Annotated in this window: 55 protein-coding genes, 2 tRNA genes and 1 pseudogene (2 of these 58 cut by a window edge); 32 read left to right on the forward strand and 26 right to left on the reverse strand. The window is 54.4% G+C overall.

All coding sequences use genetic code 11. The features are described from left to right. A protein-coding gene (locus B3075_RS02455) for a low molecular weight protein-tyrosine-phosphatase (RefSeq protein WP_290489440.1) crosses the window boundary here: on the reverse strand, positions 1-493 show its 5' portion. 2 nt of this gene lie to the left of the window's left edge; 493 of the gene's 495 nt are visible here — the first part of the coding sequence; its start codon is at positions 491-493; only part of the stop codon is in view: it crosses the left edge, with 1 base visible at position 1. A gap of 188 nt (positions 494-681) precedes the next feature. Between B3075_RS02455 and guaB the strand changes: the two genes are divergently transcribed. From guaB to B3075_RS02510, 12 genes are all read left to right on the forward strand, one after another. Continuing rightward, positions 682-2,133 carry an IMP dehydrogenase gene (gene guaB, locus B3075_RS02460; protein ID WP_094136725.1) on the forward strand — a complete coding sequence of 484 codons (1,452 nt, stop codon included), beginning with the start codon at positions 682-684 and terminating at the stop codon, positions 2,131-2,133. Between the two features lie 12 nt (positions 2,134-2,145). Beyond that, a complete protein-coding gene (guaA, locus tag B3075_RS02465) occupies positions 2,146-3,669 on the forward strand; it encodes a glutamine-hydrolyzing GMP synthase (protein WP_290489438.1) in 1,524 nt (507 codons plus the stop codon). 219 nt (positions 3,670-3,888) lie between these two features. Next, the gene (locus B3075_RS02470; protein ID WP_290489436.1) at positions 3,889-4,161 is read left to right on the forward strand and encodes a hypothetical protein; all 273 of its coding nucleotides are present in this window, start codon (positions 3,889-3,891) and stop codon (positions 4,159-4,161) included. Between the two features lie 478 nt (positions 4,162-4,639). Continuing rightward, positions 4,640-4,741, forward strand: coding sequence for a helix-turn-helix domain-containing protein (locus B3075_RS10390; protein ID WP_343125170.1), 102 nt, complete (start codon positions 4,640-4,642; stop codon positions 4,739-4,741). A 9-nt stretch (positions 4,742-4,750) separates the two neighbouring features. Beyond that, positions 4,751-6,232: an Eco57I restriction-modification methylase domain-containing protein gene (locus B3075_RS02475; RefSeq protein ID WP_290489434.1), complete on the forward strand. Its 1,482-nt coding sequence runs from the start codon at positions 4,751-4,753 to the stop codon at positions 6,230-6,232. Further along, positions 6,229-7,149 (forward strand): BsuBI/PstI family type II restriction endonuclease, encoded by a 921-nt coding sequence (locus B3075_RS02480; protein ID WP_290489432.1) that lies wholly within the window; start codon positions 6,229-6,231, stop codon positions 7,147-7,149. Before B3075_RS02475 ends, B3075_RS02480 begins: the two co-directional genes overlap by 4 nt. 74 nt (positions 7,150-7,223) lie before the next feature. Next, complete coding sequence (locus tag B3075_RS02485; RefSeq protein WP_288928169.1) at positions 7,224-8,030, forward strand: toll/interleukin-1 receptor domain-containing protein; 807 nt, start codon at positions 7,224-7,226, stop codon at positions 8,028-8,030. 29 nt (positions 8,031-8,059) lie between these two features. After that, positions 8,060-8,665: a sugar O-acetyltransferase gene (locus B3075_RS02490; protein WP_102737660.1), complete on the forward strand. Its 606-nt coding sequence runs from the start codon at positions 8,060-8,062 to the stop codon at positions 8,663-8,665. Beyond that, complete coding sequence (locus B3075_RS02495; RefSeq protein WP_290489428.1) at positions 8,662-9,300, forward strand: HAD family hydrolase; 639 nt, start codon at positions 8,662-8,664, stop codon at positions 9,298-9,300. The genes B3075_RS02490 and B3075_RS02495 overlap by 4 nt, the downstream gene beginning before the upstream one ends. 18 nt (positions 9,301-9,318) lie before the next feature. Next, positions 9,319-10,044, forward strand: coding sequence for an NYN domain-containing protein (locus tag B3075_RS02500; RefSeq protein WP_215833645.1), 726 nt, complete (start codon positions 9,319-9,321; stop codon positions 10,042-10,044). 109 nt (positions 10,045-10,153) lie between these two features. Continuing rightward, the gene (locus B3075_RS02505; protein ID WP_094136721.1) at positions 10,154-11,140 is read left to right on the forward strand and encodes an AEC family transporter; all 987 of its coding nucleotides are present in this window, start codon (positions 10,154-10,156) and stop codon (positions 11,138-11,140) included. A 257-nt stretch (positions 11,141-11,397) separates the two neighbouring features. After that, positions 11,398-11,877 carry a hypothetical protein gene (locus tag B3075_RS02510; RefSeq protein ID WP_215833646.1) on the forward strand — a complete coding sequence of 160 codons (480 nt, stop codon included), beginning with the start codon at positions 11,398-11,400 and terminating at the stop codon, positions 11,875-11,877. A gap of 150 nt (positions 11,878-12,027) precedes the next feature. On the opposite strand, the gene B3075_RS02515 is transcribed toward B3075_RS02510, so the two are convergent. The 8 genes from B3075_RS02515 to B3075_RS02550 form a co-directional block, all read right to left on the reverse strand. Further along, positions 12,028-13,095 (reverse strand): 3-deoxy-7-phosphoheptulonate synthase, encoded by a 1,068-nt coding sequence (locus B3075_RS02515; RefSeq protein WP_290489424.1) that lies wholly within the window; start codon positions 13,093-13,095, stop codon positions 12,028-12,030. 155 nt (positions 13,096-13,250) lie between these two features. Next, positions 13,251-13,892 (reverse strand): type II secretion system protein, encoded by a 642-nt coding sequence (locus tag B3075_RS02520; protein ID WP_290489423.1) that lies wholly within the window; start codon positions 13,890-13,892, stop codon positions 13,251-13,253. A 163-nt stretch (positions 13,893-14,055) separates the two neighbouring features. Next, positions 14,056-14,535 carry a preprotein translocase subunit SecG gene (gene secG / locus B3075_RS02525; protein WP_094136717.1) on the reverse strand — a complete coding sequence of 160 codons (480 nt, stop codon included), beginning with the start codon at positions 14,533-14,535 and terminating at the stop codon, positions 14,056-14,058. 41 nt (positions 14,536-14,576) lie between these two features. Then, on the reverse strand, positions 14,577-14,915 hold the full coding sequence (locus B3075_RS02530) for an aspartate 1-decarboxylase (protein WP_012419798.1): 339 nt from the start codon (positions 14,913-14,915) through the stop codon (positions 14,577-14,579). Positions 14,916-14,988: 73 nt separating this feature from the next. After that, on the reverse strand, positions 14,989-15,924 hold the full coding sequence (gene ribF / locus B3075_RS02535; protein ID WP_290489416.1) for a riboflavin biosynthesis protein RibF: 936 nt from the start codon (positions 15,922-15,924) through the stop codon (positions 14,989-14,991). 4 nt (positions 15,925-15,928) lie between these two features. Next, positions 15,929-16,663, reverse strand: coding sequence for a tRNA pseudouridine(55) synthase TruB (truB, locus tag B3075_RS02540; protein WP_290489414.1), 735 nt, complete (start codon positions 16,661-16,663; stop codon positions 15,929-15,931). Continuing rightward, positions 16,660-17,637, reverse strand: coding sequence for a DHH family phosphoesterase (locus B3075_RS02545; RefSeq protein WP_290489413.1), 978 nt, complete (start codon positions 17,635-17,637; stop codon positions 16,660-16,662). Before B3075_RS02545 ends, truB begins: the two co-directional genes overlap by 4 nt. Before the next feature lie 123 nt (positions 17,638-17,760). Continuing rightward, positions 17,761-17,928, reverse strand: a complete 168-nt coding sequence (locus B3075_RS02550) for a hypothetical protein (protein ID WP_179218443.1) — start codon at positions 17,926-17,928, stop codon at positions 17,761-17,763. A gap of 189 nt (positions 17,929-18,117) precedes the next feature. Here B3075_RS02550 and B3075_RS02555 point away from each other — a divergent pair, with 189 nt between their 5' ends. Further along, on the forward strand, positions 18,118-18,969 hold the full coding sequence (locus tag B3075_RS02555) for a metallophosphoesterase (RefSeq protein WP_290489412.1): 852 nt from the start codon (positions 18,118-18,120) through the stop codon (positions 18,967-18,969). Positions 18,970-19,073: 104 nt separating this feature from the next. Here B3075_RS02555 and B3075_RS02560 read toward each other — a convergent pair whose 3' ends face one another. From B3075_RS02560 to rfaD, 4 genes are read right to left on the reverse strand one after another with little or no spacing between them, the layout of a single operon-like run. Further along, positions 19,074-20,048 carry a glycosyltransferase family 8 protein gene (locus B3075_RS02560; RefSeq protein ID WP_290489411.1) on the reverse strand — a complete coding sequence of 325 codons (975 nt, stop codon included), beginning with the start codon at positions 20,046-20,048 and terminating at the stop codon, positions 19,074-19,076. A 22-nt stretch (positions 20,049-20,070) separates the two neighbouring features. Continuing rightward, complete coding sequence (locus B3075_RS02565; RefSeq protein ID WP_290489410.1) at positions 20,071-21,096, reverse strand: glycosyltransferase family 2 protein; 1,026 nt, start codon at positions 21,094-21,096, stop codon at positions 20,071-20,073. Further along, on the reverse strand, positions 21,093-22,067 hold the full coding sequence (locus tag B3075_RS02570) for a glycosyltransferase family 9 protein (RefSeq protein WP_290489409.1): 975 nt from the start codon (positions 22,065-22,067) through the stop codon (positions 21,093-21,095). The genes B3075_RS02565 and B3075_RS02570 overlap by 4 nt, the downstream gene beginning before the upstream one ends. A 21-nt stretch (positions 22,068-22,088) precedes the next feature. Beyond that, complete coding sequence (gene rfaD, locus B3075_RS02575; RefSeq protein ID WP_290489407.1) at positions 22,089-23,075, reverse strand: ADP-glyceromanno-heptose 6-epimerase; 987 nt, start codon at positions 23,073-23,075, stop codon at positions 22,089-22,091. 301 nt (positions 23,076-23,376) lie between these two features. Here rfaD and B3075_RS02580 point away from each other — a divergent pair, with 301 nt between their 5' ends. From B3075_RS02580 to B3075_RS02605, 6 genes are all read left to right on the forward strand, one after another. Continuing rightward, positions 23,377-24,510: a glycosyltransferase family 2 protein gene (locus B3075_RS02580; RefSeq protein WP_290492014.1), complete on the forward strand. Its 1,134-nt coding sequence runs from the start codon at positions 23,377-23,379 to the stop codon at positions 24,508-24,510. An 82-nt stretch (positions 24,511-24,592) separates the two neighbouring features. Beyond that, complete coding sequence (locus tag B3075_RS02585) at positions 24,593-25,366, forward strand: hypothetical protein (protein WP_290489403.1); 774 nt, start codon at positions 24,593-24,595, stop codon at positions 25,364-25,366. Between the two features lie 516 nt (positions 25,367-25,882). Beyond that, positions 25,883-27,085, forward strand: a complete 1,203-nt coding sequence (locus tag B3075_RS02590; protein ID WP_290489401.1) for a glycosyltransferase — start codon at positions 25,883-25,885, stop codon at positions 27,083-27,085. A gap of 114 nt (positions 27,086-27,199) precedes the next feature. Then, the gene (locus tag B3075_RS02595) at positions 27,200-28,198 is read left to right on the forward strand and encodes a glycosyltransferase family 10 domain-containing protein (protein ID WP_094136703.1); all 999 of its coding nucleotides are present in this window, start codon (positions 27,200-27,202) and stop codon (positions 28,196-28,198) included. 81 nt (positions 28,199-28,279) lie between these two features. Beyond that, positions 28,280-30,352, forward strand: coding sequence for an acyltransferase family protein (locus B3075_RS02600; RefSeq protein WP_290489399.1), 2,073 nt, complete (start codon positions 28,280-28,282; stop codon positions 30,350-30,352). Between the two features lie 160 nt (positions 30,353-30,512). Beyond that, positions 30,513-31,550, forward strand: coding sequence for a glycosyltransferase family 10 domain-containing protein (locus tag B3075_RS02605; protein WP_290489397.1), 1,038 nt, complete (start codon positions 30,513-30,515; stop codon positions 31,548-31,550). Positions 31,551-31,663: 113 nt separating this feature from the next. On the opposite strand, the gene B3075_RS02610 is transcribed toward B3075_RS02605, so the two are convergent. The 6 genes and pseudogenes from B3075_RS02610 to B3075_RS02640 all read right to left on the reverse strand — a co-directional run bounded on the left by B3075_RS02610 (position 31,664) and on the right by B3075_RS02640 (position 37,695). Continuing rightward, positions 31,664-31,897 (reverse strand): hypothetical protein, encoded by a 234-nt coding sequence (locus B3075_RS02610; protein ID WP_094136700.1) that lies wholly within the window; start codon positions 31,895-31,897, stop codon positions 31,664-31,666. 123 nt (positions 31,898-32,020) lie between these two features. Continuing rightward, positions 32,021-33,887, reverse strand: a pseudogene (locus tag B3075_RS02620) (SLC13 family permease). 239 nt (positions 33,888-34,126) lie between these two features. Beyond that, a tRNA-Tyr gene (locus B3075_RS02625) sits at positions 34,127-34,212 on the reverse strand. A gap of 158 nt (positions 34,213-34,370) precedes the next feature. Further along, positions 34,371-34,856 (reverse strand): bifunctional nuclease family protein, encoded by a 486-nt coding sequence (locus B3075_RS02630; protein ID WP_094136698.1) that lies wholly within the window; start codon positions 34,854-34,856, stop codon positions 34,371-34,373. Positions 34,857-34,875: 19 nt separating this feature from the next. Further along, positions 34,876-35,403 carry a gamma carbonic anhydrase family protein gene (locus B3075_RS02635; protein WP_256943566.1) on the reverse strand — a complete coding sequence of 176 codons (528 nt, stop codon included), beginning with the start codon at positions 35,401-35,403 and terminating at the stop codon, positions 34,876-34,878. A 129-nt stretch (positions 35,404-35,532) separates the two neighbouring features. Next, positions 35,533-37,695, reverse strand: a complete 2,163-nt coding sequence (locus tag B3075_RS02640) for a hypothetical protein (RefSeq protein ID WP_290489393.1) — start codon at positions 37,693-37,695, stop codon at positions 35,533-35,535. Positions 37,696-38,051: 356 nt separating this feature from the next. Here B3075_RS02640 and B3075_RS02645 point away from each other — a divergent pair, with 356 nt between their 5' ends. Further along, positions 38,052-38,705, forward strand: a complete 654-nt coding sequence (locus B3075_RS02645) for a nitroreductase family protein (RefSeq protein ID WP_290489391.1) — start codon at positions 38,052-38,054, stop codon at positions 38,703-38,705. A gap of 8 nt (positions 38,706-38,713) precedes the next feature. Next, positions 38,714-39,286, forward strand: a complete 573-nt coding sequence (locus B3075_RS02650) for a tyrosine-protein phosphatase (protein ID WP_094136694.1) — start codon at positions 38,714-38,716, stop codon at positions 39,284-39,286. Positions 39,287-39,360: 74 nt separating this feature from the next. Here the strand turns inward: B3075_RS02650 and B3075_RS02655 are convergent, their stop codons facing one another. Further along, a complete protein-coding gene (locus B3075_RS02655; RefSeq protein ID WP_290489389.1) occupies positions 39,361-41,292 on the reverse strand; it encodes a beta-galactosidase in 1,932 nt (643 codons plus the stop codon). Positions 41,293-41,494: 202 nt separating this feature from the next. Between B3075_RS02655 and gpmA the strand changes: the two genes are divergently transcribed. The 4 genes from gpmA to B3075_RS02675 all read left to right on the forward strand — a co-directional run bounded on the left by gpmA (position 41,495) and on the right by B3075_RS02675 (position 46,051). Then, positions 41,495-42,259 (forward strand): 2,3-diphosphoglycerate-dependent phosphoglycerate mutase, encoded by a 765-nt coding sequence (gpmA, locus tag B3075_RS02660; protein ID WP_290489387.1) that lies wholly within the window; start codon positions 41,495-41,497, stop codon positions 42,257-42,259. 17 nt (positions 42,260-42,276) lie between these two features. Next, positions 42,277-43,299 carry a 2-hydroxyacid dehydrogenase gene (locus tag B3075_RS02665; RefSeq protein ID WP_290489386.1) on the forward strand — a complete coding sequence of 341 codons (1,023 nt, stop codon included), beginning with the start codon at positions 42,277-42,279 and terminating at the stop codon, positions 43,297-43,299. A gap of 131 nt (positions 43,300-43,430) precedes the next feature. Further along, complete coding sequence (locus tag B3075_RS02670) at positions 43,431-44,579, forward strand: acyltransferase family protein (RefSeq protein ID WP_290489384.1); 1,149 nt, start codon at positions 43,431-43,433, stop codon at positions 44,577-44,579. Between the two features lie 62 nt (positions 44,580-44,641). Beyond that, positions 44,642-46,051 carry a DHA2 family efflux MFS transporter permease subunit gene (locus tag B3075_RS02675; RefSeq protein ID WP_290489382.1) on the forward strand — a complete coding sequence of 470 codons (1,410 nt, stop codon included), beginning with the start codon at positions 44,642-44,644 and terminating at the stop codon, positions 46,049-46,051. A 22-nt stretch (positions 46,052-46,073) separates the two neighbouring features. On the opposite strand, the gene B3075_RS02680 is transcribed toward B3075_RS02675, so the two are convergent. After that, positions 46,074-46,541, reverse strand: coding sequence for an acyl-CoA thioesterase (locus B3075_RS02680; protein WP_290489380.1), 468 nt, complete (start codon positions 46,539-46,541; stop codon positions 46,074-46,076). Positions 46,542-46,770: 229 nt separating this feature from the next. Here B3075_RS02680 and B3075_RS02685 point away from each other — a divergent pair, with 229 nt between their 5' ends. From B3075_RS02685 to B3075_RS02695, 3 genes are all read left to right on the forward strand, one after another. Then, complete coding sequence (locus B3075_RS02685) at positions 46,771-47,031, forward strand: hypothetical protein (protein WP_290489378.1); 261 nt, start codon at positions 46,771-46,773, stop codon at positions 47,029-47,031. Between the two features lie 362 nt (positions 47,032-47,393). Continuing rightward, positions 47,394-48,293, forward strand: coding sequence for an SDR family oxidoreductase (locus B3075_RS02690; protein WP_094136688.1), 900 nt, complete (start codon positions 47,394-47,396; stop codon positions 48,291-48,293). A gap of 168 nt (positions 48,294-48,461) precedes the next feature. Then, on the forward strand, positions 48,462-48,668 hold the full coding sequence (locus tag B3075_RS02695) for an alginate lyase family protein (RefSeq protein ID WP_290489376.1): 207 nt from the start codon (positions 48,462-48,464) through the stop codon (positions 48,666-48,668). Between the two features lie 95 nt (positions 48,669-48,763). Here B3075_RS02695 and B3075_RS02700 read toward each other — a convergent pair whose 3' ends face one another. From B3075_RS02700 to B3075_RS02720, 5 genes are all read right to left on the reverse strand, one after another. Then, entirely contained in the window at positions 48,764-49,273 is a 510-nt protein-coding gene (locus B3075_RS02700; RefSeq protein WP_290489374.1) for a thermonuclease family protein, read from the reverse strand. A gap of 206 nt (positions 49,274-49,479) precedes the next feature. Beyond that, the gene (locus tag B3075_RS02705; protein ID WP_094136685.1) at positions 49,480-49,674 is read right to left on the reverse strand and encodes a hypothetical protein; all 195 of its coding nucleotides are present in this window, start codon (positions 49,672-49,674) and stop codon (positions 49,480-49,482) included. A 16-nt stretch (positions 49,675-49,690) separates the two neighbouring features. Continuing rightward, complete coding sequence (locus B3075_RS02710; RefSeq protein ID WP_094136684.1) at positions 49,691-50,206, reverse strand: IbrB-like domain-containing protein; 516 nt, start codon at positions 50,204-50,206, stop codon at positions 49,691-49,693. Continuing rightward, positions 50,203-51,498 (reverse strand): phosphoadenosine phosphosulfate reductase, encoded by a 1,296-nt coding sequence (locus tag B3075_RS02715; RefSeq protein ID WP_290489371.1) that lies wholly within the window; start codon positions 51,496-51,498, stop codon positions 50,203-50,205. The genes B3075_RS02710 and B3075_RS02715 overlap by 4 nt, the downstream gene beginning before the upstream one ends. A gap of 784 nt (positions 51,499-52,282) precedes the next feature. Continuing rightward, positions 52,283-52,357 (reverse strand) — tRNA-Asn (locus tag B3075_RS02720). 166 nt (positions 52,358-52,523) lie between these two features. On the opposite strand from B3075_RS02720, the gene leuB reads away from it, so the two are divergent. The 4 genes from leuB to B3075_RS02740 all read left to right on the forward strand — a co-directional run. After that, on the forward strand, positions 52,524-53,633 hold the full coding sequence (leuB, locus tag B3075_RS02725; RefSeq protein WP_094136681.1) for a 3-isopropylmalate dehydrogenase: 1,110 nt from the start codon (positions 52,524-52,526) through the stop codon (positions 53,631-53,633). A 134-nt stretch (positions 53,634-53,767) separates the two neighbouring features. Then, complete coding sequence (locus B3075_RS02730; RefSeq protein WP_143245655.1) at positions 53,768-54,808, forward strand: NAD(P)/FAD-dependent oxidoreductase; 1,041 nt, start codon at positions 53,768-53,770, stop codon at positions 54,806-54,808. An 84-nt stretch (positions 54,809-54,892) separates the two neighbouring features. After that, complete coding sequence (locus tag B3075_RS02735; RefSeq protein ID WP_179218440.1) at positions 54,893-55,768, forward strand: rhomboid family intramembrane serine protease; 876 nt, start codon at positions 54,893-54,895, stop codon at positions 55,766-55,768. 74 nt (positions 55,769-55,842) lie between these two features. After that, on the forward strand, positions 55,843-57,032 hold the 5' portion of the coding sequence (locus B3075_RS02740) for a YifB family Mg chelatase-like AAA ATPase (protein ID WP_290489368.1). 346 nt of this gene lie beyond the right edge of the window; only the first 1,190 of its 1,536 coding nucleotides appear in the window; it begins with the start codon at positions 55,843-55,845; its stop codon lies off the right edge, out of view.

Genomic DNA, 57,032 nt, shown 5'->3' on the forward strand with positions numbered 1-57,032 from the left:
ACAAGGAAAGCTGCTCCTTCAAACGTTCCAGCAGATTGCCGCAACCGTCCTGAAGCAGTTTTACCACATATTCAAAGCCTTCCTGCCCCCCATAATAGGGATCCGGCACTTCTTCATCCGGAAAACGAGCCGTGAAAAAACACATGGGCGCTATCTTGCCTGCCCACTGTCCCTTTTTATCCAACCGTTTCAAATCCCGCAGATTTTCACGGTCCATTCCCACAATCAGGTCAAATTGTTCCAAATCCTCTTTCCGCACGGGGCGCGACTTAAGCCCCGGATCCTCATATCCGTATTTTTTCAGCGCCGTCAGCATCCGGCTATCCGGAGGGCAGCCCCGATGGTAACCGATCATTCCAGCGGAATCGCTCTCAATCAAATGTTCCAGACCTTGTTCTGCGACCATTTTTTTGAAAATGATTTCCGCGGCAGGAGAGCGGCAGATGTTGCCCAGACAGACAAACAGGACTCGGTAAGGTTCGGGAGCATTCATGGACGTCATTTCTTTTTCAGGATAGGCAGGCGGCCTCCCCATTTCAAGAGGGAAGAGTTTCTGCACGGGAAACGGAAACGCCCGCGAATATGGCATGGGGCAGAGAAAGGAACTGCGCCGCTCATTCAAAAATAAGATTCTCCTGTGTTTCGGCTTGCGTCAGAGGTTGTCCGGCTATAGATTATCGCATGGCAGATTTCCCTCTTGGATTAAGTTTTGATGACGTGCTCCTGCTGCCCCGCCTGAGCGCGATTCTTCCCGGCGACGCGGACATCAGTTCCCAGCTTGTTCCCGGCTTTGACATGAAAATCCCCGTGTTGTCCGCGGCCATGGATACCGTTTCCGAATCGGAACTGGCGATTGCCCTGGCGCGGGAAGGCGGCCTGGCCGTCATCCACCGCAACAACCCCATTGACATCCAGGCGGCCATGGTTTCCCGCGTGAAGCGTTTTGAAAACGCGGTCATCCCGAACCCCGTCACGGTCAACAAGGACATGACGCTGGAAGAAGTCCACCAGATCATGATGGACCAAGGCTATTCCGGCTTCCCCGTCGTGGATGCCAACCGCAAGCTGGAAGGCATCATCACCGGCCGCGACATGCGCGGCGTGGACGATTACCAGAATGTCCGGGTCGAGGACGTCATGACTCCCCTTCCCCGCCTGATTACGGCGGCTCCCACCACGACCATTGAGGAAGCGCGCCACATCCTTTACACCCACCGCATTGAAAAGCTTCCTTTGGTGGATGAACACGGCGTGCTGGCCGGCCTTATCACGGAAACGGACATCCAGAAGCGCGCCATGTTTGCAGACGCTTCCAAGGACGAACACGGCCACCTGCGCTGCGGCGCCGCCGTGGGTGTGGGCCCCGATTATCTGGACCGCGCCAAAGCCCTGATTTCCGCCGGAGCGGACGCCCTGTTCATTGACGCCGCCACGGGACACACGACCCGCGTGATGGATGTGGTTTCCAACCTCCGCAAGCTGACGGACCGTCCCATCGTAGCCGGCAACGTGGTTACGGCGGAAGGAGCGGCCGACCTCATCAAGGCGGGCGTGCAGGCCATCAAGGTGGGCGTGGGTCCCGGCTCCATTTGCACCACCCGCGTCATCTCCGGCGTGGGCATGCCCCAATTCACTGCCATTCAGGAGGTAGCCTCCGTGGCGCGTCCCGCGGGCGTCACCGTCATTGCGGACGGCGGCATCCGCTATTCCGGGGACATTGTGAAAGCCCTGGCCGCCGGCGCCGACCTGGTGATGCTGGGCGGACTGCTGGCAGGTACGGAAGAAAGCCCCGGCAAAGTGGTTCATTACCAGGGCCGCCACTTCAAGCAGTATCGCGGCATGGGCTCCCTGGGAGCCATGCGCCGCGGTTCCGGCGACCGCTACGGGCAGAACAGCTCCGGCAAGCTCGTCGCGGAAGGCGTGGAAGCGCGCGTTCCGTACAAGGGCATGCTGGCGGACGTGGTATTCCAGCTCATGGGCGGCCTGCGCTCCGGCATGGGCTACCTGGGCGCGCACAACCTGGAGGAACTTCGGGACAAGGCCCGGTTTGTTCAAATCACCTCCGGCGGCCTGAAAGAAAGCCATCCCCACGATATCACCATCACGGAAGAACCCGTCAATTATTCCTGTTAACTCCTCTCCCACATGGACGACAAGCACCTCGTAGCCGTCATTGACTTCGGCTCCCAATACACCCAGCTCATCGTGCGCCGCGTGCGCGAACTGGGCTACATGGCCAAGCTGTATGCGCTGGAAGACTTGGACCAGATTCACGAACCCGGCGCCGTCATCCTTTCCGGCGGCCCCAAAAGCACCACGGATGCGGACGCCCCGGACATTGACTTTGAATGGCTCCAGAGCCTGAATGTCCCCGTCCTGGGCGTGTGCTACGGCATGCAGCTGCTGAACATCAAGCACGGCGGCACCGTAAAAGCCAGCAACAAGCGGGAATACGGCCCCGCCGCCCTGCTGCCGGAAACCTGCACGGGCCTGTACCGGGACATGTCCCCCTCCTCCCAGGTATGGATGAGCCATTCGGACACGGTGGACCATCTGGCGGAAGGCTGCCGCGTCATCGCCCGCAATGCGGAAGGCGTCCCTGTCTCCCTCCAATGGGGAGAAACCACCTTCGGCATCCAGTTTCATCCGGAAGTGACCCATTCCCATGAAGGGCGCACAATCCTGCGCAACTTCCTTTCCTGCGCGGCCAACCTCAAAAAATTCGACATCGGAGACTTTAAAAGGGAACTCATCCGGGAAATCCGGGAGCGCGTGGGCGACAAGCAGGTGGTCTGTGGCGTCTCCGGCGGCGTAGACAGCACCGTGCTGGCCGTTCTGCTGCATGAAGCGGGCGTGAACATGCGCGCCATCTTTGTGGATAACGGCCTGCTCCGCAAAAACGAGGCGGAGGAAGTGCGGGCCAATTTCGCCCGCATGAACGTGGAAATTGAAACGGTGGATGCTTCCGAACGCTTCCTGGCGGCTCTGGATGGAGAAAGCGATCCGGAAAAGAAACGCCGTATCATCGGAGGCCTGTTCATCGACGTTTTCTGGGATGCCGTGGGAGACGCGGAAATGCTCGCCCAGGGCACCCTGTATCCGGACGTGATCGAAAGCGCCTCCAACGCCAAATCCAAGGCCTCCGTCATCAAGACCCACCACAATCGCGTGGAACGCGTGCTGGAACTCCAGGCGCAGGGGAAAGTATTGGAACCCCTGGCGGAACTGTTCAAGGACGAAGTGCGGGAACTGGGCGCTTCCATGGGCATCCCGCATGACATTCTGTGGCGCCACCCCTTCCCCGGTCCCGGCCTGGCCGTGCGCTGCCCCGGCGTGGTCACCAAAGAACGCCTGGACATCATCCGGGAATGCGATGCCATCTTCATCGGCAACCTGAAGAAATACGGTTGGTACGACAAAGTCTGGCAGGCCTACGCCGGCCTCATTCCCGTAAAAACGGTGGGTGTGAAGGGGGACGAACGCTCCTATGAATGGGCCACCAACCTGCGCGCCATCGTGTCGGAAGACGCCATGACGGCGGACTGGGTGGAACTCCCCCCGGCCCTGCTGAGGGAAACCAGCAACCGCATCCTCAATGAAGTAAAGGGCATCAACCGCGTCCTTTACGACATCTCCACCAAGCCCCCGGCTTCCATCGAGTGGGAGTAAATAAAAAGTGAATGTAATGGGATATAAAACTTTGAGAATAAATATTTTCGAAAACTTTATTTCCCATTTGAAAGCAAAATGATAGCAGATATCCAAGTTGTTTTGTTTGTTCTTGTTTCAAGGGTCAAGCAGTTTGTAGGTTAAGCTATCGCATTCCATCCTATAGTAAGAGCAAAAAGGTCCTGCTGACTTTCTGTAAAAGAAGGTTGGCAGAGTTTTTTGTTATTCTTTGAGATCGGTAAAGAGTATATCATCTACACAAAGATTTTGCCGTATTTCAAAAAACGCAAGCTCTCGGAGATCACCACCTATGACGTGATCGACTGGCAGAACGAGACACGGCAGCACACAGAATCAGATGGTAAAACCTATTCACTGGACTATCTCAAGAATGTCCACACCCAACTGAGCTACATTTTCAACCACACTGTCAAGTATCACATCTTGCAGATCAATCCTGCTGCAAAGACTGGCAATATGGGCAACGAATAACTACTGGTGTAACAAAACGGGTGCATTCGGGTACCACCAAAGGAAAACCGGCAGATTGAAACCTTTGCCAAGATCTTCAGACTGGCGAAGCAAGACTATATCACCTGCCACCTGACCTGTAGGGACGTGATTGTGCAAGGCAATCCGAGAACTGAGCAACCAGCTTGCCGCTGTACAGGGCGAACTGCGTCGCATTGAAGTGGGTTGGTAGGGCGAAAAAAACAGGATTAGAGCCCAATCAAGCACTGCTGCCCGTGGAAGCAACTAAGCTCCTGCGGGTGACTTTTTCTTTATAGAGAACATCTCATATTCTGATGAGATTATCTTGTGGACATCGTCGATTTGTGCTATAATATAACTAGCCTAAATTTGGAACAGAGAATTGCGATGCCTATTTTCTACAATAAACCCCGGAAGTTGTTGACTGATAAAAAAACAAACCGGACAGATTTGAAAGACACATCCGGTATCAGCTTCAATGTACTTGCCAAGATGGAAAAAACGAAGCCATCTGGAGAGTTTATATAAGATTTGCGCTGCATTAGGTTGCGACATTGGCGACATAGTGAAGATTTTGTAAGTGATGAAAATGATTGATCATATTTGTACGGCTACAGCCGAGTACATTGCCCGTATGCCAAAGCCTAAAAGGAAAAAATACGGACAATTTTTTACAAGCAAAGAAACTGCTGTTTTTATGGCGGGACTGTTTTCAATTCCTCAAGGGCGTAATCCTCTCCGCATCCTTGATCCGGGTGCTGGCTCAGGTATTCTTTCTATCGCACTCATTGAACGACTGGAATCTATTGCTGAGCTTGGTACCATAGAACTCGTTTGCTATGAAAATGATCCCAACATTGTTAACTTGCTACGTTCAAATCTGGAGTGGGCATGTAAACAGGCAGCGAAAGATATTTCTTATAGAATCGTAACTGATAATTATATCCTCGGCCAAATGCTTGATTACAACGGCATGTTAGGGGCAAATCCGGCTGCTGATAAGTTCGATATGGTTATTGGTAATCCGCCTTATATGAAGATTGCAAAAGACGCACCAGAGGCAATAGCAATGCCGGATGTATGTTATGGCGCACCTAACCTGTATTTTCTGTTTGCTACTATGAGTATGTTCAACCTCAGGGAGGCTGGCGAGATGGTGTATATCATCCCCCGTTCGTGGACATCCGGTGCGTACTTTAAGCAATTCCGCAGACGTTTCTTTGAAGAAGGCGCATTAGAGCATATCCATCTCTTTGTTAGCCGGGAAAAAGTATTTGAGAAAGAGAGCGTTTTACAAGAGACTATTATCATCAAAGCAAAAAAAAATACAAAAAATCCTGAAACCATTACTATTACCACCACACAGAGTAACGCAGATTTCTCCAATCGGACTGTTTTTGAAGCCCCCTATTCTACGGTAGTAAACGGAAATGACTGTTATGTTTATCTCGTGACTAACGGCGAAGAAGTTCAAACCTTAAAAAAACTGAATCGGTGGACAGATACACTCCCGGATATTGGGCTAAAAATGAAAACTGGGTTAACCGTTGATTTTCGGAATCGTGAAGCATTGCGTGATTCCGCAGAAGACAATGCTGTTCCACTGTTTTACTCACAGCACATTCAAGACGGAAAGGTGGTATTTCCTGCGGGGAAAGAACATGAGTACATCGTTACTAAACAAAGTGGACTTTTACAAGAGAACACTAACTATCTGTTTGTAAAACGCTTTACAGCAAAAGAGGAACACCGTCGTCTGCAATGCGGTGTGTATTTAGCCCGAAAACATCCTGAATATACGAAGATCAGCACGCAGAATAAAATCAATTTTATCAGCGGACTCCGTGAATTATCAGAGTGTGTTGTTTATGGACTCTATGTGCTGTTTAATTCTACATTGTATGACAGCTATTACCGGATTTTGAATGGATCAACGCAGGTAAACTCTACCGAAGTCAATTCTATGCCGGTTCCTCCCATAAACACGATTGAAGCGATGGGAAAGGAACTGATCCGTGTTAGGGATATGTCGGAAGCAACTTGTGACAATATTTTAAGGAGCTATATATGAGTAAATTAGAGGAAGCAAAAGAAATACTCAATTCTTTGAAAGTGCCCGCAAAGCAACAGAATGGCATGTGCTGCTGTGTCTTGCTTGCGATGGCAAATCTGACAGAAAAACAGTCATGGGGTTCTGCCACAAATAATTGGATTCGAATTCACGATGTTATTGCATTTGCAAACAACAATTACGGGACGACTTATGCAGAAAATAGCCGTGAGACCTTCCGCAAACAAGCCATGCACCATTTCAGAAATGCAGCATTCATTGAGGATAACGGAAAGGCAACCAACAGCCCCAACTACCGCTATCGCTTAACAGATGAAATGCTGAGTTTGATTCAGAGTTTTGGTACGGCGGCCTGGGAAAAAAACTGGAAGCAGTTTATAGAAAATCACGATTCACTTGTTGACCTCTATACCTCCAAGCGCACTATGCGAAAAATGCCTATACGGATTAATGGTGAAACTTTTACTTTTTCACCTGGAAAACATAATCAACTACAAAAGGTTATTATTGAGGAATTTGCATCTCGCTTTGCACCTAGCACCGAATGTCTTTATGTAGGGGATACTGAAAAAAAAGATTTGTTTAAAAATTCAGAAAAGCTTCAAAGACTTGGATTCACAATTACACTCCACGATAAAATGCCAGATATTATACTATACTCTGAAGAGAAAAATTGGCTGTATTTTATTGAATCCGTTACTTCTGTTGGGCCAATGGAGCCTAAAAGAATTAAAGAGATCGAAGAAATGACAGAAGGAGTTACAGCGGGTAAAATTTATGTAACTGCATTTCTTGACTTTAAAACTTTTAAGAGGTTTTCCGAAACGCTTGCTTGGGAAACAGAGGTTTGGATTGCAGATATGCCGGATCATATGATTCATTTGAATGGGGACAAGTTTTTAGGACCGAGAATCTAGAGATTACAACATAGTATTTATGCTTTGAAGCAGAAGTAAATAGCTGATTTTAAAAAGAAACAGGAGGAAAAAGTATGACTATCGCTAATGAAATTATTCAAAAAGAGTATTCAGAAATAATCAAGAATAAATATCCTGAATATAGCGCTTCTTGGCCTATTGTTAGTGGATATAATTTGATGATTGGAGAATATGGTAATTATATAATCTGTATTTTTAAGCACACAGGTAATAGAGCAATGGTAGTAAGTTCAGTTGTTGATTTTAGTATTGCCAATACTGGCGTATCGACAATTATTTTGTCAAATATAGATAGTGTTCGAGATAAAGTATTTTCTTCTTTCCATTTATCTCTTATGGATTCCGTCGTTATACTTTCAAAGGACGGTAGTAATTTGAAAAGTGAATTACAAAAACTTCTAGAAATACATGAGTGTGTGATGGGAGTAAAAAAGATGAAAATTTTTCTGAGCCATAAAGGGACAGATAAACCGTTGATTAGACAATATAAAGAGACATTGGATATATTGGGGTTTGATGTATGGTTAGATGAGGACGCAATGCCAGCAGGAACAGTTTTACATAGAGGAATATTACAAGGATTTAAGGATTCTTGTGCTGCTATTTTCTTTATTACCCCCAATTATAAGGATGAAGGTTTCTTAGAAACTGAAGTTAATTATGCAATAAGTGAAAAAATGCAAAAAGGTGATAAATTTTCGATTGTAACCATTGTATTTACTAATAGTGATGGTAAAATTGGAGAGGTACCAGAACTCCTAAAGGAATATGTATGGAAACAACCACACAACCATTTAGAGGCATTTCAAGAAATTATTAAGGCATTACCTGTGAAAGTAGGCGAGGTTCGTTATAGATAATTCGGTAATAAGGATTAAGAAAGGAGAAAATAATGACTGAACTGGAAAAATGTATGGCGGGCGAATGGTATGACTGCCATGACAAGGTGTTTCTGGAATTCAAGAACAAGACGCACCGGCTCCTGATGAAATACAATTCCCTGCCTTACGACCATAAAGAGGAAAAGCGGCAGGTGCTGCAGGAAATGCTGGGCAGCATCGGCGCCAAGGTCTCCATCGGCCATTCCTTCATCTGCGATTACGGCCGCAACATCCATATCGGAAACAACGTCACCGTCAATACGGGCTGCACGTTCGTGGACTGCAACAGGATCACCATCGGCAACAATGTGCTGATCGCCCCCAACGTACAGATTTACACCGCTACGCACCCCATTGATCTGAATGAACGCCTCACTCCCGTGGAAACGGATGAAGGAATTGAATACATCCGCCATACCTACGCTCTTCCGGTAACAATAGAAGACGGCTGCTGGATTGGCGGCGGCGTCATTATCCTGCCCGGCATTACCATCGGAAAAGGAAGCGTCATCGGAGCCGGCAGCGTGGTCACCAAAAATATTCCTCCCGACAGTCTGGCGGCGGGGAACCCCTGCAAGGTTATTCGTAAAATCAACGGAAGTCGGGAACAATGATCAAGCTGATCGCTTTTGATCTGGACGGAACCATAGGGGACACGGTCCCCATGTGCATCAGGGCATTTGAAAAAGCGGTTTCTCCCTACGCCGGCCACACGTTGAGCGAACGGGAAATCACGCAGACGTTCGGCCTGAATGAAGTAGGAATGATCAAGAAAGTCGCCGGAGAAAAATGGCGGGAAGCTCTCTATGATTTCTACCCGGTTTATGAAAAAATGCATCAATCATGCCCGGCTCCGTATGAAGGCATACGCGAATTGATAGAAACCCTGCAAAAGGCTGGCGTGCTTATCGCCCTGATTACCGGGAAGGGAGACAAAAGCTGCCGTATCACGCTTGAGCAATTCGGCATGCGGGATTTATTCTGTTCCGTCAAAACCGGAGCGGAAGACAGGCCCAATAAAGCAGAAGCCATTGAAGAGCTTCTGCATGACTTCCACTTGAACAAAGACGAATTTTACTATATCGGGGATGCGGTTTCAGATGTGGCCGCCTGCAACAAAGCGGGGGTGACCTGCCTATCCGCCGCCTGGGCAACGACCGCAGACGTCAGCGGATTGAAAAAAGCCAATCCCTCAAAGGTTTTTCCCAGCATAAAGGAATTGACATTATTCCTGTCCATTGAGAAATAATTAGAAGACACTCCTCACTTGGATAAGGAAAACATGATGGGAAAATTTCAAAAACTGGCCCTTCTGATTGATGCTGAAAACGTCGCTCTGGATAAGCTTGAAAGCGTCATTCAGGAAATATCTGCATATGGCCGTATTGTGATTCAAAGAGCCTATGGCGACTGGAGCAAGGAAAGTTTAAAAAACTGGAAAGACTCGCTAAACCGGTTTGGCATAAAAGCGGAGCAGCAATTTAATTATACTCCTAAAAAAAACTCGACGGATATGGCGTTGACTATTGACGCCTTGGATTTATTGTATCAGTCATCTTACGATGCCCTCGCCATTGTTTCGAGCGACTGTGATTTCACTCCCGTTTCCCTATATGTCAGGGAACATGGTGTTTATGTAATTGGTATCGGAGAGAAGAAAACTCCAGAGGCTTTTAAAAAAAGCTGCAATGAATTTATTTTATTAAAAACTGCTGACTCTAAAATAGATAATACACTACAAAATAAGCCTTCTCAATCTGGATCAGAAAAACGAAAAAAAATCCCTGAGTCTATTCATAAATTACTTAAGGAGGCATTTGAAACGCACAAAAAAGAAGGATGGGTAGCCTTATCTCGGGCATCATCTTATATTAAAAATAAACAACCTGATTTTTCTTTAAAAGAATACTATTCCAAATTTTATAAACTCATTCAGGATTTTCCGGAAAAATACAAACTTGAAAAATCGCATACAAAATATCAATGCAAATAAAATTATAGAGTTATCTTCTATAACTATATTCATCTGATTCTATCTTGGAACAGGAAATAAATTCCTGTTTTTTATACGCTCATTTAACGCAAAAACAGTTCCTTCTGCCATGGATACCGGCGCCGTCATCCTCACCACCTTTCTCTCCACCATTCCCGTTTATCTTTTCTTTGCCACGGGTTTCTATCTGCGCCACAAGCAAGTCATCCAGGCAGACCATGACGCGCCCATCATGCGCATCGCGATGGATGTGGCCTATCCCTGCCTCGTCTTCCACAGCATCATGAAGTACATGGTACTCTCCGGAAATGAGACGCTCAGCAGCGTTTCCTTTTCCCTCCAGGCCATCGCAGCCGGGGCCCTGGAACTTCTGCTGGGCATCGCGGCCGCATGGCTGGTCGCGAAAATGCTGCGCATGCGCATCGGCACGGGCCTTCGTACGTTCACCCTGACGGCGGGAGTGCAGAACTACGCTTTTTTCGTCATTCCCATCATCCAGATGCTGTTTGCCGCCGGCAACGATCCCACGCTGGGCGTCCTTTTCGTCCACAATGTGGGGTGTGAACTGGTCGTCTGGAGCATCGGCGTCATCATCATCGCGGGCGGCCCGGGCAATCTGAATATGGGCGTTTTCTTCCGCGGCCCCCTGCTGGCCGTTATCGTGGGCCTGGCTCTTGCCTGGTCCGGTTTGGGAACCTATGTAGCCCAACCGCCCCTGATGAAGACTCTTGAAATGATCGGCAACTGCGCCACTCCCCTCTGCCTGATTCTGTTCGGCTGTTCCATGCGGGATTTGTGGCATAACATGAAATGGGAACCCAAACCCATCATTTGCGGCCTGCTGACGCGCCTGGGGCTGGCCCCCGCGCTGCTGCTCCTGATGGCTTATTTCCTGCCAGTGGATGATTATATCAAGCGCGTCATCATCATCCAAGCAGCCATTCCCTCCGCCGTCATTCCGGTCATTCTGGCTAAACGTTTCGGCGGTCATCCGGATCTGGGCACTCAAATCCTGCTGACAACGACGGTGGCTTCCTTCCTCACGCTGCCCTGCTGGCTGACCCTGGGTTCCACCCTGGTCGTACCATTGTATTAACGGGTGGAACCACGGCATCAATCCCGGGACAGCCTGAAGCGTGCCGCCTGCCCAAAATCCTCCGGTTTTCCGAATGACTCCGTCTTGTTTCCGATGTCCCGCCCCCTGATGGCAAAAGCCGATCCGCAGGATTTGGCGGCGGAACAATCTTACTGCTGAAATATCCGCATTCTTTCCGTCTCCATACCACATTTTCATGCTGAAGCTTCCCCACCTTTGGGTTGACTCCCCGGACAGATATGTATTGAATGGAATCCATGAAATTTCCTGCTCCTTTCTGCGCCGCCCTGCTGCCGGTCCTGTTTTCCTGCGCGGAGCAGGTTTCCCGGATTAAACATGTGCGGGAGGTTCCCTTAAAAACCACGGTGGTTCCTGCGGAAGACGTAGGCATGCACCATACCCAGGCCACTTACCTGCTGCACGGCGCCGTCTCCCAGCAACAGCGTCTTCAGCGTCTGGGCCAATACTACTTCGTCACCTGGAACGATGCCAATCCGGAACAGGCGGCAACCCTGGTCATGATGTATCGCCAGGGAAAAACAGGTTCAGCCGTCCTGACGAAATCCATTTCCTATCCTGCCGGGAGAAAAGGCGGCACGCAAAACTCCGTTTTCGAATTTATCGGGGATGAAGCCAAGGGAAAAGGGGAAATCCTCGCATGGAAACTCGTCCTGAAGGACAACCGCGGCAAAACGATTTCCGAACGCCATTCCTATCTGTGGGGGGACGAGTATTGACTCTTCGGCAAAAAACACCAAAGAGCCAATAAAATCATCCGGATATGAAAAATGAACCCCGCAGTGTCCGGCTGCCCCGTCAGCCAAGGCATAGCCGTTCCAGCCTTCAACTCCGTTGATAATCCTCCGCCTCCGGAATATGGGAAAGCTTTACGCTTCCTGCCGTTTGGCACGGCGTCTGCGGACAGCGGCGGCAAGGGTTTCCAGCACTTCCTCCGTCGTCTCCCAGCCAATGCACTGGTCCGTGATGCTCTTGCCGTACACCAGGTCGGAACTCAGCGGCTGGGCTCCTTCCACAATGTTGCTTTCAATCATCACGGCCACAACCTGGTCGGACCCGTTGGATATCTGTTCCGCGATATTGGCGGCTACAGCCGGTTGTTTGCGATAATCCTTGCAACTGTTTCCGTGGGAGCAATCTATCATGATGCGGTTGTTGATGCCGGCCTTCTGCAAGGCCGCTACCGCTTCTTTTACATGCTCTTCATCAAAGTTCGGCCCCAGGGAGGAACCGCGCAGAATCAGGTGGCAGGACTTATTGCCCGTAGTGGAAACAATGGCGGAAACTCCCTGCTTGGTCACGGAAAGGAAGCAGTGCGGGCAGGAGGAGGAAACAATGGCGTCCACAGCAATTTGCAGGCTGCCGCTGGTGCCATTCTTGAACCCCACAGGCATGGAAAGCCCGGAAGCCAGTTCACGGTGCACCTGGCTTTCCGTAGTGCGCGCGCCGATGGCGCCCCACGTGATCAGGTCCGCAATATACTGCGGCGTGATGGTGTCCAGGAACTCGGTGGCCGCGGGCACCCCCATGTCCCCCAAGCGCAGCAACAGCCCGCGGGCCATGTGAAGGCCGCGGTTAATGTCAAAGGTATGGTTCATAAACGGGTCGTTGATGAGGCCCTTCCAGCCCACGGTGGTGCGGGGCTTTTCAAAATACACGCGCATAATAATCACCAGATCCTTTTCAAAGCGCGCCATTTGTTCCTTCAGGCGGGAAGCGTAATCCACGGCAGCCTGGGGATCATGGATGGAGCACGGCCCCACCACCACCAGCAGGCGGTCGTCATGGCCGGAAATGATGTTCTCCGCATTCTTGCGGGTCGTAGCCACCATTTTGGCGATCTCCGTGGTCGCCGGATAATCCTTGATTAAAATGGCGGGGGAAATCAGGGGCTCAATGTCTTGAATGCGTATGTCGTCTGTTTTGAACCAGTTCATGTCTGAGGCTTATTGAGAGGTTTTTGAGAGAAGTTGAAAAGAAAAAAATACGGTTTGAAGCCTTTATGCCTGAATATGCCGCGGGGTCTCACGGCCATAAGCCGGAAGCCCCTAAAAAACCGACGCTGCCTCAAGACAGGAGGCGCTGCCATGCATTACCAGGAAGTCACATTGTCTTCCGTCAATTCCGGATTGTTGATATGGCCGTCCTCCGTGCTGCCCTGCTTGTCCTTGCCGGTGCTGTAAACGGCCACATTCTTGGTCATCATGCGGGAACCGACCTGGACACGGGGAGTGCGGTCGTCAGGGTTGGCATTCAAAATAATGTAATAGGGGGATTCCCAGGGATCCATCAGGCCCACACGGCCGCGGCTTTCGAAGAACAGGCCGGGAGCGCCTTCCACGTCCGTAGTGGTCGTATTAAAATAAGCCGTTTTTCTGGGGTTCAGCTTTCTGTCCTCATCTGCCCGGTCCATGTAATTGGTCAGGATGCTCATGATGCGGCTATCATCGTCCACGGCGGTTGTCACGTAATACTGTCCGTCTTTGCGGGCCTGCTTGGCCATTTCCCGGCCGCTCCAGGCCACGGGAACTCGGCCGTTGTCCAGCATGTAATTTTCCACAGCCGTCTGCAGGCCGTTGCAATCGCTCCGCGCCGTCGTAACCTTGGATTTTTCCATCACGCCGTTCACCACCGTCATGGCGATTCCGGCCAGCGTCAGAATAATGGCGATCACCACAAGCAATTCAATCAACGTGAATCCCTTGGATTTACGGTTCAAAAAAGGTGTCTTCATACTTTGCCAAGAGTAGCGCAATTACAGTTCAGGGCAAGCGGAAAACAGCCGGCGCCGTTAATTTCAAAACCTGTTTCCGAAACGGCATACAAACGGAACAAGCCCCGGCACACAAACGCCCCGGCGTCTTCCGACAGCCGGGGCGTTTAAAAAGAATATTCCCTTAGTTGGCGGGAACAGAGGGTTCCGCAGGAGCAGGGGCCGGAGCCACCGGCGCGGAGGAAACCGGAACCTGAGAAGAAGCGGCTTCCGCCTCAGCGGCGCGCTTGCGCAGTTCCTCCTGCTGGAGTTCCTCCGGCGTCTTGGCGGGAACGGAGGCTTCCTGCCTGGCGGCAGCTTTCATCATTTCCGGGCTCAACAGACTTTCCGAACTCTTAACATGCTGACGGTTGATCAGCATGCCCAGCACCAGGCAAAGAACCATGAACGCGGTTCCAAAATATACCGTAGCTTTTTTCAGCACATCCGTCGTCCGGGCGCCGAAAGCCTGGTCCGTGATGGCTGCGCCAAAGGCGGCGCCCAGCCCCTCCTGCTTGGGCCTTTGCATAAGCACCACCCCCAGAAGGAGAAGCGATACAACCACCAGGACGGCAAAAAGCAACTGGATGCTGATATTGAGCGAATCTGCTAAAAAAAGGTTCATGAGCGCGGGGAGTATGTGTGAATTCGGATGATTTGTAAAGTCTAGGAAATAATTTCGTTATGTTCGTTGCAGACGATTTTTTTGGGGATGATGGGCTTGTCCGACAAAGCAAAACTCATAATAACCACCCGTTCGCCCGTCTTGATTAAATGGGCTGCGCCGCCGTTCATGATGATGTTCCCCGTGCCGGCAGGCCCCTGGAGAGCATACGTTTCCAGACGGTTCCCTGAGGTGACGGAGGCCACAAGAACTTTTTCTCCCGGCCACAAATCCACGGCGGCCATCAGATCGGCAGGAATTTCAATGCTGCCTTCATACTGCACATCGCCACGGGTAATCATGGCGCGATGAATTTTTGATTTTAACTGCTCAACCAACATGACGTTCGAACAACAAACCCCCGATCGCTCTTCCGGTCAAGCCGTCATCCTCCATTTTACGGTTTTCTGTGTCTTACTCACCACCCTTCAGCACTTTTTCCGCATGGGCGGCATCACGGGCAAGCTGGCTTTTCAATTCTTCCAAAGAAGGGAATTTGATTTCCGGCCTCAGGAAACGGACCGGTTCCACTTCCATCTCCTGCCCGTAAATATCCCCCGGCCAACCGAATAAATGCGTTTCCAGCAAAAGCTCTCCCGCGTCCCCTTCTACGGTGGGACGCACCCCCAGATTGGCTACGCCTCCGTATTTTTTGCCGTCCACCCGGGCGCGCACGGCATAAACGCCATGGGGGGGCTGCAACCCGCAACCGGGCCTCATATTGGCCGTGGGGTAGTCCAGCAGACGCCCCAACCGGCGCCCGTGAATCACCAGCCCCTTCCAGCGGTAGGGACGGCCAAGCATGCCGGCGGCCTGCAAAAAATCCGCCGCGCGCACGGCTTCGCGAATCCGGGTGCTGCTTATGCGCTCCCCGTCCCGCAAAATGGGAGGAACGGCCGTCACTCGGAACCCGTAGCGGCAGGACAACAGGCGCAGGGTCTCTACATTCCCGGCCCGGCCGCGGCCAAAATGCCAATCCTCTCCCACGGCAATCTGCGCCACCCGGCAGGAGGAACAAAGTTCCCCGATAAACTCTTCCGGACTCATGGAAGCCAGCCTGGAAGAAAACTCCAGCGACAGCACCGCCTTCACCCCCAGCTCTTCCATCAGAACAAACTTTTCCGCATCCTCCGCTATAATGGCGGAAGGCACGCTTTCCGGCTTCACCTGGGCCAGCGGATGGGTGCGGAAAGTCAGAACAGCGGGAATTCCTCCGTCACGGGCAGCGCCTTCCACCGCTGCGGCAATCACTCCGGCATGCCCCAGATGCACCCCGTCAAACATCCCCATGGCCCAGTGTACGGGGGCGAAAAGGCGTTTTAATTCCTTGAATTCCCGGCAAATGACCATATTGCTACCCGGCAATCAGAATATCCGCCAGCTCCCGCAGGGAAAGCATGGCCCGGAACAGTTCCTCCCTGGGAGCGGTTTTCAGGGTATCCACCGTAATGGCGCGGTCCAGCGTAAAAGAACCGGACCTGGTGCGCCGGAGGGCGCTCAAATGCGCTCCGCAGCCCAGCGCCTTCCCGATATCATAAGCATAGGAACGCACATAAAAACCTTTGGAACATTGAACGGTAAAATCTACTTCCGGAATAGCCACGCGTGAAATCCTGTGGCCGAACACTTCCACAGGCCGCGGTTCCCGCACAACTTCCTGACCTTTCCGGGCCAGCTTGTACAGCGGAACCCCGCCCTTTTTAATAGCGGAAACCATCGGAGGGATTTGTTCAAAAGCGCCGTCAAACCGGTCAAACGCCTCGCGCACGGCCTGTTCCGTCACTCCGTCCACGGAATACTCCGCCACTACTTCTCCCATGGCATCCTGAGAGGAAGTCTCCACGCCCAGCATGAGAGTTCCGGCGTATTCCTTGTGTTCGCACATCAACTTGTCCTGAAGCTTAGTCGCCTTTCCTACCACCAGCATCAGCAGCCCCGTGGCCATGGGGTCCAGCGTGCCGCAGTGGCCTATTTTCTTAATTCCCAGGGAACGCCGCGCAATCGCCACCACATCGTGGGAAGTCATGTCCCACGCCTTGTCAATCAACAGGACGCCCGAAGGAACCTGGATGGAATCTGAAACATTCATGAAATTTTCTGTCGGAGCACTCGTTCCACTTCTTCCCGCATGGCCTCCAGGATGGTAAGGCGCACTTCGTCAATAGGCCCCCGGATGCGCACTCCGGCGGCCATGGCATGGCCGCCGCCGCCGAAACGGGAGGCAAGCTCCGCAACGGATATTTCAGGAGTCTTGGACCGCAGGGAAATACGGATGCGGGGATCGTCCTCCGTTTCTTCCAGATAAGCGGCCAGCCAGACTCCCTGCACGGAACGCAGAAGGTCTATCAGGCCCTCCGTATCTTCCGGACGGCTTCCGATTCGCGCTTTTGCCTCATTCGTCAGGCAGAATGTGCAAATCCTGCCGTCCGGCGTCAGCTTCATTCCGTTCAGCACTTCGCGCATCAACTGCATTTTCACCCACGGCTTCTCCTGGTAAAGCTGGCGGTTGACGTCCTGGACGTCAACGCCCATCCGGATCAAATCCGCGGCCAGCTCCATGACGGCCGCCGTCGTCATCTGGTACTGGAAGGACCCCGTATCCGTACTGACGGCCACGTAAAGAGCGTCTCGCATCACGGGAGTGACGTGAATGCCCAGATACTTGAAAAAATAATACAAAACCGCCCCCGTGGCGCATTCGTCCGGCAAAACACACTGCACGTCTCCAAACAGCTCATTCGTCCGGTGGTGGTCGATGTTCGCCCACACCTTCACTCCCTCCAAAGCCCTCAGGCTGCGTTCTCCCAGCCTCTTGAGAGCGCCGTTGTCCACGGAAATGGCAACTTCCACGTCCACCGGATCATCAGGCGTGGGAATGATATTCTCCACACCCGGCATAAAGGCCAGATTGGAAGGCACCCCGTCCTCGTTCATCATCACCACCTTCTTTCCCATCTGCTTCAGGGCCTCCCCCAAAGCCAGCGTGGAACCGATAGCGTCGCCGTCCGGGTGGACATGCGCAATTACCGCAAAACTGCCATGGCTGCGGATCAGATCCGCCAAGGGCGCGAATTGAGGACAATGTTTCCAATCTTCCATATGTACTGCCGTGTTTTTATAGAAAAAGCCGCACCTGGACAATCACCAAGTGCGGCTTGAAAAGTCGTACTTAATCCCGGAAGAGGATTACTTCTTGGACTTCATGACCACCGGAGCCACATCCATGGCGGGCTGGTTCAGGTCATTGAACTTGGGAAGGGGGGTCAGGGGCGGAGCGCCCTGATCCTGGCAGCAGCAGGAAGCCATGATGCTCGCCGCGAAAGCGGCAAGAGCCATAACGGTAATCTTCTTCATATGCGTGGTTAAATGATGAGTGATAAAGGATATGAAAATATCTTGGAGCATAAAAGCATACCATGCGGGCGCCCGTCAATCAAATTTGCGAAAATCTCCCAGGGAGGGCCCTTCTCAAAAGGCAAGACGCATAAATCGCTCGCCCGGGGTTATCCGTAATTATAATCTCTGCCAAACTGTATCCCTTTCATGCCCTTTTCCGTCAAAATACTCCGGTTTTTCGGCATTCTCCTGCTGAGCCTCTGCGCGCTTGGCGTGGCCGGCATGACCTGGGCGTACCTGATAGAACCCAATCTTCTGTTTGTCCGGAAAGTGGACTACCGCGTCCCCCAGTGGAAAGGAAAGGGAACACCCGTTAAAATCGTTATTGCCGGCGATTTGCACCTGATGCCCACCGCATTTGATGAAGTGAGGGCTCTGCGCTATGTTCAGAGGATCATGCAACTTCATCCGGACCTGATCCTGCTGGTCGGGGACTATGCCCGGGGAAGCAGCGAAAACGCCAGCATGGATCCCGCTACGGCCGCCCGGCTGCTGAAAGGCCTGGTTGCCCCCTGCGGAGTCTTCGCTATCCAGGGAAACCATGATTTCACCTTCGGCTGGAACAACTGGAGCAGGGAACTGAAACAGGCGGGAATCACCGTGCTGGAAGACCAGAGTGCTCTTGTCACGTTCAAGGATGGAAGGCGGCTCCAGCTTTCCGGAATACTGGATACGACGCGCAATGCCAGAAGACGGCTTCCTAAACGCCAGTCGCCGAACATCCCCCATTTCCTGCTTTCCCACCGTCCGGAAACGAACCGCATACTTTCCCGTGGAGACGCGGATATCGTCATCAGCGGCCACACCCACGGAGGCCAGGTTTGCCTCCCCTTCGGCCTCCTGCGGTTTGAAGCCAGCCCGGACCACTCCGTACCCTACACTTACCCCTGGCACATCTCCAGCGGCAATACCTATCTGATCACCAAGGGACTGGGAACCAGCACGCTTCCCCTCCGCTTCAACTGCCCTCCGGAGATCTATCTGCTGGAACTGCATTAACCCATTCCCCCGCTAAAATACAGACCCTCCTTTTTCGGTTCTCGCGCCCGCTCTATCCCGGCGCGCCCAAGACAAACGAAAAAAAACGGACGGATGCTATATTTTCAGACAGGTTGTTGGTCAAACCTTTCCTTCAGCCTTAAAATCTTTCTCGCCGTCAGCCGGTAAACAGGCCGGTAAAGGTGCCTTTTCAAGACGGCCGGGAGCGTTCTTCCTGGCAGCGGGCCGCGCAGCAGCCCGGCTTCACGCATAACCCGTTCGTAACGTTCCCCCTCATAACGCCAATTATACCGCCAGGGCTTGTGCACCCCCTGGTAATGAAGAATGCCCGGTTCCAGAGCCGCTTCCACCGCCTGACGCGGAGTAACGCCGCGCCAGAACCGTTCCCGGGGATCGTTCTTCAAAATGCGGCGCGTCAGACCGTCATGCCAGTTCCAACGCGGGTGCAGCGGCACAGTCAGTTCGCACAGGGTTCCATTTAAGGCATCCTGATCCGGGCAAGTCAGCCTGTCCCGGTGAGTAACGGCGTAATCCAGCACAGCCCTGACCAGATTCCTTTCCCGGAAAACATCCACATTCATGAGCAGCACGCCGGAATTGAAATATCCCGTGCAGGTCAGCGGCATCTCGAGACGCTCGTTAAAATGAGAACCGGGTCTGGAAAAATTCTCAAACACCACCCCTACCGCTTTCCCGTCCATATCCGTCCGGAACAGCTCCGTTAAATCCCGGCAAACCAGAACGTCAATGTCCAGATACAGAATATTGCCCCGCTCTTCCTTCAATAATTCCGGGATGAACACGCGTCCCCAGGCGGGCACCGGCCATTGTTCCGTATGGGGAAAGTCGTGCTCTTCCAGAATTCCGGAAACGTCTATGAATTCCAGACGGCAATCGAACGGAGCGGCCAGACGCTCCACGCTTGCCCGGTTCTCTCCGTCAATACCGTCGGAAAGCACGTAAATTTTGTAAAAAGTCTCCGGCCCGGCAGTATTCAGGAGAGAAAAAACAGTAACGCTCAAAGGCAGGATACCCCGGTTGTCACTGGCTAGGACGACGGCAAATTCATTCTTTTTCATCGGATCGTTTATTCGGGTGGTGTCAGCGGCGCAGCAACCGGGCTCCCGCCTTGCGTATTTTCTTCCAGTAATAGGAAAAGTCCAAGCCGGATTTTCCGCCCATCCAGGTTTTCAGCAATTTTCCTTCCCGGCGGGACAGACTGGAATCATCCTCTCCGGGACGGTACAGATTTTCCTGACAAAGCATATCGGCCACCTTCCGGGTAACCTCCTTTTGAACGGCATGAGGGGCGTATTTGCGGATATTCCTCACGCCCATTACCAGCATTTTCAAAAATGCCGTCCTGTATTCCTCCAGAATTCCGGCTTCTTTCCATTCCTTCAGCACCAGCTCCGCCACCGTCAGGTAATCCAGCGACTGGAGGGAACTGCCGGACGCAAAACCACTGGTAATGGACCCGGCCCGCTTGCGGTAAACGTAAGCCGCCCTGCTGACGACGCAAACTCTCCTGCACCACGGAAAAACGGCGTAATGGAAATACAGGTCTTCACAGGCAACGCCCTCGGGGAACCGGATGCCATGCTTTTCCACAATGGAACGCCTGATCATCATACCTCCCGCTCCATGATGTATTTTCCCAATGGTCTCCGGAGAGCAGGGAATCCACCCCTTTTCCGGAGAGGCCATATCCTCCGGCAGGAACCGGTCTTCCCTGTCGGGGTCGGCCTCGTAATAATACCGGAACCCGCATACCAGCTTATCGGCATCCAGCGCCTTCGCACGGGAATACATCTCCTCCAGCAAATCCGTCTCCAGCCAATCGTCGGAATCCACCAAAAACAGATATTCTCCCACAGCATGGTTCATCGCCAGATTCCGGGAACGGGATAAACCGCCGTTTTCCGGGGCCTGTACCACTTTCACCCGCGGGTCCCGCTCCGCGAATTCCCGCAGAATGGACAGGGAGCCATCTGTGGAAGCGTCATCCACGCAAACTACTTCCAGTTCACGAAGCGTCTGAGAGCAAATGCTTTCCAGGCACTGGGCCAGGTACGGCTCCACATTGTAAACCGGAACCAGCACGGAAATGTTCACGGGAACCGTCATGACGCCAACGGAGAGCCTGCCGCCCTTATTTGTTCAAGCCCCTCCTGCGGCGGCAGAAAGGGTTCCAGAGAGGACCATACCTGGTCTACTGTAATTTCCTCAATGGCGCCGGGGGAAATCAGGTTGGAAATGCACCGGGCCGTAATGGCGGAGTTGCGCGTCCGGTGGCAGAAAATGGCGGTCACGGGAACCCCGGCATAGGCGCACATGTGCGTAGGCCCCGTATCATTGCCCACACAAGCCAGGGAACGCAAAGCCATCTGGGGAATATCCATCAGGGAAGACTTGCCCAGAAAACTGACAGCCAGGGGAGAGCTGGCGGCAATAGCCTCCACTTCCGCAGCCTCCGCCCGGGTGCCGATCACGACGGAGGACACGCCCCGTGCCGCCAGGCGTTTCGCCAGGGCGCAGAAATTCTCTACAGGCCAGCGCTTATAGGAATGGTTGGGAGAACAGCCCGGAATCATCATCACATAGCGTTCCGGAAGCTCGTCAAAGTGCAGCCCCTCCCCGTGCATGAAGGAAAGATCCGTCAGGACGCGTTCCAAACGGAACGGCGCCCGTTCCACCTTCCCCCACCGGAAGGATTTCTTTTTCAGCAATCTGCGCCGTTCCCCGGAATTGCAGGCCACCCAGTCCATGTCATGGTCCAGCAGGAAGCGCACGGCGGGATAATAGCGTTTTCTTGTGCGGGAAGATTCCTGAAGATCGTACACCACGTCAAAATTCCCCTTCACTATGGAACGGACGGCTTCCCAGGTGGCGCCCAGCTTCCGGTAGGGCAGGCGGTTGTCCACGATAAAATCGTCAAACACCCCGAGCTGCTCCGCCATGGGAACAAACATTCCCATGGTCATCAGGGTGATATGCGCCTCCGGATGAAGTTCGCGAAGCCGCTTCATCGTCCCCATGGCGAGCACCACATCGCCGAGGGCGCCATGCTTGATAATCAGAATGCGCTGTGCGGGCATGGGAGAAAAAAGGAATGGGGGTTAAACGTAACTGTCTTCCCTGTCCAGATACTCCTGCACGTACCGGCGCACGCCATCCTCCAGGGAAGTCATGGGCGCTGCATAGCCGGCAGCGCGCAGCCTGGAAAGATCCGCCTGCGTATAATACTGATATTTTCCCCTGAGCTCTTCAGGCATCTCCCGGTAGGCAATCTTTTCCTGGAGGCCCAGCGCATGGAATGCCGCCTTCGCCAGATCGTGGAAAGAGCGTGCCTTCCCGGAACCTACGTTGAACAGGCCGCTCACCTCCGGATGCTCCAGCAGCCAAAGCACCACATCCACGCAGTCGCCCACCCACACGAAATCCCGGAGCTGCCATCCGTCACGGTAATCGGGATGATAAGACTTAAACAGCTTCACCGTCTCATTTGCCTTCACCTGGGGGAATATATGGGCCACCACGCTCTTCTGCCCGCCCTTATGGTATTCATTGGGGCCGTACACGTTGAAAAATTTGAGCCCCGCGTATTGGGGGGGGGCCGGACGCCCTTCTTTCACTTCCCGGGCCACTTTGCGGTCAAACAGGGCCTTGCTCCAGCCGTATGCGTTCAGGGGCCGCAGCGCGTTGACGTGCTCCAGGGAGGCGTCATCGTCAAACCCCAAGGAACCGTCCCCGTAAGTGGCCGCGGAGGAAGCGTAAATAAACCGTTTGCCATACAGGGAGCAAAACTCCCACAAATGCCAGCTCAACGTGAAATTCGTCCGGATAATCAAATCGGCGTCCGTCTCCGTGGTGGCGGAAATGGCCCCCATGTGAATGACCGCCTCCACCTCCTCCGCATGCGCCTTCATATAATCAAGCATGCCTTCCGGAGAAACCACGGCGCACAGCTCTCTCTTGGCGATGTTCCTCCACTTGTCGGAACAGCCCAGCTCGTCCACCACCACAAGATCCTTTTTACCGGCTTTTTCCAGAGCGGCGACAATGTTTGAGCCGATGAAGCCGGCCCCACCCGTGACAATAATCATAAGAGAAGAATCAATAAAAAAGTTGTACGGCTTTTTGTACCACATCCCCCCGTCCCTAGGCAACTGCCATTTGAAACGTTCCCCGGTTCCCAATTTTCAACGAATTTACAATCCGGACACTCCAAACCCTGATCGTTCCATGCGGAAAACCATTGGAACGCAATCCCCGCGCAATCTGCGGAGAATGCGTCTCCCATACCTCCTTTTCATGCTGGAAACGTTAAAAAAATCGGTAAGGCCTGTCTTGCAAAAATTATCATTGACCACGGATTGTAAATCCGTTACACACCTCCCCACCCCTATGATGCCTGACGTTTCCATCATTGTTCCCTGCTACAATGTAGCCGCTTACGTGGACAGCTGTCTGGATAGTCTGGTACGCCAGACTCTGCGGAACATTGAAATTATCTGCATCAATGACGGCTCCACGGACGCGACCTGGACGCGCCTGCTGCGCTGGAAAGAAAAGGACGGCAGAATCACCCTTCTGAACCAGCGGAACGCGGGCGTCTCCGCAGCCAGGAATGCAGGGCTGGATGCCGCCCGCGGCCTTTATGTCGGCTTTGCGGATCCAGACGACTACATGGACCCGGAAATGTATTCCCGCCTTTTTTCGGCGGCTCTGGAATATGACGCAGACATCGTGGAATGCGGCAACCATGTTTTTGAAGACTCGTCAGACCGGCTTATTGAGGCCAAAAGAAGATCGCCCTCTCGGCATTTTGAAGAGAACGCCTCTCCGGCCAGCTTTTTCCGGGATTCCATCTGGGGGAAAATGGACATCTGCGTATGGAGCAAGCTGTTCCGGAAAAGCATGCTGGATGCCCACCGCCTCCGTTTCAACGTGCATCTGAAATCCGGCGCGGAGGATGAAACCTTCCGGCTGATGGCCGTTCCCCACGCCTCCCGCCTCCTGTTCATTCCCGACTGCCTGTATTATTACCGCCTTATGCGCAACGGCTCCCTCTCCCGCCGTTGCAACACACCCACCTACTCCAAATGCGTACAGGAATTCCAGCGGCTGCTGTACATTGTGGACTACTGGCAGAAACAAGGGTGGCAAAATGAAGGACTGTTCGCTTACGGCGTTCGGAAAATCAGGCCCTTTTTTGTTTCCAAGCATCCCCTTTTCCATCAAATGACCGCTGTCCAGCAACGTTCTGCGCTGAACTTATGGAAGCTGTTCTACCAGAAAGCGGAAGGAGAACGTTTCCTCTCCGCGCTGGCGGGACGGGACAGGCAACTGGCGGACCTGCTGAACTCAGCGGAACCGGTTCCCCACGGCTGGGGGCGCATTCTGCTGGCCGCCTGTTCCCTGCTTCCCGGACAAAGAGGACGTTATTACTCCTGCAAAAAAAATGCTTGCGGAACATTTTTCCCAAGTCTGCCCCAATGGATTCCAACAAGAAAACGCCTCTCTGGAAGAGCCGTTTGACACATCGCCGCCTTCCCTGTAAATTGCCTTACCCTCCCATTCCGGATCAATGAATCGTTTTCTCTCATTTGCAGACTCCCGCATGTCGGCTACTCTGGAGCGGCTGGGCAGGCAGGCGGAAGAACTGGATTTTTTTGATGAGATCACGCTTTTCACGGAACATGACCTTTCCTCAGAATTCACCAGCCGCATGGGCCGGTACCTGACCCCGTCCTGCCGGGGATTCGGATACTGGTCCTGGAAACCCTGGGCCATCCACCATGTCCTCCAAAAAATGGAGGAAGGTGACCGCCTCCTTTATCTGGATGCAGGCTGCCATATCAACGCTAACGGAATGGCGCGCTTCCGGGAATACGTGAGCATGCTGGACCGCGACAGCCGCGGCATGCTGGTCTTCACCAACGGGCAGCCGGAATATAAATGGACCAAAGGAGATATCTTCCGCCACTTCGGCGTTTCCGAAAAAGACGGACATATCACGCACACCCAGCAAATTGCGGGCGGACATGTTTTTCTGAAAAAGAACCCGCTCACGGAAAGCCTGATCCGGGATTGGCTCCATGTCTTTTACGACCATCTGCATCTCGCGGACAACACTCCTTCCGTTTCCCCCAACCTGCCGGGGTTCGTGGAAAACCGGTATGACCAGAGCATCTTCTCCATCCTGTGCAAACTGAGAGGCATTACCACCCTTGACGGATCGGAAACCTATGCGGAAAACTGGGAACAGCTCTCCGCGTTCCCATTCCAGGACAGACGGGACATGGGAATCCCACGGACCGGAAAAAAGGGATGGCTGGAAAAATGCAGGCAGCTCCTCCTTTCCTCCAAAAGGGACGGATTAGGAATCCGGTAAAGCTTCCTTATCCGGAACAACCGGACTTCGCGCTGCTTCCGGACAGGGCAATCTGACGCCCCATGAACTATTTTCCCGCCCTTTTCCACGGCTTCATTCCTAAAATTCCTTCACTCCTTAAGCTGCCGTTTCCGCCATATAACGCCGGTTATTTGAACAAACCCTTTCCATCTGATCAGGAATGTTTTGCCATCATGAAAAGAAACATCTCCCCACTCCAAAACTCCGCCCTCGCACCATCCTCCGCCGACATTCTGCCACCCCTCTTCACGGTTATGCCGTCACCGGAACCCGGCTTTTCCCTTATCTGCAAATAAAAAAATCATCACGTTGGGAACAGCCTGTTACAGTTCGCCAAATACCGGCAGCCTGAATTTCCCCAAAACGTTTTTCTTTCAGATTTGTAGGCTTGACGGCGGATTCCTAATCCTCATACTTCCCTATGTGGCTTTTCCTCAATGCCGAACAATATTTCAAGTCTCCCATAGCGTATCGGCCAGCTCCGCCCCTTACCGGTTGAGCGACGCTCTGAACCGGCATATTCCCGGTCTGAAATCCACCCTGCTGCTCCGGAGGCGCAAGGGAATCGACGGCCTGGAAATTCACAGGTCCCCCGCCAGAAGGGCTGCGGACGCCTTGCGCCGCCATCTGGCCCATGGATTTGACATTCTGCTGCCGGCAAGAAGAAAAGACCTGCCTTTCTCCCTGAACGTGCTGGGCATGGGATTTGACACGGCCCAAATGGAAAAAGCCGATGTAGTGCATCTGCACTGGATAGGCGGCAGAACCGTGGATTTCTCGCAGCTGCGCCATATCCGCCGCCCACTGGTCTATACCCTGCACGACATGTTTGCCTGCACCGCGGGATGCCACTGCACCATGGACTGCGGCCTGTTCCAAAACGAATACCGCGGCAACTGTCCCCAGCTTGGCGCTCCCCGCCTCTTCCGCAACCTGCCAGCGTGGCTATTTTCCCGCAAACGCCGCGCCTTCGGCCGCATTCCGTCCCTCACCCTCGTAACTCCCTCCCTCTGGTTGAAAAGGGAAGTGGAAAAAAGCCGCATGTTCCCTGGAAGAAAAATCGTACAGATTTATAATCCCGTGGACACGGACCTTTTCCGTCCGGCGGAAGACCGGAATGCCGTCCGGGCATCCCTGGGCATTCCGCCCGGGGCGTTCGTCATCGCCTGCGGCGCAACTGGCCTGTTCAATCCGGTCAAAGGCGGCCATTTCATTCCGCTGGTGCTGGAGGAACTATACCGGCGCGGGCACCGGAACCTTCATCTCCTGCTCTTCGGCAACCAGGAAAAAAATGTGGACTACCCTTTCCCCAGCACAAACGCCGGATTCATTACGGATATGAACAGGCTGGCCGGGCTTTACAGCGCGGCGGACATTTTCCTGAACCCTACGCTTCAGGATGTCCTTTCCAACGTAGCTCTAGAATCCATGGCCTGCAAGACCCCTTCCGTTACCTTCCGAACGGGAGGAGTTCCGGAAGCGGTTCTGGACGGAAAGACGGGGCTGGTCGCTCCGCAGGGAGACCTGAACCAAATGGCCGCCCATTGCGAGCGGCTCATCCTGGACGGACAACTCCTGCGGACCCTGGCGGAGGAAGGCCGCCGCCACGCGGAACAAACATTCTCCTACCCCGTCATTGCCGCACAACACGCCGCCCTGTATGAGGAAACGCTCCGGGAACGCCGTTACAAAGAGTGAAAACGGCCGGCGTTCAACCCCGGGCTGCCTGTTCCTGTACACCCGGGCGCACCCTCCTTTGTCATTGACAAGAAAAAGACGCCCCATACACTCTGCACCATTCCGCCACGCCCCATGAAAACGCTCAAAATCTCCTTTTTACAGTCCACTCCGGATTTCGGCAGGGAAGGAATGCTCCAGCTTCTGAAAAGCCGGTATCATGTGGTGGAAGACGACTCCGATTTCGATTACCTGGTCGCCACCCCCTGGTTTTACGTCAACCGGGAAGCTTTTTACGATTTTCTGGAACGGGCCCCCGGCCATATCACCGTCATGTATGGCTGTCATGAAGCTATTGCGCCGGATTTCATGCTGTTTGACTATTACATCGGGCTCGATACGGTGCCCGGAAGCGACCGCACTGTCAAACTTCCCTACCTCCGCCACCATTTGCAGGAAGTGCACGGCGGTAAGGAAGGCCTGGATGCCCATGCTCTCCTGGCCTCCAAAACGGGTTTCTGCAACTTCATTTACGCCAACCGCAAATCCCATCCCAACCGGGATGCCATGTTCCACAAGCTCTCCGCTTTCCGGTTCGTCAATTCTCTGGGGCCCCACCTTAACAATACGCCGGGGGACGGCCACCGGGCGGAAGACTGGTACGGCTCCTCCATCAGCATGAAAAAGCCGTACAAATTCTCCATTGCCTTTGAAAACGCATGGTATCCGGGCTACACCAGCGAGAAAATCGTTACCAGCATGCTTGCGGGCACCATTCCCATTTACTGGGGAAATCCGGACATCAGCCGGGAATTCAATTCCGCCTCATTCATCAACTGTCACGACTTCCCAACCCTGGACGACGCCGTGGCCTATGTGAAAAAAGTGGACGAAGACGACAGCCTGTGGTGTGAAATCATGTCGCGTCCCTGGAAAACCCCGGAACAGGAAACCCGCTTTCTGGAAGAGACGGAAAGGGAAACAGCCAAACTTTACAAAATATTCGACCAATCACCGGAAGAAGCGCGCCGCAAAGGTGACGGAACATGGGTATCCTACTACCAGCGCTTCTTAAAACGCGGCCACAGGATGCAGCTGGCATGGCGGCGGCTGAAAAACCGCCTGCGCCGCTGACCAGAATTTCCGGGCCATTCAACCCATGCCGGTTTTCCTCCATCCGCCTTTCCCCACTCCCATCTACCCTCTCTCCGCTTCATGAGCAAATGCTTTTCTGAAACCTTTTGTTCACCTTCTCTACATCAAGCCGGAGGCGCCATCCACGGAACCTATTTCCCGCACATTGACGGCTTGCGCACCTTTGCCGTGCTGGCCGTCGTCCTGTACCATTTGCAGGAAGGAATCTGCCCGGGGGGCTATACAGGCGTAGACATCTTCTTTGTCATCTCCGGATATCTGATTGGCGGAGGCCTTATGCGCGGCCTGAAGGAAGGGACCTTCTCCCTGACCTCCTTTTACCTCCGGAGAATCAGGCGCATCATGCCCGCCTATTTCTGTCTGATTGCGGTTGTGCTGGCCTTCGGCTGCGTCGTGCTGGACTGCGATGACCTGCGGACTCTGGGCCGGACGGTAAGATCCAGCGCCCTTTTCATCACCAACATTTATTTCAGCAGAACCACAGGGGATTACTTCAGCCCGGCGGCGGAAGAAAACCCTTTGCTGAACCTGTGGTCCCTGAGCGTGGAAGAGCAATTTTACCTCATGATTCCACTCACCCTGTGGCTGCTCTGGAAATTCAGGGAAAAAGCCGTCAAGCCCGTTCTATGGGGGGTGCTGGGCCTCTCCTTCTTCGCCGCCGTCTGCCACATGGAGCATCTGGAACATAACAAGGCCTTCTACCTGCTTTACTGCCGCGCCTGGGAACTTCTGGCCGGCTGCCTTCTGGCCCTCGCCCCCGCCGCGGAACAAAACCGGGGCGCCGGATGGCTGCGGACGGCGGGATGGGCCGGCATCCTGCTCCCATTTGTCTGCTATACTCCTTCCACTCCTTTTCCCGGATACACAGCCATCCCTTCCATCGCGGGGGCGGCTTTGCTTATCCGTTACGGGAACCATGGCTGGTCCGGGCGTATCCTCAGACACCCGCTCAGCACAGGCATCGGCAAAATCTCCTACTCCCTGTACCTGTGGCATTGGCCGATTATCGTGTACTGGACGTACATCTGCTTCGACGAATGCGCTCCCTGGGATTATGCGGGAATGTTCCTTCTCTCTCTTCTTCTGGGTTTCCTCTCCTGGAAATTCGTGGAAACTCCCTTCAGAACGACCGTCTCATGGCAAAATCCCCAAAAAGCGTTTCTGGCCACGGCAACGGGGTGCCTCATGCTGGGACTTGCCGGTGAATGGCTCAAATGGACGGACGGCGCGCGGGATTACTGGCATGTAGCGGCCAACAACATGGAATTCCCTGAATACTGGAAAGGGCCGGCCTTCCCTCCCTCCTTCGGCATCACGCCTCCCGACCGGGCGGTGGTGGAAAAGGGGAACGCCATCCAGCCCCATCATCCGGAGCTGGGGGATGTGACGGATTACCCCTTTGTCCTGCTGGGAAAAACCGGGCAGGCCCCTTCCTTCCTGCTTATGGGGGACAGTCACGCCATGGCCAGTTCCCCCGGGTTTGACGAGGCCGCCCGGCTTCTTCAGCGTTCGGGCCTGTTCTACCGCGCGCGCCTGTGTCCGCTGAGCGGCATTTCCGGCTCCGGAGACGCCTCTTCCCTAACGCTCCTGCGCCTGATGTACCCCCATTGGGAACACAATATGGAACTCATCCTGGACTGGCTGGAAAATACCCCCCAGATCAAGACCGTATTCATCCACAACCGCTGGATTGAACTGGTCAACAACCACCGGGATACGCGCCTGAAACAACTGGTTGCAGACGGCCTGCGCCACACCTGCGCGCGCCTCCGGAAAGCCGGCAAGGAAACTGTGCTGCTGGGCCCCGTTCCCGAATGGACTTTCGGTCCGCGCAAGCTTATGCGCCGCAATGCCCTGCTGAACGCCAAACGGACAGACCGCCTGCTGGACGGCGACTTCATCGCGCGGCAGCGTCCGGTATTCTCCCTGCTGGAACACATGGAATCCACAGGCCTGTGCCGCTTCATTCCCCTCCACGGCGCCTTCCATAAAAACGGGCGGTGGCTGGCGGAAGACGGCGGCCAATTAATGTACTGCGACGACAACCACCTTTCCCCCTATGGGGCCAAAAAAATGGTCGGCGACTTCATCGGCCAGTTTTTCCCGGGAATGGAAAAAACAGCTGCCAACTGACGGAATTTCCACACGGGAAAAACATCCAATCCTTTGACATTGACAAGGCATGCAGGCCCCCTACACTGGCCCGGGTAGCAACGCCTTCGCGATGCTCCCGGATAAATGCCCCGGAATATGGAGGCCATGCCGCGCCCCCTTCTTCAACGCCTGTACTCCCATGACGGATTCCCCCCGCCCCACACGCATCAAGGTCATCAGAAAATCCATGAAGGCCTCTCCGGATCAAACGGAATCCCTGTTGTGGGGCGACTGTCTGTTCTGCACGGACGCCGCCATGACGGATTACGACTGGATTCTGGTATACGACGAATTTCCCAGAACTCCCGTGGGCACCGTCAGGAATGAAACGGAACCCCTTCTCTGCCCGCCGGATCAGACTATCCTGATCACGGTGGAGCCCCCTTCCATCAAAATATACAGCAGGGCATACACCAGCCAGTTCGGCACCGTTCTCACCACCCACTCTGCCCGGGACCTTCCGCACCCCGGGCACACCCTGGGCCGCGGATGTCTTGAATGGCTGTACATCAAACCCATGCAGGAAATTCTGGATCAGAAGGAATTCCCGAAGACAAAAATGCTCTCCACCATCTGCTCCGCCAAGCAACATACGCATACCATGCATAAAAAGCGCTATGATCTTACGCGCTACCTGGCGGACCGTCTGCCGGAACTGGACTGGTTCGGACACGGCATCCGGGAAATAGAAAATAAAACCGTTGCCATGGATGACTACAAATATCATTTATGCGTGGAAAACCATCTGGAATCCCACCATTGGACGGAAAAACTGTCTGATGCCTTTGTCGCCATGACCCTTCCTTTTTACGCCGGGGACCCGCTGGCAACGGAATGCTTCCCGCAGGAAAGCTTCATCCCCATTCCGCTGGACAACCCGCAAAAAGCCCTGGAAATCATCCGCAAGGCCATGGAAGACGGAGAATATGAAAAACGGCTTCCCGCCATCCGTGAAGCAAGGCGCCTGGTGCTGGAAAAATACAACATGTTCGCCCAAACAGCGGCAGTCATTCACAGCCACAGGGAAACGGGAACCATCCGGCCCGGAGCCGTGTTGAAAGGCCGCCACGTTCTGCGGAAAAATCCTCTCAATGCCCTTCGGGAATTGGCGGACACCCTGGCCTATAAAATCAGGTCGCGCGGCAACAGCAGGGAACAAATTCCCCCCTGCCGGTAAAAAGAATGGGCGGCCAATATTCCGCCAACTGCCTTGCGGCAGACGGAACGGCCCAGCCCGGTCTGAAACCGATTCAAACCGGACGGGAAACAGGCCATTAAAACGGAAAAAACTTAATCCGCTCTGCGGGAAGCGTGCCTCTTGGCCCGTTCCTCCTCCCGCTGCTTCTTCAGGTCTTCCTTCATCTTGGCCTTCTCTTCGGAATCCAGCTTGCCATCCTTGTTAATATCATATTTTTCAAGGAGAGCGGCTTTCTTCTCCGCAGAAGTCATTCTCTTGGGAGCGTCTTCCTCCGCCATGGAAGGCATGGCGAACGCAACGGCCAGAACAATAAGCAAATACTTCATGATTAAATGGGGTTTTTGAATAATCCTTTTCTACTCCCGCACGTGCCGGTTGTCTCTCTTTTTTTAGCAATACATGCAAATTACCCGGCGATGCCCCTTTTCCGCCGCGTGAACTCCCCCCGGTCAAGCCTTCCCGAACGGGAAAAACAGCGGAATCACCACGACCATGACCAGCCCCATAATCACCTGCAGGGGAACGCCCACTTTCACGTAATCCATGAACGTATATTTCCCCGCCGGCATGACCAGGGCATTGGGCGGCGTGGAAAAGGGAGAGGCAAAACACATGCTGGTGCCTACGGAAACCGCCAGCAGCAGCGGATAGGGGCTGATGCCCATACTCGCCGCGGATTGCAGGGCGATAGGCGCCAGAAGCACCGCCGTAGCCGTATTGCTGATAAACATGGTCAGCAGGGAAGCCGTGAAATAAACGCCCGCCATCAGGGCAAACGGCCCGAATCCCCCCAGCCCGGCCACCAGCCCATGGGAAATAGCCTCCGAGGCTCCCGTCTTCTCCAGCGCTACGGACATCGGCAGCATGGCGGCAATCAGGACAATGCTCTCCCAGTTGATCGTCCGGTACGCCTCCTCCACATTGCGCAGGCAGCCGCACAACACCATCAGGACAGCGGCAACCAGCACCGCCGCCACAGCAGGCACCCAGTTAAACACCATGGCCGCAATCATCAGCAGCATAATGCCTGCGGCCAGGGGGGGCCTTATGCGTCAGGGTCACCTTGGAGGCCTCTGCCAGAGGCTGGCCCACCACGACCCATTCAAAAGTTTTCTCACTCAGGCGAGCAATATCCGTCCAGGTTCCCTGAACCAGCAGCGTATCTCCGTACTGGAGCTTCACATCCTTCAAATTATGGAAAATGTAATGATTGTCCCGCTGGATGGCCAGAATATTGACCCCGTACTTGGCGCGCAGCCCCGAAGACTTCACGGGCATGTTGATCAGATCCGAGTTCCGCATGAGCAGCATTTCCGCAATGCCTATCTCGTCAAACTTCAACTTGCTTTTCAACAGGGAATCCGTATCTTCCGACGTCTTCCGGTTAATCATCTCCACCCCATATTCTCGGGCAAAACGGGCTACGTCCTCAAACTCCCCCATTACATAAATGACGTCGCCCCGGGCCACCCTCGTATCTGAACCCGCCATGGTCTGGCTGACCGTCTGCAGGAAGGAATGCCGGCCGGAATGCCTGCGGCGCACCTCCACAATATTCACGCGGTAAAGGTCCGGTATCTGAAGATCGTGCAGAGGATGTTCCGTCAGAGGGGAATCCTCCAGCACCCGGAGGCGGTAAAGATTATTAATAATCTGGTACTCATCTATCAGCTGGCTGAGGGATTTCCCCTTGGCCTCGTCTTCCGCCCTGTCGTCATGGCGACCCAGAAACTTCCTGCTGAGGGGAATCAGAGCCAGAATGCCCGTCACGATGCAAACGAGGCCGATGGGGGTGAACGAAAAAAAGCCCAGCCCCTCCATCCCGGCCTCCTGAAGCTGGTTGTTGACGACAAGGTTGGGAGGCGTGCCGATCAGCGTCAGCATGCCGCCCATACTGCTGGCGAACGCCATGGGCATGAGCAGGCGGCTCGTCTGGATGCCTCCGTCTGCAGCCAGGCTCACCAGAATAGGCAGCATCAGCGCCACGGTCCCCGTATTGCTGACAAAAGCGCCTATGCCGGCCGTAACAAGCATGGTCAGCACCAGCAGGCGCAACTCGCTCCTGCCGGCCAGCTTCATGATTCTGCCGCCCATCATCTTGGCCAGGCCCGTCCGGAAAATGGCGCCTCCCACCACGAAAAGCCCCACCATCATCACCACAATGGAATTGGAAAAGCCGGAAAGCGCCTGCTCCGGGCTCAAAATCCCGAACATCATCAGGCAGAGAAGGGAACACAGCGCGACAAGATCGGAACGGACCCTCCCCTGGACAAATAAAACGGCGGATACTCCCAGAATGAGAAGCGTGGTCAACATAACAGTAAACGGCAGGAATGAAAAAACGGCAAGGGGGGATATCTAACACGTCCCGCATGTCTTGTCGATAGGCTGAACAAGTCATTCATCAGACCATCTCTCCGTCGGCGTCCGTCAGAAAAAACGCTTTAGGCATCCTGCTCGGAGAACCCCGCTCCTTCTTTCCTTTCCCAGCATCAGGAGGCTGAAGAAACAATAAAAAACGCGCTCTCCGAAAGAACGCGCCATAAAATGAAAAGTGGTGGGTAGAGAAGGATTCGAACCTTCGAAAGCAAATGCTAACAGATTTACAGTCTGCCCCCTTTGACCGCTCGGGAATCTACCCACTTGAAGTGATGTGCGGCGAATGTATAGGGATTCCCGTGCCTTAGCAAGTTTTTTTTATAAAAAGTAGGTCCTTCCGGAAGCAGGAACCCCATAGGCGACAGCCGTGCCGCCGGAAGAAAAGCGGATGCAGGAACAAAAGGGAGGAAAGGGCAAGTTTTACGAATCTCCCAAATATACCGGAGCGCGGCTGTCCGGGGAATCCGCATCCAGTTGTTCCAGCTGGGGCAGAATATTCTCCATGCTCTCCCATACGGAGGGAACAATCTTGATTCCGGTTCCAAACCGGGCGGCGATCATCAGGGCGTCCGAAGGGCGGGCGTCCAGCTCCACCAGCTTGTCCATCACCTCATTGGCGGCCTCTATGGTCACGCGGGCGTAAAAGACTTCATCCTTGCGGCCGTTGATAAGCACCAGCCTCACCCGGCATTCCATAGAGGATAAAAAGTGAGCCAGCAGGGAAGACGTGTCCGGCCGTACCGGGCGTTCCCCGTTCAGGCAGCGTTCCAGGGCCATGCCGTCTGGCAGCTCCATGAAAATGACGCCCACCTTGCCGGTCAGCGGATCACGCAGGCACACACCCGCCCCGGCCCGGGTGTAGAGCAGGGCGTAAGGTTCCAGGGTAATCAGATGGTCATCCGGCATGGCGGGCGGAAATCACATGTTAAAAACCAGGATTAATGACCCGTTCCGTATAGCGGGCAGCCACCTTGACGTATTTTTCCGCCCATTTGTGGTTATTATCCGCGGATTCCGGCCCCAGATCCTTCACCACCTTGGCAGGAGAACCCAGCACCAGGGAATTGGGGGGGATGACGGTACCTTTGGTAATGAGAGCGCCCGCTCCCACCACAGACCCCCGGCCGATGACCGCTCCATCCAGAATGATGGACCCCATGCCGATCAGGCAATTATCTTCCACCGTGCAGGCGTGCAGAATCACGCCGTGGCCTACGGTTACGTACTTGCCTACATAGCAGCCAAAATCGTCTGCCAGGTGGATGCAGCTATTGTCCTGGATATTGGAGTAATCACCAATGACGATCTTATTGATATCCGCGCGCAGCGTGGTATGGTACCAGATGCTGGCATGTTCTCCAATGGTAACATCTCCAATCAAATCAGCGCTTTCCGCGACAAAAGCGGTATCCGCCACTTTGGGCCAGAAGTTCGCGTAAGGTTCTCTTGCCATATAAGTCATGTATTAATTGAAGATAAGACAGCATTCCAGCCTAAAAACGTTCATTCCTCTGGAATGCCGCAGCCGGAAACGAACACGGCCGCGCCCACGCGAAAATGAAAGGCCGCAGACTCCGCCGCACTAATTCTCTTCCCGGATGCCTTTCTTGCTGTTCTTCTCCCGCTTGTCCGCATCCTTGCGCAGGGAGGCGGCTTTTTTCTCATTACCCCCTTTTTCATAATACCCGGCTATCCTCCGCTGGATGGCGACTTCCTTCTTTATCTTGAAATAATCGCCTGATTTCGTCCGGATAGAGCGGTTGTAGAAAGACTCCGCCTCCCTGGCCATCTGAAGCACGGCCTCCTGGTCCTGGGAAACATACTCGTAATATTGCCCCATCAGCGCTTCAAACACTTCCGCGCGGCGCGCATAATCCTTCATGGACTTCCGGTACAGGGCAGCAACCCCGGCCTTGTCCCCGTTTTCCATCAGGAGATCCGCCTGCCGCTTGATGGCGGCGGAAGTCAGGTCGCTGCGCCCCTCGTCCGTCTCCTTTTCCAGCTTCTTCAGGTCGCGGGCAACATGGCGCTTGTTGGTGGAAGCGTCCCTCATGGGGAAAATATACTCATCTTCCACTCGGGAGGCCATTTCCAGATAATCTGGACGGGAACGGAACTTGCGCTTGATCATGGTCACCAGCTCCTCCCATTCCTCCAGCTTCGTGCCGCTCTCCGGGCGGCTCATCAGGGCAATCAGGCGTTCCCAGCCCAGAGGGCTGCCGGGAGCGGCCTGCGTAGCGGCTTCCAGCATCACCCGGGCGCAATCCGGCTTCCGCGTTTCCTCAAACAAATCCGCCAGGGAAAGATAATCCAGGGCAGTATCCAGCCGGACGCCATTCACCTTCTTGTCCATACCCTGGAGAAGAGTGGATTCATGCTTTGACTTGCAGTTGTGCGGATGGGAAAAATGCCCCGTATTATATCCATACCCGCCGTAAGACTGCCAGGTTTCATCCGTCGTCAGCAGATTGACCCAGGCATGCGGCCCGCGGTTGCCGTCCCCGGTAACATAAGCGGAGGGGATGCCGTTGCATTTGGCGGTATTCACTGCAAAATAAGCTTGATCCATGCAAATGCCGCCTTCATCCAGAATCTCCTGGAAGGTATAATGCGTATATGGATCCTTGCCCAGCGCGGCGCGGTCCATCCGGTAACGGATCATGGAATAGGCCCCTCCCCAGCCTTTCCGGGTAAGGCGCACTTTTTTGCGCGCCCAATCCATCTCTGACCTCGGCAGTCGCACATCCACTACAAACAACAGCTCGGAAGGGCTCAATTTGGTAATGTCCGTGAGAAGTTCACGGGCTTCATCCATCTCCATGAAGTATTCGAATACCTGTTCCAGCGTCAAAGGCGTGGTGGAAATACTGGTAGAAGAAGACGCCCTCAGCCTGGATGGGCTGGAAGCGATGCGGGGATCCAGCATGGCGCAGGCCAGTGCCAGGGCGGAATACCTGCTCCGGGGCATGGCGGAGGTTTTCATCCAGAACTCCGCCCACTTCCTCAGAATTCCTCCCCACTCCCCCCCGGGTGTCTGCTCCCGCGCCATCGTGCGCAGGAAAAGTCTCAGGGGATCGGAAGGGTCCGAAAAAAGCCATGGATAGAAATACCTGGGGGAACCCTCCTTGATTTGTTCCCGGATGGTGTCCGCTCCCACTTTGCTGATGAGCTGGTACAGCTCATTGGCGCGCATGAGGTACGGGCTTTGATCGTACATGGACGCGTCAAATTTGCCGAATTTGATGACTTTCACGGCATCCCGTTCCAGATTGGAGCGCAGGAAATCGGCGTACAAATCATAACGGCCCGTTTCGAGAGCCAAATGGAAGGCATCCGTAAACAACTTCCTGTTGGCGGCGTTATTGGCCTTAAGACTGACCAGAAGAACAGGCTTCTTAAAAATCTCCAGCCGCGGATCCTCCTCCTGGACCACGGGCTCTTCCTTCGGCGCCTCAGGGGCAGGCTCCACCATCTCCGGCTCCTTTTTCTGCCGTTTTCCGGCGGCTTCCTCAGCAGCCAGGCGTTCCGCCTCAAGACGGGCTTTTTCCTCCGCCTCGGCGCGCGCTTGTTCCTCCGCTTTCTTGCGCGCCGCTTCCAATTCCGCGGCTTTCCGTACACGCGCCGCTTTCGCTTCCGCCTCTTTTCTGGCCGCCAGCTCAGCGGCGGCGGCCTTACGTTGAACGGAAACCCGGTGGTAAGCCACTCCGCCGGCGGCAAGGGCCAACACCAGGACGATCATCATCATAATTCCCCTGGAAGAAGATTTTTTATGCCTGGGAAAACCGGGTCGCGGAGAATTGACAGAATTCATGAAATGCAGCTTGAACGCGTTGGAACAAATTGAGCAGGGGGAATGAGACGCCTTATCCCCTGTTCCGCGTAACATAAAAGCGCAATACCTTTCCGAGGTCAACTTGAAACAATGGTCTTTTGCAGAAGGTTCGTTCTCCAAAACACTTTAAGAATCAAAACAAAGTGTTTTTTCTTGTATTTTTATAGCCATTTTATAGTATCAATCTCCTTCATGTTTCCAAAAACATGAGAAAAATACAAGCATCCTGCTGATTATTCCTAACCGCCATCTGTTTTTTCCCATTGCCTATGAAAACTTTCTTTCACCTCAGCCCGTTTCTGGCCGTCATTTCGGGAAGCCTTTTCTCCGGAACGGCCCTCTGCAGCGACATCGTGTTGCCTCCGCCAGATAAAAAGGGAGGAAAACCCCTCATGCAGGTTCTTCAAGAACGGCATTCCACCAGATCCTTTGCAGACAAACCCATCCCGGTGGAAGTCCTCTCTTCCCTGCTCTGGGCTGCGCAAGGCGTCAACCGGGATGATCCCGACTACCGTACGGCGCCGTCCTCCCGGAATTCCAACGAAATAGAAATCTATGTCGTCCTGCCGCAGGGCGCCTATCTTTACAAGCCGAAAACCCACCAGCTGAAGCAAGTGGTTCAGAGCGACATGCGGGCCGCTACGGGCACACAGGAATTCGCGGCTACCGCGCCGTTAAACCTGGTCTATGTAGTAGATCAGTCCAAACAGCCGGGAGATTTTGATGCCAGGAAAAAACTGATTACGGCCTGCACGGATGCGGGATTCATTGGAGAAAATGTTTACCTTTTCTGCGCTTCCGAAGGGCTTGGCACCGTTTTCCGCGCCATGATTGACGCCAACTATATCCAAAAGTGCCTGAAACTCCCCGTTCTCAAAAAAGTCCTGTACGCCCAGAGCGTCGGCTATCCGGCCGATTCCTGAAAAAATCCATGAACCGGAATACTGCGATACTGGCTATTCTGGCGGCGGCCCTTCCCCTTGCCTGTGCGGAAACTATGATGGAATCCGCCGCTCCCATACAGGTAAAAAACGTCCCAAACTGTTACCGCCTCAGCCCGAAGCTGTATCGTTCCGGACAGCCCGGCAACGACGGGTTCAAGGCCCTGGAAAAACTGGGGCTCAAATCTGTCCTGAACCTGCGGGAATACCACAACGACGCCGGCAAGGCGGAACATACCGGATTGCGCCTGTACCGCATGAGACTGGCGGCAGGAAAAGTAACCCGGAAAGAACTCATGGACTGCCTGCTGATCATCAGCAGCGCTCCCAAACCCATTTTGGTGCATTGCTGGCACGGCTCCGACCGCACCGGCATTGTCTGTGCAGCCTACCGCATCGTCATGCAGAACTGGACATCGGAAAAGGCGCTTGAAGAACTGATGGATGAACGCTTCGGACACCACCAGTCCTACTACTCCAACCTCGCGGAACTGATCAAAAATACGGACTGGCAGGCATTCAAGGAGGAATTCCGGAAAAAACAGCAGGCTCAGGGCATCTGACACCCGGGCCACTCCCATGAAGCGATTTCATGGAAACAGCCTTTTCAGCATCGTAGGCAGAAAGCCCGGCGGCTTTACCACTGGTTATCCAGATTTTTGGTATTTATCTTTCCGGGTTCCTTGTTGCGTTCCTTCATGCCGCGGACAGGTTTGGGTTCCTTTTCATGCAGGTCCAGAATATCAATCACATTCTCCCCTTTTTTCAGGAATGGAGCCGGAACATACAGCCTTAATTGAGGGCCCACATTCCAATACCGTCCCACGTTGATTCCGTTCACCCATACATACCCCTTGACATAGCGGGACATGTCCAGAAACGTGTCCTGAGGCTCTTCAATATTCACGACGGCCCGGAAATGCGCTCCTTCCCGTTTCTGGGAAGGCCCCTTTCCTTTGGGAGCACGCACAATGGAGTCGGCTTTCAGGGGAAGCGCCCTCACCGTCCAGTTCTTTAACTCGCGCGTTCCCAGCTTCACAGGGCCGTACACCCCCTTGCGGTCACTCTCCATGCTGATATGGAAATTGATATGCCCCATGGCCTCCACCAGAATTTCCAGCGTTCCCGGCTTCCTGCGCTCCGGCAGCTTCACACTCTTCTGCCCCAGCCGCCGGTCCAGCGTGCCGACCAGCTCCCCGTCCAGATATACCTGGGCATAGTCATTAACATTGGCGAATTCCAGCGTTTCAGGCGGTCCTGCCGGAACGGCAGTGCTGTAAACGGCAATGCCCTGATTCTGATTCCACTGTTCGAAATAGGGAGGCTGCGGGAACTTGCTCCGGAAAGGCTTGGGCAGGTTCTCCCAAAGGCCGGCATGCACTGCGGGCGTGAACTCCGGAATTTCCATGGCCGGAATGTCTGCGGGAGGTTCCGGCACCGCGGCTTCGGGGGGCAACTTTTCCAAGATGATTTCCCGCATCTGGGCATAATATTCATTCATCCGCCCCTGCTCATCCACGGGAGAACCGTAATCATAACTCGTCAGGTCCGGCTGGTATTTTCCCGGCCCTCCGTTGTTGGCTCCGGCCGAGAATCCGAAATTGGTGCCTCCATGGAAAACGAACAAGCTGAAGGAGCGTCCCTTGTCCATAAACCAGCGGACATGGTTGACAACGCCAGGGGTGGGGGCCCAATTCCCCTCCCCCCAGTGCCGCAGCCAGCCCGGATACGTTTCCGAGGAAAAAACGGGAACTCCCGGATTGCATTTATTAGCCACCTTCCAATGGCCGTCATTCAACCCCGGATCCAGCCCTACGGCCACGTCCGGAAGCACCACCCCTTTCAGAAAATGCTCTCCCGCGCCGTCGGATGTGTAAAAGGGGCCAAAACCCTTCCTGCTCCAGAACGACTTCAGCCATTCCATATACTTGCGGTCTTTCCGCTGGTAGCTCCCGTATTCGTTTTCAAGCTGGGTCATCAGAATGGGCCCCCCGTTTTTGGCTAAAAAAGGTTCCGCCACACGGGCCACGGCCTCCAGATAACGCGTCTGCGCCTTCATGAATTTGGCGTCTTCCGTAGTTCTCAATTTGGCCTTGGGATCCTTCAGCAAATAATGAGGCAGCCCTCCCAGGTCCCATTCCCCGCACGCATAGGGGCCGGGACGGAACAAAACCCACATGCCTTCCTCCTGGCATAACTTGAGAAACCCTTCCAGATCCCGGTTCCCCGTCTTAAAGTCAAAGCTGCCGTCCGGTTGCTCATGGTCATTCCAGAACACGTAAAATGCAATCGTATTCAGCCCCATGGCCTTGGCGGTCCTGATGCGGTGCCTCCAGTATTCACGGGGAATGCGCTGGGGATGCATCTCCGCGCCGCGGATCTGGAATGGTTTTCCGTTCAGCATGAACTCCTGGTTCCCTTCCCCGCCGAACCCGAATACAACGGGGGTTCCTCCGGAAAGAGCGGGTTTCTGTACATTCTGGACAGCCTCAGGGCCGGCCCATGCCAATGCTCCCACTCCGACGGCCATCAGGGCGGCAGACCAACTGAAACCATATTGCTTCATCATATTGAACAGTTAATTCATTTGAAGACGGTTGCCAATAACAATTTTTCTCTCTTCTCCGAATCTGCGGAATGCCCTTCCCCTCCGCCAGAAATCTGACGGGGCCGGACGGCACGAATGCCTTCCGTTCCGTGGAATGTGATCATGTCATGTATCCTCATTCCTTTGTGCGAAAACCGGAGGGCGCCTGTCTAAATTTATCAATATGAAAACAATTGTCCTTCTGCGCCATGGAGAAAGCACGTGGAACCGTGAAAACAGATTCACCGGATGGACGGACGTGGACCTGACGGAATTGGGAATACAGGAAGCCAACCGCGCGGGCGACCTTCTGAAAGACAGGGGAATGGCCTTTGACCATGCCTACACCTCTTATCTTAAGAGGGCCGTGAAAACGCTCAACTGCGTGCTGGACCGTTTGGACCAGGACTGGCTGCCCGTCTCCAAAAGCTGGAGGCTGAATGAAAAGCACTACGGCATGCTCCAGGGCCTGAATAAAAGTGAAACGGCCCAAAAATACGGAGACGAACAGGTACTGATCTGGAGGCGCAGTTATGACGTGGCGCCTCCTCCCCTGGCGGAGGACAATCCCTCCAACCCCAAATGGGATCCCCGCTACAAGGGAGTGCCGGACAGCGAACTTCCGCGAACGGAATCACTGAAAGAAACTATTGACCGCATGATGCCCTACTGGAAAGGAACCGTTCTTCCTTCTCTCCGGACGCTGGACAATATCCTGATCGTAGCCCACGGCAACACGTTGCGGGGCATGATCAAATATTTGAAAAACATTCCTGACGAACAGCTTCTTTCCCTGAATCTTCCTACCGCCACCCCCTATGTATTTGAATTTGACGACTCCCTGAACCTGGGAAAAGACTACTTTCTTGGGGACCCGGAAGAAATCCGCAAACGCATGGCGGCCGTCGCCGGCCAGGGAAGCGCAAAGAAAAAAACGCCTACGGAATAACCTCACTATCCTTTCCTATGACCGGCCATTCCTGCCGCATTGCGTTCTTTGACGCCAAGCCCTACGACCGGGATTCCTTCAATTCTGTCAATGAACGCGAATTTCATTACGACATCCGTTACTTCAAGGGGCATCTCACTCCGGACAGCGTGCCCCTGACCCACGGTACGGACGTAGCGTGCATTTTCGTCAACGACACGGCAAACCGGGAAGTAATACGGAACCTGAAGAAAAACGGCGTCAAATTGCTGGCTCTGCGTTGCGCCGGATTCAATAATGTGGATCTGAAAGCGGCGGAAGAAGCGGGACTGCCCGTCGTGCGGGTGCCCCAATATTCTCCCTATGCGGTAGCGGAACATGCCGTGGCCCTGATGCTTTCCCTGAACCGCAAAATACACCGCGCCTACTGGCGCACCAGGGACGGCAATTTTTCTCTTCACGGCCTGATGGGCTTTGACATGAATGGAAAAACGGCCGGCATCATCGGAACTGGAAAAATCGCCAGAATCCTCATCCGCATTCTCAAAGGCTTCGGAATGAACATCCTGGCCTATGACCCGTACCCTGACCGGCGCTTTGCGGAAGAAGCCGGCATTACGTACACCACCCTGAACGATCTGTACGCCCGGTCCGATATCATCTCCCTGCACTGCCCCCTTACTCCGGAAACGGAACACCTGATCAATACGGATTCCATCGGAAAAATGAAGGATGGAGTGATGATCATCAACACGGGACGCGGCAAGCTGATTAACACGGAAATGCTGATTGACGGCCTGAAATCAAAAAAAGTGGGGTCTGCCGGACTGGACGTGTACGAAGAAGAGGGAGAATATTTCTACGAAGACAAATCTGACAAAATCATTGATGACGACACCCTGGCCCGCCTTCTTTCCTTCAACAACGTTATCCTGACTTCCCACCAGGGCTTTTTCACGAAAGAAGCCCTGCACAATATTGCGGAAGTCACCCTGCGCAACATCCGGGATTTTCTGGAAGGCAAACCTCTGATCAACTGCGTCACGCTCCAGTCACGCTGAACGTGTCCGGCGGGTATTTCACGGAAATACGGAACTTTCTCATCCTCCTTCTGCCGGGCAGAAGGAGAAATCCGGGGAAAGGCGGCAGTCTTTTTATGCAAGCGCCGCCATTTCCCGCCGTATTATACACTATGAGCACTCCGTCCCCTGCCTCCTTCCCGGCTTCCAAACCGCACTACGCCGCTCTGGACGGTCTCCGCGGGGTGGCCGCTGTCATGGTGGTTCTGTTCCACATGTTTGAAGGCAGCGCCAGGGACCTCCAGTTCCATACGGACCAGATCATCAACCACGGTTATCTGTCCGTGGACTTCTTCTTCATGCTGTCCGGCTTCGTCATCGGATACGCCTATGACGATCGCTGGGGAAACATGACCCTGTGGAACTTCTGCAAGCGGCGGCTGGTGCGCCTTCAACCCATGGTGGTCATGGGAATGCTGTTGGGGGGAATCCTCTTTTACTTCCAGGGTTCTGAAATCTTCCCGAACCTCGCGCAAACCCCCGTATGGAAAATGCTGCTGGTCATGACCGTGGGATTCACGCTGCTGCCCGTTCCCGTTTCCCTGGATGTGCGCGGATGGTCGGAAATGCACCCGCTGAACGGTCCGGCCTGGTCCCTCTTCTTCGAATACGTCGCCAACATCCTTTACGCCGTGCTCATCAGAAAGTTTACCAGCAGATGGCTGGCGGTCCTGGTCTTTCTGGCGGGCTGCGCCCTCATTCACCAGTGCTACACGCAGGGCAACAACATCGGCGGCTGGACTCTGGATGCGGAACAGTGCCGTGTGGGGCTCACACGGCTCATGTTCCCCTTCTTCGGCGGCCTGCTCCTGTTCCGCCTGTGCAAACCGGGACGGATCAGGCATGGTTTCTGGTGGTGCAGCCTGCTTCTGGTGGGGGCGCTGGCGGCTCCCCATGTAGGAGGCGCGGAAAATTTCCGCCTGAACGGCCTGTATGACGCCTTCTGCATCATCGTCATCTTTCCCGCGGTAATCTTCCTCGGGGCCAGCGACATCCCCGGAGACATTTCCGCCCGAGCCAGCCGGTTTTTGGGAAACATCTCCTATCCCCTTTATATCACCCACTATCCTATCGTATATCTCTACCTGGCCTGGGTTCACGACGCGGAAGTCCCTCTTTCCCGTGCGCTCCCCGTGGCGGCTGGCGTCTTACTCCTCTGCATTGCCGTAGCCTGCGGGTGCCTGAAGCTTTATGACGAGCCCGTGCGCGCATGGCTCTCCAAACGCGTGCTGAAGCGACGCCCCCCGGAACCCGGGGCGTAAAGCGGAACAAACATCTGCCTTGCCCCGGATGGAGCCAGGCCGGATACTGCCGGCGGTCTTTCATGGAAAAACTGCCGACATCCTTCAAAGCTCTGCGCTACCTGCCCTTTCTTGTGGCATCGGCATTCTTTATGCAGATGCTGGATGCCACCATCCTGAACACGGCCATTCCCACCATTGCCCGCAGCTTCAACAGCCATCCGCTGCAACTCCACTCCCTGGTAACGGCCTATACGCTCACCGTCTGCGTCCTGATACCGGCCTCCGGATGGATCTCCGACAAGCTGGGCTCCCGCCGTACTTTCCTGCTGGCCATCTCTGTTTTTTCTGCGGGGTCCCTCCTGTGCGCCCTTTCCACCTCCATTCCCATGATGACGGCATGCCGCGTCATCCAGGGAATAGGAGGCGCCTTCCTGATGCCCGTCGGGCGCCTTGTCGTCCTGCGCTCCTATCCCCGTTCCATGTTCGTCAATGTCCTGAACATTGTGACGATTCCTGCGCTGCTGGGTCCCCTTCTGGGGCCGGTGCTGGGCGGCATCATCGCGCAGTACGCTTCCTGGCACTGGATATTCCTGATCAACATCCCGGTTGGCATGGCGGGCCTGTGGGCCACCCGGAAGCTGATGCCGGACCTGAAAGCGGTTCGGGAACAAAAATTCGACTGGCGGGGGTTCTTCCTCTTCTCCTCCTCCGCCGTGCTGGCTACAATGGGCCTCTCCTCCGCGGGAGGCGTAACCGATAAGACGCGCATGGCCATCCTCACGTCAGCCGGAGGCATTCTCCAGCTTCTGTACTGGACGCTGGCGTTCCGTTCAAAAGCCCCCATCTTCAGCCCGGCTCTGTTCCGCATCAGAAACTTTGCCATCGGAATCGCCGGCAACATCGTCTGCCGCCTGGGCGGAAGCTGTCTGCCGTATCTGATCCCGCTTTTCTTTCAGGTGGTGCTCGGTTATTCCGCCCTTCAATCCGGCCTGTCCCTGATTCCGCTGGCCCTGAGCAATTTACTGGCAAAAACGGTTGCGCCGCGTCTGCTCGGGAAATTTGGTTACCGGAACATCATGGTCGTCAATACCTTTACCATAGGCGTTCTGCTGGCCTCCTTCCATTTTGCAGGCCCCGAAACCCATGAGCTCATTCTTCTGGGCATGCTCGCAATGCTGGGCGGGGCCAACTCCATTCAGTTCACCTGCATGAACACTCTGACGCTGATTGACCTTCCCAATGCAGACGCCAGCAGCGGAAACTCCCTGCTTTCCACAATCATGCAGCTCTCCATTGCTGTCAGTATTGCCGTGGCTTCCCTGCTGCTGGACAGTTTCGGCGGCCATGCGGCTACCTCCGGGAAAGCTGTGGAAGCCGCCTTTCATGCCACTTTCGCCACCATCGGCGCCATTGCCGCGGCCAGCTCCTTCATCTTCGCCCTGGTGGACAAAGACAAGGGAATCACCCGCAAACGCAGAAAAGCAGCCTGAAGGGGAAAACCTCCGCCCCTGTTCAGGAACAGGAAGAGGGGCCTTCCGCCTCAAGGGAACAGCACTGCGCAAACCGGGCGCGGGACTCTTCCAGAGTAATCGGTTTCTTATCCTCCCCCAGGGCTACATAAACCAGCTCCGCCTCTGTAATCTTGGCAATGTTATTGCAGAGCTTCGTCAGGCGTTCCGCGTACACCTCCACCTTCACGGTAATGGAAGTGCGGCCCACCCTGATAATCTCCGCATAAAAGGAAACGACGTCGCCCACCAGCACGGGAGCTTCAAACGTCAGGCTGCTTACCGCACGCGTCACGATATAGCGGCTTAACGCATAACGCATAGCGGTATTGGCTCCCGCCAGGTCCACCTGGCTCATCACCCAGCCGCCGAATACTTCCCCGCTTTGATTGGTGTCCGCAGGCATGGGTTCCACGCGCAGGGCGGGAATGCGCCCTTCCGGGAGCCGGGTATGATGATATGTATTTTCCATAAATAAGAATAATTATAAATTAATGAAAATATGCTTATCTATCACAGCCCTCTTGTAAAGGGTAAAACGCGGAAGCGGAAAATGGGGGGCGCCGGCACGCTCTGCGGGAAAAAGAAATCAACCAGAAATAAAATGCCTTCCCAGATTGATTACTGCTGGACGGGCGGATTTCCGTGTCTTATCCCGGGGCTTTTCCACCATGGCCGGCAAAGGCGGTTGTCCATTACTCATGGACCGCAACCATGAATCCAAAATGAAAAAAGTGGACGGAGAGGAACATCCCGCTTCCGACTTTGCCTACGTTCCCGATCCGGAAAAGCCTTCCACCTGGAAACTGCCGATTTTCAATATGCGCCATGTAGGAGGGGCCCTGGCCGCCATGACCGGCGACTATCGCGGCAATCCCGTTGAAATACCGGAAAGAGATCGCCGTGCCGTCATGAAAAAAATCCTGGCCAGGAAAGTGAAACTGGAACAGGAGGAAAACTGATTCCGTTTTCTTTCATTCCGTTTTTCCGCTTTTAAAAAGAAATTTAATTATTCGAAAATTATCAAGCATCCCAAGGATGTTTTTCTTTAAGGCGGATTGGGAAATTCAACCAGATTCAAAAAATCTGAAAATCAAACATCTTTCTCCGGTCTATAAAAACAACATGCATAAAATTCCTATATAAATAAATATCAATGACATATTGAAATAAAAACATGTCTTCCCCTGAACAGGCCGTTCGAATCCAGGTCATCACGGATAGGAAATGAAGAATGCCGGGAAAAAATGCTGCCGGTCATTTCCCGCATGGCAGCGCTTTTCCCCTTCCGTCAACTCCGTCCCAAAATATAACTGATGATAAAATGAACACAGAAGACATTAATAAAATACAGGACCCGCGCGGCGAATTCCGCCAGGAAGGATATGAACAACAACAGCAGAAAGCCCCCGGCCTGCAATCCGAAATGAAACCCGTGCCGGATTCCGGGGAACAGAGCTACCATGGCTGCAACAGGCTCCGTGGCCGAAAAGCCCTGGTCACAGGGGGAGATTCGGGTATAGGCCGGGCGGCGGCTATTGCCTACGCACGCGAAGGAGCCGACGTAGCCTTGAACTATCTTCCTGAAGAACAAAGCGATGCCGAAGAAGTGGCGGAACTCATCAGAAAGGAGGGCCGGAAGGCCGTCCTGCTGCCGGGAGACCTCAGCGATGAAGCCTTTTGTAAAAAACTCGTCAGGGATGCCCTGGAAAAACTTGGCGGGCTGGACATCATGGCCCTGGCAGCAGGCAAGCAAGTGGCGGTGGAAGATATTCGTGACATTACCACGGAACAATTAACCAAGACATTTGAAGTAAATGTGTTCTCTCTGTTCTGGATTGCCAGGGAAGCCCTTCCGCATCTCAAGCCGGGGACGAGCATCATTACCTGCTCATCCATCCAGGCCTACCAGCCCGGCAAGAACCTGGTGGACTATGCCTCCACGAAAGCGGCTATCATCGCGTTCAGCCGCGCCCTGGCCAAGCAGGTCGCTCCCAAAGGCATCCGGGTCAATGTGGTGGCTCCCGGCCCCATCTGGACAGCTTTGCAAGTAACCGGAGGCCAGCTGCAGAAAGACCTGCCGGAATTCGGACGGAAAACGCCCCTCAGAAGGGCAGGCCAGCCTGTAGAGCTCTCCGGACTGTACGTCTTTCTCGCCTCCCAGGAATCCAGCTTCATTACTGCGGAGGTCTTTGGCGTTACCGGCGGCATGCATCTGGCCTGATGCGGAATCCCTATCCGCAGGCCACACCTCCGGATAACCGGGAAAGCGGCCGGAAACGGCTCTGCAAAGAAATCAGGGCATGGCTCCATTTCCCGGTTATCCCGGAAAAAGATTCCTGCTTGAATAGCAGGTAATGGCATTCCGGAGGTTTTAGCACGGGGATACCTGGTGCATCTTGCAGAACGCATGGGCGACAAAAACTACCGTTACCGGAAAACGCCCGCCGGTGCTTCCATCCAGAAAGCTGTGGACTATCTCCTGCCTTACCGCGCCAACCCTGAAACATGGCTCCGGCAAGGCTCCGGGGCAAACACTCCCCTTCCCGCCATCTTTGAACCGGCGCAGACGGGCGGGACACAACGGAAACGCTCCTGAACCACGCCCGCCGTTAAAAACGCCCGTTGTTCCTGCTTATTGAACATTCCCTGTTCAGCAGCATTATTAACGGGACCGTTTTCACGGAAAACGGCTTAATAAGAAATTTCCCCGGTGTTTTTTCTGTCAGATTTTTCCTTTCTTTTTGCTGCTTTCCATTCCCACGGAGATATGGGATTCGGGTCAGACCAGATGCCTTTTTGGGCCTTTCTGGCATCCCTTTCAAGAGAAACGAGCTTCCGGCTGGCGGAAAAATTTTTATAAATCCACGCCCATCCTTCCTTTACCATCTCTTCGTTGACGAACATTTTTCCATGCCATATTTCCCCTAAAATACGGCCGTACCTGTCATTCCCGGTATACCGGACTGTAACCGTCTCTCCCCAAATCAGCTTTTCCAGGTATTCCTTGGCGCCTTCATACCCGTCCTGCCCCCTTTCCGGCGTATCAATTCCCTCAAGCCGTATCCGATGCGTACGCATTTGTTCAGGCGTCTTTTCCAGAAGGATGACCGTGTCGCCGTCAATCACGTTAATCACGACTCCCCTCATACTTTCGGCAAAAACCATGCAGGGACTTATCAGGAAAACCAAAAGCCATTTCATGAAAAATGATATAATCTAAAAAATATCAGGCCGCAACTATTCTTTAGAGGAACTGTTCCCGCACTGTTCATGCGGCCGGGAACGAAGGGAAACCTCTCCGGCATCCACAGGCAATCAACCATGCGGCCATGGGGAATGGACTGCAAGTTCAGCAAGGAGAACCGGACGCCCTGCAGCATTCAACGGCATGGGATGAATCATCTTACTCATTTCTTCAATTCTTCTGCTATTCTGCCGAGATTCTTTTCCGTTGCCTTTCTCAATTTCTCCTGCTGTTTCCAGTACCACGCCGTTCTTTCCGATACTCCGGCCTGCTTCGCCAGCCAGCGCACGGCTCCGCTCGTGTCACAGCCCGTTTTCTTCTGAACGGCTTCCAGAAGTTGAGCGACATATTGATTCATGGATTCCGGGGCGATATTATTTCGATTCCCATGCCTGGCTGAATTCCCCCTCCCGGAACAGGGAGGCAATCCCGCTGAGCTGCTTGAGGCGCAGCAATTCTTCCGCGTCCATTCCCAGGTTTTTAAGTATCCACGCATCTGACATGCCCGCCTCCGTCAACTCCTGGATAATACTGGTCATGAGGGCGATATTATGAGATCCCCGGGCACGGTTGTGCCTGATGGTGGAAGCCATGCGGTTTCCAAGAGGCTTGTCGATTACGGCCACCGGCATCATGCCGCCCTCCCGTTCGTAAATATCGCGGTAGGTTTTCATAATCTGGCAGCGGTGGAAACCGTCCACGATTTCATAGGTCCCGTCCTCCAGCTTATAGCAGACAATGGGCATCGTATAGCCGTCCTCCTTGATGCTCTGGTAGAGCAGCTTCATTTCGGGGGGCGCCACGCTGTTCGGATTGTAAGCGTTGGAACGTATCTGGTCCAGAGGAACGCGCCGGATTTGGTAAACGGGGGATTGATAGGAGCTTTTCATAAAATGTTGCGATATTTATTGACGGCGGCCCGGCGCCGGGCAATCGCTCCCTTGGTTGGGCCGAACCCGGCGTACTTGCAAAAGTAGTCGTTCTTCATGATGCAGATGCACATACGCTTGTAGGAAGGCACCTGCCGGAAATTGCTGACCGGCATGTCGTCAGGGTAGCCCATGAACCGGACGACGTCGCGGTCGACGTAACGGCCCGACTTTCCCGTCACGGTCGCCAGCGGATAGGCGGCCAGCACTTCATCGGCAGTTCCGGGATCGACGGTGCCCCCTTTCATCCAGTACTTTTTGGACCTTTCCAAAATGTTGTTGTAGTGTTCCGCCGTTTTCCTGTTCATTGTAGAAAGCAGGAATTCATAATAGGACTTCCAGGTATGGCCGGGCGGCAGTTTGATGGTTTTCCAGCCCATGGCCGTCGTGCCTCCGTACAAACCCGTAAAATTGACGCCGTTGACGCGGCCGACCATGCGCGCCCAGTTGGCAGGATCAATAACTTTGTAAAGCTTCAGGCTTTCCTGGGCGCAGTCATTGAACGGGCTCGCCACCCGCATCTGCCCGATCGTGAGGCCTGCCTGGTACAGGAGGTCATAAAGGCGGTTGTAGTCAAAACCAAAGCGGGCGTTGGCCGTCCAGACGTCACTGACGCGCCAGTCATAAAGAGGGTAGGCGCTGACGGTCATGGCGTCAGCCCGTGTAATCCACTTCCTTCCCTCATAAGACGTCCTCTTATTGCCGCGGGCAACGGCGGCGTATCTGTTGAGGCTTTCATCCGCCCGCAGCCCTACCATGACGGCAGTGCTTCCGTGTTTTTTGGCAAAATGGCGTGAAAGCTTATCCTGGAATTCATAGTCCACCATGCCGTGCCGGAACGGAACGTCCAGATTCTTTTCGTTGACTACATAGGGATTCTCCGGCATGGGCCGCACCCACAGTTTTTTTTGGGCGGCGCTCCACGGCGTCCAATAGGGTTCCCCCAGGGAGCATGCGGACTGGGCCCTGATCGGCACACAATACCACATTTTACGGATGCCGGGGAATTGCTCCAGAAATGTTCTGGTCACATACTCGGTCGTCATCTGGTATTGGGCCTCATAATCAAGGTGGTACATGGACAGTTTGTCCAGCAGGCCTTGTTCGGCGGCGTAACGATAGCAGAGATTAAGCATGACGCCGCTGTCCTTGCCGCCCGAAAAGGACACCAGGACATTGTCAAACTCCCGGAAACAATAGGCAATGCGTTCTAAAGCCGCCTCATAAACATTTTTATCCAGATATGTTTTCACAATTTTTCCAAAGCCTGGTTTCCGCCATCCGCCGCCAGCTCCCTGCCGGATGAGAACACGCCGCCCCGGATACGGTCGCCGGAAGCCATGCATTTTCCCTGAAACCGCTCTTGAAGCCTGCAGTTCATAGGGATATCCCCTGTTCTTTCAAACAGGATTGCAGCGCTTTTATTCCTGCATAAATAAGCAACATCATGTTTTTTCATGTTTTCAAACGCGCAGCATCTTATCGTCCGCTATTTTCCGTCAGCAATACCAACCTACTGAATTATTGCGGCAGGTCAATGTTTTTACTGCAATTATTTCAGTAATTTTATTGTCATCGCTCTTCTTCTCAAAATACCCGCGCTTTTTAGCGAGTAACGCCATTACCGAAACGCCTTGCCTATGGCGTCATGACCTTCTTTCCCTCTCCACGGCATCCCCGCCATGTTCAGAATGCACAAAGCTGCGGCGGCATACACGGTCCCGGAATAGGAGACGCAGAAACGATAATCCGCTTAAAATGATCGTGGCCGGGAAAAGCCCCCCTTTTCCTTGTTACAACCCGGGATCCCAACAGAACATGAATCTCCGGCGCACTCCTTAAACATGCCGCCAGATTAGCGCTTCAGGCGTTTCATGATTTTCTCTGAAACGCCAATGTTACGCCAAAACGGAATCAAAAAATGATATACGGCCAGCATTTATGGCTGTTTTTCCGTGGTTTTTTACACTTCCAGCCTCAAAACAGGCAAAAAAGAAGCCCTGTAATCCATTAAAATTACAGGGCTTAGAAAATTAGTGGCTCCCCCGGTTGGGCTCGAACCAACGACCTAGTGATTAACAGTCACCCGCTCTACCGCTGAGCTACAGGGGAGTTTGCATTCCATGGAACGCGGAAGGGTTTTTACTGGAGGCGCAGGCGTTTGGCAAGTACTTTTTTACTCTTGCAGGCTTTTTGACGCAAAAAGATTTCCGCGGCGCGGTCATGGCAACGGTGTTTTCTTGACCTTTGAAGGGAGAATGACCAGACTTTCAGCGACATGAGTGAACATCACCATCATATTGCTGTCCTGGCCGGCGACGGCATTGGGCCCGAGGTTATGGCAGAGGCCCTGAAGGTTCTGGATGCCGTAAGCGGCAAGTTCGGCTTCACTGTAAGCCGCAAGGAGGCTTTTGTGGGGGGTGCGGGCATTGACCACTGCGGCAAGGCCCTTCCCGAAGAAACCATTCGCGCCTGCGAAGAGGCGGATGCCGTTCTGTTCGGCTCCGTGGGCGGTCCCAAATGGGAGCATCTTCCCGCCAATGAACAACCGGAACGCGGAGCCCTGCTGCCTCTGAGAAAACATTTCGGCTTGTATGCCAACCTGCGTCCGGGCGTATGCCTTCCGGCCCTGACCCATGCCTCCCCCATCAAGAATGAACTGATTGAAGGCGGATTCGACATTTTATGCGTCCGGGAATTGACTGGAGGCCTGTATTTCGGCCAGCCCCGTTTCCGCGAACAGGAAGGAGACGACGAAGTCGTCGTGGATACCATGCGCTACCGTAAAAGCGAGATGGTGCGCATCGCCAAAGTGGCGTTCGAGGCCGCGCGCGGCCGCCGCAAGCGCGTCACCAGCGTGGACAAGGCCAATGTGCTGACCAATTCCCTGCTGTGGCGCGAGACGATGATTGAAGTTTCCAAGGATTATCCCGACGTGGAACTGCTGCATATGTACGTGGACAATGCCGCCATGCAGCTGGTGCGCAATCCCCGCCAGTTCGACGTGCTGGTGACGGAAAACCTGTTCGGCGACATTCTTTCCGATGAAATGGCCATGATTTGCGGTTCCCTGGGCATGCTTCCCAGCGCCAGCCTGTGCCAGGGCGCGCAGGACAACGGCCTGTTCTTCGGCCTTTACGAACCCTCCGGAGGCTCCGCCCCGGACATTGCCGGCAAGGGCATTGCAAACCCGATCGCCCAGATTCTTTCCCTTTCCATGCTGTTGCGCTACTCTCTGGGAGAAAAAGCCGCGGCAGACGCCATTGACGCCGCCGTCCGCCGCGTCATTGACCAGGGCTTCCGCACGGGCGACCTGGCTACGGGAGCGCCCGGAGAAATCCGCGTGAACACGGCGGAAATGGGCGACGCCATTATCGCCGCCCTGTAAGCAGAGCCCCCATTCTTCCGGTGCCGCAGGCCCCTTCCCCTGCGGCATTCCTTGCCTTCGGAGGGAAGGGATGTCCCCTTCCCTCCGTTTTCCTCTCTCATTTCCGGGATTTTCCGGTTCTTCATCCATCTATCATGAACATCCTTATCATTGGCCAGGGAATTGCCGGAAGCTGTCTGGCGTGGGAATTGAAACGCCTCGGCGCGGATTTCACGGTCGCAGACCGCCCCGTGGCGGAAACGGCCTCCCGGGTGGCGGCCGGATTGGTGAACCCCCTGACGGGCCGCGCCTTCCGGCCCGGATGGCGGCAGGAAGAATGCCTGGCGGCGGCAGAAGCCTTTTACCCGGAGACGGAACGGGAATTGGGCGGGTCCTGGTGGCAGAAAACTCCGATTTTCCGTGAAGTGGAGACGGAGGACCAGTTTGAAATCTGGCAGGAACGCCAGACGGCTCAGGAATCCTGCGCCTATGCCGGGCCTCTTTTTCCATGGCCGGAACACTGGGAAGGGCGCGGGAAAGCCGCTTATACGCGAGGCTCCGCCGTGCTGCACGTGGAGAACATGGTTACCGCCATGCGGCGGTTCTTTATGGAACAGGGCCGTTTTGTGGAAGCGGATGTGTCCCCCGCAGATATCCGGCCGGACGCAGACGGCCTTTTCCGCTGGAACGGCCGCACGTTTTCCCACATCGTCTGGTGTACCGGCTGGGAAGCCGGACTCCATCCGGACATGTCTCCGCTGAAGGGGCGCCCCTCCAAAGGAACTATTCTGGATTTGGATTTGAAAGAGCTGGACTGGCATGCCGGCGTCCTGCATTTCGGGCACTGGCTGGTTCATAACGGTTCTTTCTGGCGCTTCGGGGCCACTTACGCGTGGGCGTGGGATGCGCCCGGCATTCCGGAAGCCCCCGCCGTCCAGGAATTGATGCTGGATCTGGTTAAACGCTATTCAGGGAACATGGACGTCATCCGCGCCCGAGCCGCCGTCCGCCCCATCATCCGCCGCAGCCAGCCGGTCGCCGGCCCCATTCCCGGGCTGGACGGCCAGTTCGTCTTCTCCGGGCTCGGCAGCAAGGGGGTGACCACGTCCCCATGGTCCGCCGCCCAGCTTGCCGGGCATCTCGTGCACGGAGCGGACCTGCCGCCGGATCTGCTGCCTGCCGCACTCTGGAAATAATGCGGGACGCCAGTCGTCCTGCCTTGAACGGAACAGCTATTTTCCTTGTCAAAAGGCTCTGAACGCGATTACATGCGGCCTTATATGCGAGCGGAGAAAGAGAACTGGGGAGATACGGTACGGGAGCGTCTGTTTGACCAGCGCAGCGCCGTCATGGTGCACTGGCTGATTCTGCTCAATGTAGTTGTCTTTATCCTGGGGTTCTTCTTCCAGGTGGACATCCCAAGGAATATTTACCCGCCCGTTCATTTGGACTTGATCCAGCTTTACGGGGCTTACAGCGAATATACGTGTTTTCACGAGGGGGAATTGTGGCGGTTGTTCACCTACCAGTTTCTTCACGCCAATCTGGGGCACATCATGTTCAACATGATTGCCCTGTGGTTTTTCGGCCCGGTTGTAGAGGAGCGTTTCGGCCATGGGCGTTTCCTGCTGTATTACCTGTTTTGCGGCGTGGCGGCGGCTCTGTTTTCCTCCCTGCTGGGGTACATGGGATTCTTTGATCCGGAATGGCGCTTCATTCCCATGGTGGGGGCCTCCGGTTCCATTTATGGCATCATGGCCGCATGCGCGGTGCTCTTTCCCCATGCCCGGGTACAGCTTCTGTTTCCCCCGGTTAATCTGAGCGTGCGCCAGTTTGCCCTGGCCGTTCTCGGCATTGCCGCAGCCGTCATTATTTTCCAATGGAACAATGCGGGCGGGGAAGCCGGCCACCTGGGCGGCATGTTCGCCGGATTTATCCTGACATTGCTGATTCTATGGAAGGAAAAGCTGTCTTCTTCCAGACGGAGGGCGGCCTCTTCTTTCCACTATTCCCCTGAGCTTTCCGGCCGCCGCCCGGCGCAGGCCAGCCCCTCTGAAAAAGAAGTGGATGAAATCATGGAAAAAATATCCAGGTCCGGCCTGTCCAGCCTGACGGAGGAGGAACGGGAAATTCTCCGGCGCGCTTCCCGCCGCTGAACTATTTGTTAGATATTTTTATATTTTTCGTTATTTTCCTTCCTTTTCTGTCATCCATTCCCTAGCATGGACGAATGATGACGCGACTGTATTCCTCCACCGTCCTGGGCGTAGATGGGGTAGAAGTGGAGGTGGAAGTGGATTTCCGCCCCATGGCGGAAAAACGCACCTTTATTGTCGGCCTTCCGGATGCAGCCGTGAAAGAAAGCGGGCAGCGCGTGGACACGGCCATACAAAACAGCGGACTTCCTTTTCAGCAGGGCGTCTTCGTCGTCAATCTGGCCCCGGCGGATTTAAGGAAGCAAGGCCCCGGATTTGACCTTCCCATCGCCCTGGGAATGGTTGCGGGAGCGGCGGAAAAGGAGATGGACGCTTCTGACTGGTGCATTGTAGGAGAACTGGCCCTGGACGGAACCGTCCGCCCCGTGCAAGGCATTCTGCCGCAAATCATGGAAGCGCGGCGCATGGGCAGGAGACGCATCATGCTGCCGCGCGCCAACGCCTGTGAAGGGCTGCCCGTGCAGGGCGTGGAGATTTATCCCGTTTCTTCCCTGAGGGAAGCATGGCATCTGCTTACTTCCGAAGCCCTGCCGCCTCCATTTACGGGTTCAGGGCAAGAGGTGCGCGCTTCCCAGGACAAAGACGCCGCTGTGGATTTTGACGAAATCAAGGGGCAGCCTTATGCACGCCGCGCCATGGAGATTGCGGCGGCAGGAGGCCATAATATCCTGCTTTGCGGCTCTCCGGGGTCCGGCAAATCCATGCTGGCGCAAAGGCTCCCGACCATTCTTCCGCCGCTGAGTCCGGAGGAAGCGTTGGAAACCAGCAAAATCCATTCCGTATGCGGCCTGTTGAAACGGGGGAACGGCCTGGTGGATCAGCGTCCGTTCCGGGCGCCCCACCACACCATTTCCGATGTCGGACTGATGGGGGGAGGAGCAAACATCACGCCGGGAGAAGTATCCCTGGCCCACAACGGCGTTCTCTTTCTGGATGAATTGCCGGAATTCCGCCGCTCCGCTCTGGAAACCCTGCGGCAGCCGCTGGAAACCGGCCAGGTAGTCATTTCCCGCGCTTCCGGCACCATGACATTCCCGTGCCGTTTCATGTTGGCTGCCGCCATGAACCCGTGTCCCTGCGGTTATCTGGGAGACAGGAGACGGGCCTGCACCTGCCCCCCGGCGCAAATCGCGCGCTACCGCCGCAAGATTTCAGGCCCGCTGCTGGACCGGTTTGACCTGCTGATGGAAGTTCCCGCCGTGGA

It is taken from the genome of Akkermansia sp. UBA7090 (assembly GCF_002493465.1).
Taxonomy (GTDB): domain Bacteria; phylum Verrucomicrobiota; class Verrucomicrobiia; order Verrucomicrobiales; family Akkermansiaceae; genus Akkermansia; species Akkermansia muciniphila_A.

Excerpts from the sequence above, each read along its gene's own strand:
- guaB (WP_094136725.1), top strand. The coding sequence starts at position 682 with ATGGCAGATTTCCCTCTTGGATTAAGTTTTGATGACGTGCTCCTGCTG.
- guaA (WP_290489438.1), top strand. The coding sequence starts at position 2,146 with ATGGACGACAAGCACCTCGTAGCCGTCATTGACTTCGGCTCCCAATAC.
- B3075_RS10390 (WP_343125170.1), top strand. The coding sequence starts at position 4,640 with ATGTACTTGCCAAGATGGAAAAAACGAAGCCATCTGGAGAGTTTATAT.
- B3075_RS02475 (WP_290489434.1), top strand. The coding sequence starts at position 4,751 with ATGATTGATCATATTTGTACGGCTACAGCCGAGTACATTGCCCGTATG.
- B3075_RS02480 (WP_290489432.1), top strand. The coding sequence starts at position 6,229 with ATGAGTAAATTAGAGGAAGCAAAAGAAATACTCAATTCTTTGAAAGTG.
- B3075_RS02485 (WP_288928169.1), top strand. The coding sequence starts at position 7,224 with ATGACTATCGCTAATGAAATTATTCAAAAAGAGTATTCAGAAATAATC.
- B3075_RS02495 (WP_290489428.1), top strand. The coding sequence starts at position 8,662 with ATGATCAAGCTGATCGCTTTTGATCTGGACGGAACCATAGGGGACACG.
- B3075_RS02505 (WP_094136721.1), top strand. The coding sequence starts at position 10,154 with ATGGATACCGGCGCCGTCATCCTCACCACCTTTCTCTCCACCATTCCC.
- B3075_RS02510 (WP_215833646.1), top strand. The coding sequence starts at position 11,398 with ATGAAATTTCCTGCTCCTTTCTGCGCCGCCCTGCTGCCGGTCCTGTTT.
- B3075_RS02515 (WP_290489424.1), bottom strand. The coding sequence starts at position 13,095 with ATGAACTGGTTCAAAACAGACGACATACGCATTCAAGACATTGAGCCC.
- B3075_RS02520 (WP_290489423.1), bottom strand. The coding sequence starts at position 13,892 with ATGAAGACACCTTTTTTGAACCGTAAATCCAAGGGATTCACGTTGATT.
- secG (WP_094136717.1), bottom strand. The coding sequence starts at position 14,535 with ATGAACCTTTTTTTAGCAGATTCGCTCAATATCAGCATCCAGTTGCTT.
- B3075_RS02530 (WP_012419798.1), bottom strand. The coding sequence starts at position 14,915 with ATGTTGGTTGAGCAGTTAAAATCAAAAATTCATCGCGCCATGATTACC.
- ribF (WP_290489416.1), bottom strand. The coding sequence starts at position 15,924 with ATGGTCATTTGCCGGGAATTCAAGGAATTAAAACGCCTTTTCGCCCCC.
- truB (WP_290489414.1), bottom strand. The coding sequence starts at position 16,663 with ATGAATGTTTCAGATTCCATCCAGGTTCCTTCGGGCGTCCTGTTGATT.
- B3075_RS02550 (WP_179218443.1), bottom strand. The coding sequence starts at position 17,928 with ATGAAGAAGATTACCGTTATGGCTCTTGCCGCTTTCGCGGCGAGCATC.
- B3075_RS02555 (WP_290489412.1), top strand. The coding sequence starts at position 18,118 with ATGCCCTTTTCCGTCAAAATACTCCGGTTTTTCGGCATTCTCCTGCTG.
- B3075_RS02560 (WP_290489411.1), bottom strand. The coding sequence starts at position 20,048 with ATGAAAAAGAATGAATTTGCCGTCGTCCTAGCCAGTGACAACCGGGGT.
- B3075_RS02565 (WP_290489410.1), bottom strand. The coding sequence starts at position 21,096 with ATGACGGTTCCCGTGAACATTTCCGTGCTGGTTCCGGTTTACAATGTG.
- B3075_RS02570 (WP_290489409.1), bottom strand. The coding sequence starts at position 22,067 with ATGCCCGCACAGCGCATTCTGATTATCAAGCATGGCGCCCTCGGCGAT.
- rfaD (WP_290489407.1), bottom strand. The coding sequence starts at position 23,075 with ATGATTATTGTCACGGGTGGGGCCGGCTTCATCGGCTCAAACATTGTC.
- B3075_RS02580 (WP_290492014.1), top strand. The coding sequence starts at position 23,377 with ATGATGCCTGACGTTTCCATCATTGTTCCCTGCTACAATGTAGCCGCT.
- B3075_RS02585 (WP_290489403.1), top strand. The coding sequence starts at position 24,593 with ATGTCGGCTACTCTGGAGCGGCTGGGCAGGCAGGCGGAAGAACTGGAT.
- B3075_RS02595 (WP_094136703.1), top strand. The coding sequence starts at position 27,200 with ATGAAAACGCTCAAAATCTCCTTTTTACAGTCCACTCCGGATTTCGGC.
- B3075_RS02600 (WP_290489399.1), top strand. The coding sequence starts at position 28,280 with ATGAGCAAATGCTTTTCTGAAACCTTTTGTTCACCTTCTCTACATCAA.
- B3075_RS02605 (WP_290489397.1), top strand. The coding sequence starts at position 30,513 with ATGACGGATTCCCCCCGCCCCACACGCATCAAGGTCATCAGAAAATCC.
- B3075_RS02610 (WP_094136700.1), bottom strand. The coding sequence starts at position 31,897 with ATGAAGTATTTGCTTATTGTTCTGGCCGTTGCGTTCGCCATGCCTTCC.
- B3075_RS02630 (WP_094136698.1), bottom strand. The coding sequence starts at position 34,856 with ATGCCGGATGACCATCTGATTACCCTGGAACCTTACGCCCTGCTCTAC.
- B3075_RS02635 (WP_256943566.1), bottom strand. The coding sequence starts at position 35,403 with ATGGCAAGAGAACCTTACGCGAACTTCTGGCCCAAAGTGGCGGATACC.
- B3075_RS02640 (WP_290489393.1), bottom strand. The coding sequence starts at position 37,695 with ATGATGATGATCGTCCTGGTGTTGGCCCTTGCCGCCGGCGGAGTGGCT.
- B3075_RS02645 (WP_290489391.1), top strand. The coding sequence starts at position 38,052 with ATGAAAACTTTCTTTCACCTCAGCCCGTTTCTGGCCGTCATTTCGGGA.
- B3075_RS02650 (WP_094136694.1), top strand. The coding sequence starts at position 38,714 with ATGAACCGGAATACTGCGATACTGGCTATTCTGGCGGCGGCCCTTCCC.
- B3075_RS02655 (WP_290489389.1), bottom strand. The coding sequence starts at position 41,292 with ATGATGAAGCAATATGGTTTCAGTTGGTCTGCCGCCCTGATGGCCGTC.
- gpmA (WP_290489387.1), top strand. The coding sequence starts at position 41,495 with ATGAAAACAATTGTCCTTCTGCGCCATGGAGAAAGCACGTGGAACCGT.
- B3075_RS02665 (WP_290489386.1), top strand. The coding sequence starts at position 42,277 with ATGACCGGCCATTCCTGCCGCATTGCGTTCTTTGACGCCAAGCCCTAC.
- B3075_RS02670 (WP_290489384.1), top strand. The coding sequence starts at position 43,431 with ATGAGCACTCCGTCCCCTGCCTCCTTCCCGGCTTCCAAACCGCACTAC.
- B3075_RS02675 (WP_290489382.1), top strand. The coding sequence starts at position 44,642 with ATGGAAAAACTGCCGACATCCTTCAAAGCTCTGCGCTACCTGCCCTTT.
- B3075_RS02680 (WP_290489380.1), bottom strand. The coding sequence starts at position 46,541 with ATGGAAAATACATATCATCATACCCGGCTCCCGGAAGGGCGCATTCCC.
- B3075_RS02685 (WP_290489378.1), top strand. The coding sequence starts at position 46,771 with ATGGACCGCAACCATGAATCCAAAATGAAAAAAGTGGACGGAGAGGAA.
- B3075_RS02690 (WP_094136688.1), top strand. The coding sequence starts at position 47,394 with ATGAACACAGAAGACATTAATAAAATACAGGACCCGCGCGGCGAATTC.
- B3075_RS02700 (WP_290489374.1), bottom strand. The coding sequence starts at position 49,273 with ATGAAATGGCTTTTGGTTTTCCTGATAAGTCCCTGCATGGTTTTTGCC.
- B3075_RS02705 (WP_094136685.1), bottom strand. The coding sequence starts at position 49,674 with ATGAATCAATATGTCGCTCAACTTCTGGAAGCCGTTCAGAAGAAAACG.
- B3075_RS02710 (WP_094136684.1), bottom strand. The coding sequence starts at position 50,206 with ATGAAAAGCTCCTATCAATCCCCCGTTTACCAAATCCGGCGCGTTCCT.
- leuB (WP_094136681.1), top strand. The coding sequence starts at position 52,524 with ATGAGTGAACATCACCATCATATTGCTGTCCTGGCCGGCGACGGCATT.
- B3075_RS02730 (WP_143245655.1), top strand. The coding sequence starts at position 53,768 with ATGAACATCCTTATCATTGGCCAGGGAATTGCCGGAAGCTGTCTGGCG.
- B3075_RS02735 (WP_179218440.1), top strand. The coding sequence starts at position 54,893 with ATGCGAGCGGAGAAAGAGAACTGGGGAGATACGGTACGGGAGCGTCTG.